The following is a 57,671-nucleotide window of genomic DNA, read 5'->3' as shown; positions in this document are numbered from 1 at the left end:
TTACCCAATTTCGATACTTTCAAAAATTACGAAACCAATCGTTAAGTTCTTGTCAATGTCGACCAACCTAATTTTACGTTTAGTTGGAATTGATCCGCATGCTGCGGAAGAAGAAGTAACGGAAGAAGAAATCCGAATTATGGTTGACGCAGGAGAAATTGATCTCAATGAAAAAGAAATGATCAATAATATCTTTGAATTTGACAATCAAGAAGTATCAGACATTATGACACACCGTACAGATATCGTCGGAATCGATGCAACAAGCACTTTTGAAGAAATTATGAATCTCGTGGACGAAGAGCGTTTTACGCGTTATCCAATCTACGACGATAGCATTGATAAAATCATTGGTATTATTCATTTACGGGATCTGCTTCGATACGTAAAAGAAGCAAACGGAAAACCGTTTGATATTAAAGAACTTATTCGTGAACCTTATTATGTTCCCGATTCAAAACGAATTGATGAACTCTTTAGAGAACTCCAAAATGTCAAAATGCATATGGCCATTGTTATTGATGAATATGGTGGAACAGCAGGAATTGTGACCATGGAAGATCTTATTGAAGAAATTATGGGAAACATCATGGATGAGTATGATGATGAAGAAGGTAACGAAATTGTTGAAGTGCACGAAGGGGAATACCTTGTTGAAGGTCTCGTTGACCTCGAAGAACTTGAAGATGTATTGGAAATTGGATTGCCAATTGACGACTATGATACACTCAGCGGTTTCCTTGTAAGTGAGCTTGGACGTATTCCAACAATGGAAGATGTTATCAATGATGAGTCTGATACTGTCTTTGGTGGTTATCGATTCTCCATTATTGAGCTTGACGAGAAAGTTATCGCAAAAGTACGCGTCACAAAAGAAAAGCAAGTCGAAGACGACTTGCAAGATTAATCTATATATAATACATTATGGCATCGCCGGATTCAGATTTTATGATTTCGGCGATGTCTTTTAATCGAATCGCTTCGAGACGTTCCCGAATTGATTGATCCAACGGTGTATACAAGTGTGTGCATAACACGCGATTGATGACATCATCATCAGTTGATGGTGGTGTTTTCTCAAAGAGTGAAGGCTCCAATGCGAGTAAGATATTCAACATATTACAATTATTAGATTTTAAGTAGTAACCACCAGCAGGACCTTTCACAGCATCTACAAGGTTGGCTTGCTTCAAACTCGAAAAGACTTGTTCGAGATAAATCTTAGAAATATTGAGATGTTTCGCAATATTTACAAGAGTGGTCAGTTCCTGGTCATTGATATGCATATAAGTTAAGGCAGCGATACCATAACGTGTACGTGCGGATAATTTCATTTCTATCACATCCTTATTCACTATGTTATTCGTTTTGAAAATTAATGTCAATCATTCTAACCATTTCAGTTTACGAACGGATAATCGTTGTGATATACTTAAAACATAGTTAACATATCGAAAAGGTGGGTTTAAAATGAAAATCTATAAGAACATTCGCGAATTAATCGGAAATACACCACTGATTGCACTTGAAAATATTTCTAAAACAGAAGGTGCAGTTGCTGATGTTTATGCAAAGGTTGAATATTTCAATCCGAGTGGCAGTGTAAAAGATCGAGCAGCATTGGGAATGCTTACTAAAGCATTTGAAGAGGGTGTTATCAATAAAGATACTGTCATCATCGAACCAACAAGTGGTAACACAGGAATCGGGCTTGCTTCAATTGGAGCATCATTAGGTATGAAAGTAATTCTTACAATGCCTGAAACGATGAGTGTTGAACGCCGTAATCTTCTAAAAGCGTACGGTGCAGAAGTAGTATTAACTGAAGGTCCGCTGGGGATGAAAGGTGCGATTGCGAAGGCGGAAGAGCTCAAAGAATCGCACGATAATGCATTTATCCCATCACAATTTGAAAACTACTCCAATGCAGAAATGCATTACAAAACAACAGGTCCAGAAATCTTCAATGATACCGATGGAAATGTCGACATTCTCGTTGCTGGAATTGGAACCGGTGGTACGATTACCGGAACTGGTAAGTTCCTTAAAGAAAAGAAATCGGACATCAAAATTGTGGCAGTAGAGCCGGCAAGTTCGGCGGTATTAAGTGGTGAAAGTCCATCGCCTCATAAAATTCAAGGAATTGGTGCTGGATTTGTACCTGGTATTCTAGATACCAAAATCTATGATTCAATATCCAAAGTTACTGATGATGAAGCAATTATAATGGGACGTCGTTTAGCACGCGAAGAAGGGCTTCTAGTTGGGGTTTCTTCAGGAGCAGCCGTCAGTGCAGCAATGAAACTTGCAGTACTCCCTGAAAACGAAGGAAAGACAATCGTAGTCGTCTTACCAGATACGGGAGAACGTTACCTCTCAACGCCAATGTTTGCAGAGTAAGAACTGTTAATAACAGTTCTTTTTTGATATATTAGTAGAAGAAGAGGTGACCGAATGAAAGATATGAAGAAACAACCACGCTATCAACAAATTGCAATGGATATTGCTGCCCGGATAGCGCGTAATGATTTTGAAGAGGGGCAACGAATATCTGGACGTTCGGTACTATCTAGCGAATATGCAGTATCACCAGAGACAATTCGAAGAGCAATCAATTTGCTTGAAGAGGAGAATGTCGTTGAAGTAGCGCCCAATTACGGTGTCATCGTTGGTACAAAAGTACAGGCGCTTGCCTACTTAGATGGTAATGCATCGGTAAATGATGCGACGGCATTAAAACATAAACTGGCATCTCTCATGGACAGACGTCATGAACTCGATACAGAAATCAACAACGTGATTCAAGAAATCATGGATATCTCAAGTCGTTTTGCGTCATCGGACCCCCTAAGACGGTTTGAGTACAACATTGATCCTTCCTCAAAGCTCGTTGGTAAAAGTATACGCAGTTCGTCATTTTATCAAATTACGAATATGACAATCATAGCAATTAATCGTCGCGGAGCAATGATGTTATCACCAGGACCAGATGCAGTTTTTGAAGCACAAGATGTTCTTGTGGTTGTTGGACATATTCAAGATGTGATTAAGGTTGAAATGTTAGTGCAAGGCTAGGCATAGCCTTTTTTTTGTGATAAAATCAAAGGGAAAATCGTACCAAAGATATACTTGTATTAAATTCTTCTTAAGAGAGAGATGGGTTGGTGAAACATCTTGTGGAATTAGTAAAAGTGCTCCTTTGACAGATGGGTCGCGTACCCCGTAGTGTTTGCGTTAAAAACATTGAGGTGTATACGACTAGTATAAATCAGGATGGTACCGCGTGAAAACGTTCCTGTTGGGGATGTTTTTTTTATATTCAGGAGGAAGAAAATGAAACAACTAACAAGTCAACAAATACGGACAATGTTCTTGGAGTTCTTTGAATCAAAGAACCACATGATTGAGCCTGGAGCACCCCTTGTTCCAATCAATGATGATACATTGCTATGGATTAACTCAGGGGTAGCAGCTTTAAAACGCTACTTTGATGGTTCTGTAAAACCACAAAATCCGCGTATTACAAATATTCAAAAGTCCCTACGTACAAATGATATCGACAATGTCGGACGTACTGCACGTCACCACACATTCTTTGAAATGATGGGGAACTTTTCCATTGGAGATTATTTCAAAAAAGAAGCAATTGCATATGCATATGAATTCTTGTTTTCTGACCAATGGTTAGGACTCGATGTGAATAAAGCATACTTTAGTGTACATACGCTTGACGATGATGCGTACAACTACTGGGTAAATGACCACGGTGTTGATCCTGCTCGAATCTTACGTACTGATGATAATTATTGGATGATTGGAAATGGTCCAAGTGGTCCTAATAGTGAAATTTTCTATGATCGTGGTGAAAAATACGATCCTGAAAACATTGGGGAAAAGCTCTTTTTTGAAGATTTGGAAAATGATCGTTATGTCGAGGTATGGAACGTAGTGTTCTCGCAATTTGATGCTGTAGAAGGTCAACCCATTGAGACGTTTAAAGAATTACCTCAGAAAAATATTGATACTGGAATGGGGTTTGAACGACTTGTAAGTATTGTTCAAGAAACAGATACTAACTTTGAAACAGATCTTTTCCAACCACTATTATTAGCAATTTCGAATTTGACAGAGATCAAATACGAAGAGAATGTAATGGCATATCGCGTCGTTGCAGATCATATTCGTTCATTGGTCTTTACACTTGCTGATGGCGCACTATTTTCCAATGAAGGTCGTGGTTATGTTCTTCGACGTCTCTTACGTCGTGCAGTTCGTTTCGGGAAAGTTCTCAATATCGAGGGTTTGTTCTTAAGCGAATTGGTTGATGTTGTGGTAGATACCATGAAACCCGCATATCCATATCTCACAGATCGTCAAGAAATGATCAAAGAATTAATTCTTAACGAAGAAAAACGTTTTGCAAAAACATTGAGTGGTGGTGAAAAATTACTACTTGATACGATTGAACATCTCGAAGATGACAAATTACCTGGTGCTGTAGCTTTCAAACTCTACGACACATATGGATTCCCAATTGAGTTAACGCAAGAAATTGCGCAAGAGCACCATATTGAAGTTGATTTGGATGGATTTAGAGTGAGTCTTGAAGCACAACGTGAACTCGCACGTTCAAGTCGAACAAAATCTGAGTCAATGGGTTCTCAACAAGAAGACATCATGAATTTCAAAGAATCCAGCGAATTCTTATATGATGATCTCGAAACACAGGCAAAAGTGATTGGATTGTTTGTTGATGGTAAACAAGTGACATCCTTCGAAGGAAAAGGGCATGTAATCTTTGATAAGACTGTATTCTATGCTGAAAGTGGTGGCCAAGTTGCAGATACTGGAGTACTCACTTCAGACACAGTTCAGGGTCGTGTATTGGACGTTAAACGCGCTAATGGCGGGCAGAACCTACATTTTGTAAATATTGAAGGAACGCTTGAAGTTGGGCAGGTTCTAACCTTAAAGGTTGACCGCGAACGACGCATCTTAATTCGCAAAAATCATTCCGCAGTTCACTTATTACAAGCTGCGTTGCGTGACATTGTTGGAGATCACGTTACACAAGCGGGATCTTATGTTGATGATCAATACTTCCGTTTTGATTTTACACATTTTGACAAACTTACAAATGCGCAGCATAAACAAATCGAAGACCAACTCAATGCATGGATTGCTGCATCCCTTCCGATCATTACAGAGGAGAAACCACTTGAAGAAGCGAAAGCAATGGGGGCGATGGCGCTCTTCTCAGAAAACTATGGTGATGTTGTGCGTGTCGTTTCGATGGGGGATGTTTCAATTGAACTATGTGGAGGAACACATGCAACAGGAACTGGAGAAATCGGTCTATTTAAACTTATTTCCGAAGAAAGTGTTGGTTCAGGGGTTCGTCGTATAACAGGTAAAACAAGTAAAGGTGCATTGGAAGCATATCAAGCTTACGAACAAGAAGTGTCTGATTTGCGTGATACTTTACACCTAACACCGCAAAAAACACTGAAAATGAGAATTGATGAGATGGTTGAAGAAATGAAAGACCTTGAAGGAAAATACGCAGCAATGATCTCAGAAATTATTGCAGTTCAAGCTCAAAACCACATTGCGAGTGCACTGAGAAACGAAGCTGGACTATCCTTCTCGTGGATTGAATTAGAAGATCAAGATGTTGACTTCGTGAAAGATATGGTCGAACGTGTCCGAAATAGTGTTGATATTGTTGTTGCAGTAAACAAGAAAGAATCATCACTCGTATTTGTTGCTGGAGCAAGCGAAAATGCAATTAAAGCAGGGTTCAAGGCTGGTGATTTAGCAAAACTTGCCGCTGTCACAACTGGCGGAAACGGTGGGGGTCGTCCAAACTTCGCACAAGCTGGGGGTAAAGATTTAAGCAAACTCAGTGATGCGAAAGGCGAAATCTACAATAAAGTAGGGATTATCCTTTAATTTTTCACACTGATACGATAAAATAGAAACAAAGGATGTGATACAAATGTCTAAAGATAATGTAGCAGAAACAATGGCTTATAATTCTGAAGTAGTTCGTCAAGCAAGAATTAAAGAAATTGTTAAAGAAGTAAAAGAGGCTCTTGACGACCGCGGCTATCAAGCTGTCAGTCAGATATCCGGTTATTTAATCTCAAATGATCCCGCTTATATTTCTTCACACAAAAACGCACGAAATACAATTCAAGAGGTCGAACGTTATGAAATCATTGAAGAACTCGTGCGTTTCTATCTCGAGGAGAAATAATGCTCGGAAAAGCATTAGGATTAGATTTTGGTTCTAAAACATGTGGGGTTGCAATGTCGGATGCGTTAGGAATGTACGCGCACCCAGTTGCAACGCTCTATTATAAAGAGTCTATAGACGAACTTAAGGCTCCGCTAGAGGAACTAATTACAAAAGAACGCATTAAAAATATTGCCCTTGGTTACCCCAAAATGATGAACAATGATGTTGGGGACCGTGCGCAATTATCAGAAGATTTTAAAAACACATTAGAAACTTGGTTTAATGTTAAGGTTACGCTTGTGGACGAACGGCTCACAAGTGTTGCGGCAAACCGCGTCCTTATTGACCAAGACATGTCACGTAAAAAAAGAAAACAAGTAGTCGATCAGTTGGCTGCAGTTCAAATTTTGCAGTCATACCTTGATAGACAACGATTCCTGGAGGGAAAATAAAATGAATACAGATGAAAAAACAATCATCGTCATCAATGATGACGGAACAGAACAAGCAATGGATATCCTTTTCACATTCGAAGATGATACATTTAAAAAATCATATGTCCTTTACATTAACCCAGAAGATGAGTCAGGTGAGGTATTTGTGTCTAGCTATACACCCGAGGGTGAATTAGAAAGCATTACTGACGAAAAAGAATGGGAAATGATTGAAGAAGTATTCAATGCATTTATCATTAAGCATGAAGAAGGACATGATCACGATCATGACCACGACCACGACCACGATCATCATCACGATCATGACCATGACCATGATCACAGTCATGAACACTAGGTCAAAAACAGCAATTAAAGTAATAGCAGCCGTTGTAAGTTTACTTGTAGCGGCTGGTGTTATGTTCGCTGTTCTCTACAACATCAATACCAAACCTGTGGCATCATCCACTGATCCAGTATTATTCCAAATAAAAGAAGGAGAATTTCAAAAAGAAGTTCTCGGTAATTTAGAAGAGCAAGGAATCATCAAATCATCATTCTTTGCGAATATTCAAGCGAAAGTGTCTGGTTATGGCGATACATTCCAAGGAAACTTTGAACTTGATAAAGCATGGAGTACTAAAGAAATTCTCGAATACCTAAGCGACGAAACCAACGCTGCCCCTGACGAAGTAAATATTATGCTCGTTGAAGGTAGTTGGGCGAAAGATATGGCAAAGAAAATTTCGCAACATACTACAGCATCTCAAGATAAATTACTTGAATTATGGAATGATAAAGAATATATTGCGCGTTTAATGGAATACTATGAGGTGCTACCTGTAGAATTACTGAACAATAAAGATGCGCGTGTTTTATTAGAAGGATATTTGTATCCAAATACCTATACATTTAATATCGAAGCGAGTGAGAAAGAAATAACAGAGTTACTCGTTGCAAATGCAGATCTTCAGTATCAAAAATATAAAGACCGCATCGAAAAAACTGGGCTCACACCATATCAGCTCACAACCCTTGCATCGATTGTTGAATACGAAGCAAGTACTGAAGAAGATATGCGAATGGTCGCGGGTGTCTTCATGAACCGCTTGAAGCAAGATATTAAGTTAGAATCAAGTGTTACCGTGTGTTATGCACTCTATGATTTTAAAAATTGGGAAGATTGTGAATCAGAACAGCCAGACTCACCTTACAACACGTACTTGAACCATGGATTGCCACCTGGGCCAATTCTAAATCCATCAATCAAAGCTATTGAAGCAACATTAGATTATGCTGAACATGACTATATCTTCTTTATCGCAGATGTTCATGGAGATGGAAAAGTACATTACCAAAAAACATATGAAGAGCATGAAGTCGTTCGTAAGGAACTATTAGGATATTAGGAGGAAATATGGACCCAATTGTTATTGGAATTGCCGGAGGAAGTGCATCTGGAAAATCTAGTATCGCAAAGAAATTAAAAGAATGTTACAAAGAAACAAATAGCGTCGCAATTATCCGTATGGACGATTATTATAATGATCAAACGGATGTTCCGATGGAACAACGTTTAAATACTAATTATGATCATCCGTTCGCATTTGATATGGAATTACTTGTTAGTGATATTCAAAAACTTAAGAATCGAGAAGCCATTAAAAAGCCCGTGTATGATTTTATGAATCATACCCGCAGTCAATTTTATGAGGACTTGATGCCAAGTGATGTTATTGTTGTTGAAGGTCTTATGACCCTGGACAATGATAGCTTACGTGAAATGTTAGACATTAAAGTGTTTGTCGATACAGAAGCAGATGTTCGTTTTATTAGACGATTGAAACGGGATGTAAATCAACGTGGCCGTGAAATGGATCACGTCATCGAACAGTATGTAAGTACAGTTCGTGTGATGCATGATCAATTTGTCGAGCCATCAAAACGCCATGCAGATATTATTATTCCTGAGGGAGCTCATAATACTGTGGCTATTGATTTGTTAACAACCAAAATAAGTAGTATCATAAATAGTAGTGTGTTATAATTCAAAAACAAGGAGTGATAATATGACAGAAAGAATTCCAGTAACTCAGGAAGGTCTTGATGAGCTGAATCGCGAACTTCGTCATTTAATTGAAGTAGAACGACCAGAAGTAATTGAAGACTTAAAAGCAGCACGCGCTCAAGGTGACTTGTCCGAGAATGCTGACTATGATGCAGCTCGTGACCGTCAGGCACGCGTTGAAGCACGCGTCCGCGAACTTGAAGCAACCATTTCGAAAGTCGAAATTATTGACACATCAAGTAAGAAAAAACATAAAACAGTAAGCTTAGGAGCGACTGTAACAATTTTGGATATGGGTATTGACGAAGAAGAGACATTTAATATCGTTGGATCTGTTGAAGCTGATCCAGAAAACGGTAAAATTTCCAACGTTTCACCACTTGCACAAGCAATGCTTGAGGCAGTTGAAGGGGATGTTGTTGAAGTTAATGTTGAAGAACCTTACCAAGTTAAAATTTTAAAGATTAAATAATTAGGATATGTTGCATTACGTACGCACTTAGAAATAGGTGATAGTATGCAACGTATTCTTTTTTTTATTGTTTTAGGTGCAATTGTAGGAACGGGTATTTGGAATGTTTTAGATATAAAGCGAATGCAATCAGTAAGTCATGAAGAAATTCAGGTAACTGTGATTTATAATGAAAAAGCCTTTCCTATTAAAATGGAACCTTATGCGACAATGCGCGAATTGCTGACTAAGGTAGAACTAGGGAACGATGTTGACCTCCAAAAGCTAAATCCGGAAAGAATCCTGAGTCATCGAGATGTCATTTCTATACCAATCAAACAGCAACATGCCTTAGTTTCAATTAATCATGCAAATGCATTAGAACTCGAAGCATTACCAGGGGTTGGTCCCAAAATGGCGTTAGATATTATTGACTATCGTGATCAATTTGGTCTCTTTCAAACCTTAGAATCGTTAAAATCAGTAAAAGGAATGGGGCCTAAGAAATTCGAGAAACTTCTTCCTTTTATCGGTTTATAACCTACTCACTAGTCGTATTATGCATCTTTGAGGGAGAAAAAACACTACAAATAATGTTAGCGATGCTTATTGTGATACCGATGTATCGAATCTACTCACATCGGTCATTGCTTTTCATAGCAATAGTTGGATTTTTTTTTCTATCTCGAAATTCACTAACTGTGATATCGCACGTCGCGGGTTATGTTGAACGTATTCAGCCTCACTCAATCACCATATATGATAACTATCAAGGGTATCGTGTTCTCGGATCCTATGATATCAGTCTTGGCGATATAGTTGAAGTTCAGGGGAATTTTGAATCGATACCGATAACCTCGGAACGCGTAGTTTATAATGTTAATCATGCCAAATTGTCGAAAACAGAAACTTCGGACGGCATACGATCGCAGATATGGAATCGTGTTAAGGACTCTCCCGTATTGCAGCATATACTCTACGGTGTCAATAGTGATGGTCATGATTGGCGTGTTCTTGTTTCGATGTATGTATCTGGCTTTTTACTGCTTGTTTACACATTTTTCCGTAGATGGATTGGGTCGTATCGTGCAGTGCAAATAAATCGATTTTTAAGTTGTGCCATCGCTTTCCTTTTTGGTTTTCGTTTAGCTACGGCGCGGTTGGCATTGAAATCATTCTTACCTATTCACGCTCAAATTATTTTAATCTTGACATTGTTTCCAAATAGTCTGTTAACTCCGACATTTATTATGTGTTATGGGGTAGATCTGATTCATGGGATAGGCAGGCATTGGGAACGACTTTTGCCGAAGCTCGTGCGCTTCATATTCTATCAGTCTCTATTTTATCGTAACAATGTGATTGAACACTTATGTTATCGATGGATTCGTTATGTTTATGGGCTTGTTTATGCTTGTGCCATTCTGGCACTTTTCTGTCCGGAAACTGAGAATATTGCTCTTTCGCTCATGAATGCAATTGATGCGATTTTAAATAGTGCGTTTACGAACCGTTTCAGTATTGTTGGTGAGTTGCATGGAATGCTTGCTATTGGTTTGATCCTTTTGTATCGAAAAATGAGTCATAAGCAATTCGGTTATACGTTGCTGCTTGTCTCTATATTCATTGTATATAATCCATTTTATCGAGTTACGTTCATCGATGTAGGGCAAGGGGATGCCACTTTAGTCCAGTACCCTTTCAATAGTCACACGACGCTAATCGATACCGGAAAAGAGTCGGCTAAATATAAATTGCTTAAAGCACTAATGCGTCAGGGTGTCGTTAAAATTGACCAACCTGTTATAACGCATTCGGATACTGATCATAATGGAAATCAAGCATTCATAGAGCAGAGGTTCCATCTTAAAGCAATAACGAGCAAATTAGAGCCAGTGGTCTTAGCTGATACTGTCTTGGATAATCAATCATTTCCTGAAGGTAACGAAAATTCTCGAATTTTGGTTCTACCGTACAATGTTCTAATCACAGGTGACGCTTATCAATCGCAAGAGGAGATTATGGCAAAAAATCATCTGATTGGTTGCTTGAGTGTATTAAAACTGGGCCATCATGGCTCAAAGACCTCAACATCTGACGCATTGCTAGATACAACCCGGCCTAAATACGTAGTTATTAGTTCCAAAAAATCAACATATGGTCATCCACATCAGCAAGTATTAAGAAAGCTACATAATCGGCGTATTCCTTACTTGCATACAGAAACACATGGAGATATAACAATCTATATCAATTCTATTTTTCATGTAGTACTTACAAAGAAACATACATTTGATATAATAGAACCGGTGATAAAATGTTAGATGTAATCTACGGTACTGACCGATTTCAAATTCAGGAACACATAAAACGTATTGAAAATGAACATCGTGGACAGCATGGTGATTTTGATCTTGTTAAAATTGATATGGCATCTAAAGAGTTTCATATCGACCAGCTCGAAGAAGCGGTCATGACGTTCTCGCTCTTTGGTGGGAACAAACTCGTTATTTTTTCATATCGAGATAAAGAACAAAAAAAAGCTCCAGAAGCAGAGCTAATACAGCTTTTGGAACGATCCTCTCTAGAAGTCAGAATCCTCATAATTTTCGATAAAAAGCCACTTGCTAAAACAAAAATTAAAAAATTCTTAGATAAGCATGCGCAGAACCATATTCTTGACACTGTCGATGTTGGACTTGTCAATCAACGTATCCGGGATGTGATTAAATCTCAAAATATTCAAATTCAAGAAGCGGCAATTCAACTGCTAGTGCAACGTATTGAGAATGACCTTGTACAACTTGAATCAGAGCTCGCTAAGCTTAGTGTATTGGGGCGTCCCATCACAAAAGAGGATGTCAATATTTTAGTCTCTCGTCCCTTTGAAAGTGAAATGTTTAAATTATCGAATGCAATTTTAGATCGCAATGTTACTGAGGCATTCGCGCTCTATCAAGATTTTCTCGAATTAAAAATGGATCCACTATCACTCATTGGCCTTGTTGCATTCAGTCTTCGACGCATTTATCAAGTGAGCGCACTCTACGAAGCCCATTTAATGGCAAATACCATCAGTGAGATTCTAGAAATATCTTCAAAACAAGCAGCTTTTTTAGTTAGAAATCAAATCCGCGATTCGCAAAGTGTTCTAATGTTGCTTAATATGCTTGCCGAAATTGACCAAAACGTTAAATCAGGGAAAATTGACCAATACATAGCATTCGAACTATTCTTGTTACAAATTAAACAATAGACAAACAAAAAGCCGATCTAACGGCTTTTGTTTGTCTATAAATACTATAAGCTAGATAGTATTGATGAGTTTTGCAAGTGTCGATTTTTGACGGCTTACGTAGTTTGGATGATGGATATTACTTGTAATTGATTTATCAAGTAATTCGTTTGCACGGTTGAAATATGCAACCGCATCGTCTTTGCGTCCTTCTTCAACAGCAACACGAAGATTTGACATTGTAGTACGTAATGACGACTTTTGACGTTTGTTAGCTGCTGTAGCTTTACGTGTCGTCAACACTCGTTTCTTTTGACTTTCAATTTGTGGCATAAACACACCTCCTATATGAATTAATCATAGCATTTTTAGAAACATAGAAAGTGATAATCCATTGAAAGATATAACTTTTAACTTAGTCACAAAGCATGCTATAATAGCCCTAGGATGTGATAAAATGCGAGTAATATTTATGGGGACGACCCCTTTTTCATGTGTAGTGCTTCAACAACTACTTGATGACAACTACGATGTTGTCGCTGTTGTGACACAACCCGATCGCCCGTTTGGACGAAAACGTGAGCTAAAAGCCTCACCAATCAAAGAATTAGCAATCGCAAATAACATTGATGTTTTACAACCTGAACGTATACGAAGTGATTTTCAAGCTGTTTTAGATTATGAACCAGATTTAATCATAACCTGTGCTTATGGTCAAATTGTACCAAAGGTAATTCTGGATTATCCGAAATATAAATGTCTGAATGTCCATGCATCATTACTGCCAAAATACCGTGGTGGTGCACCGATACATTGGTCGATTATTCGAGGGGAAGAAGAGACTGGTGTAACACTTATGCTTATGGATGTTGGAATGGATAGTGGTGATATGTTAACATCGCGTGCTGTTCCAATTGAAGCAGATGATACAATGGGCCATGTTGAGGCAAAACTGATGGAAGTATCCAAAGATTTAATTCATATCGACTTGAAACGTTACCTTCATGGAGAGCTTGAGTTTATCCCTCAAGATGCGGATCGTGTAACATTAGCGTACACGATTCAACGAGATGATGAATTTGTTAGTTTCAACAGACCGGTTCAGGACGTTTATAACCATATAAGAGGACTCATTCCATGGCCTGTTGGTTATGGCGTATTCGAAGGAAATACTGTAAAATTTCACGACGTTAGTGTCGAATACAACGCACCTCATGCTAACCCTGGAACCATTCTTGAGGTAAGTGAGCGTGGTGTTCGTATTGCCTGCATTGATGGAAGTGTCGTTATTCATAAAATTCAACCGGCAGGAAAACCTGCAATTTCAGCAAAAGATTTTGCGAACGGCATTGGCCGTACATGGAAAGGTAGAACATTTGAATGAACGAAAAATATGAAATCAAAAGAACTCAACTCTTAACACTTATTGCGCTTACGACAGCAGTAATTACTACAACTACGATGATTGTTAAAATCCCAGTGCCGCTTTACGGCTACATGAACTTGGGAGATGCAATGATTATGTTATCCGTAATATTACTACCAGTTCGCGGTGCTTTATTTGCGGCAGGGGTTGGATCTGCAATTGCAGATATCTTTTTAGGATATCCCCAATATGCGTTGTTCACATTATTCATTAAGGCGTTTGAAGTTGTGATAATCTTACTACTCAAACGATTCCTAACCACTAAGAAATACGCAGTTCCATTTTTTGCTGCTGGATTAGTCATGGCATTATCGTATGGAATTGTCGATGCAGTTATTTATCAAAGCCTCGAAGCGGGCATAGCTTCACTAACAATGAACATTCCCCAGGGGCTGATTTCAGCTGGCTTGGCGACGGTTCTGTATCCAAAGTTTAGTAAACTAATTGGGCATATAAGGAGTCTCGATTCATGAATCAAAAAAACATAAGAAACTTCTCAATTATTGCGCATATCGACCATGGGAAATCAACTCTGGCTGACCGTATTTTAGAGAAAACACAAACTGTTGCAACACGCGACATGCAAGAACAATTACTCGACCAACTCGATTTAGAGCGTGAGCGTGGAATAACAATTAAATTAAACTCAGTTCAACTGAGCTATACAGCAAATGATGGGGAAGAGTATATCTTCCACCTCATTGATACACCGGGGCACGTTGACTTTACCTATGAAGTTTCTCGATCACTGGCTGCGTGCGAGGGTGCAATTCTTGTTGTTGATGCAACACAGGGTATTCAAGCTCAAACATTAGCTAATGCGTACCTTGCAATTGAAAATGATTTAGAAATTATGGTCGTTATCAATAAAGTTGATTTGCCATCCGCAGATCCAGAGCGTGTTAAAAAAGAAATTGAAGATGTCTTAGGCATTGATGCAAGTGATGCGCCATTAATCTCAGCAAAGACAGGTTTAAACATTGATCAAGTGTTAGAAGCAATCGTTGCTAAAATTCCAGCGCCACGCGGTGATCTGAATGCGCCGCTTAAGGCTTTAGTTTTTGATTCAATTTATGATACATACCGTGGCGTAATTGCGTATGTTCGAATTGAAGAAGGAAGCGTAAAAGTAGGCGATGAAATACGCTTTATGCAAACAGGCGCTGTCTTTGAAGTTACTGAATTGGGAATCCGAACGCCGAAAGAAGTGAAGAAAAAAGAACTTGTAACAGGGGAAGTAGGATGGATCGGAGCATCCATCAAATCGATTAAAGATGTTCAAGTAGGAGATACGATAACACTTGAGGAAAATCCTGCTGCTGAAGCACTTCCAGGATACCGTAAGTTAAACCCGATGGTTTACTGTGGTTTATATCCAATCGATAGCAAACGTTATACAGACATGCGTGAAGCACTTGAAAAAATGGCGCTTAACGATTCATCATTAGTTTTTGAACCGGAGACATCTCAAGCGTTAGGATTTGGGTTCCGATGTGGTTTTCTAGGCCTATTGCATATGGATGTCATTCAAGAGCGTTTAGAGCGCGAATATCAATTTGATTTGATTGCAACAGCACCATCAGTAGAATTCCATGTCTACTTAACAAATGGGGACATGATGAAAATCGAAAACCCATCCAAAATGCCAATCTCAAACGTAATTGAACGTGTTGAGGAACCATATGTTAAAGCTGAAATAATTGTACCGTCTGAATATGTAGGTTCCGTCATGGAGCTATGCCAAAGCAAACGTGGAATTTATGTCGATATGCAAGCACTAGATGCGACACGTATGAATATTATCTATCATATGCCACTTGTTGAAATTGTGTTCGATTTCTTTGATCGCCTTAAATCTTCAACTCGCGGATATGCATCTTTCGACTATGTATTCATTGGATATCAAGAATCAAAACTTGTGAAAATGGACATCTTACTAAATGGAGAGATTGTGGATGCTTTATCAACAATTGTACACCGTGATTTTGCCCATAATCGTGGTAAAGTAATTACAGAAAAACTGAAACAATTAATTCCAAGACAACAATTTGAAGTGCCCATTCAAGCAGCAATTAATCAAAAAATTATTGCCCGATCAACCATAAAAGCAGTTCGTAAAAACGTTATTGCGAAATGTTATGGTGGAGACATCACCCGTAAGAAGAAACTTCTTGAGAAACAAAAAGAAGGAAAGAAACGCATGAAGCAAGTCGGAAGTGTTGAAATTCCACAAGAAGCCTTTATGTCTGTTCTCTCGATGGATGATGAATAAAGTTCTTAAAGACATACAAAGGATGCGTGAGCACTTTGGTTGGGATCAAACAGATACGATTCCGTTTATGGTCGATTGCATACTTGAAGAAGGCCAAGAACTCAAAGATAGTCTTCAAGAATCGGAGGCTGCATTTGAAAAAGAACTTGCAGATGTCCTTATGTATGCATTATCAATTTGCATCGATAAGCAACTTGATGTCGAGACGATAATCAATGATAAAATCAAAGAGGTGATGCAACGTGAGTACTAAAGCATTGTATGTACATATTCCGTTCTGTGATCATATTTGCGGATATTGTGATTTTACGCGGTTTAAATATGGTCGTAAAATTTCCGATAACTTTATGATTCGCTTGATTCAACAAATCAATGCGCTACCCAATGGTTTAGAAACAATCTATGTTGGTGGTGGAACGCCGACATCGTTAGAGAATGATCAACTGGAGGCACTGCTTCAAGCATTGAAGCCTCATCTAGCAGAAAACTATGAGTGGACTTTTGAAGGCAACCCCGAAAATTTAACACTAGAAAATGTACAGATGTTGCATGACTATGGTGTAAACAGGATGAGTCTTGGGGTCCAAACTACCAATGATACTTTGTTAGAAGCGATTGGCCGACATCATAAATTCTATGATGTCGAAAAAGGGTTAAATCTCTTGCGTCAGGTTGGGATTCAAAATGTTTCATTGGATTTGATGTATGGACTACCAGGGCAAACAATCGAAAGTTTTAAGGAGTCAATGAAGGATGTCATTGCCTTGAATCCCGACCACGTTTCAATCTATGCCTTGACAGTTGAACCAAATTCACTATTCGGGCGTCGCGGCGTCAAACAGGTACCAATTGAACTCGAAACGGAAATGTTTCTTTTATGTATGGAAATCATGAAAGAAGCAGGTTTTGAACAGTATGAGATTTCAAACTTTGCGAAACCTGGCGCTCGTAGCCGTCACAATCAAGTGTATTGGCGTTATGAAGATTTTTATGCACTGGGCCCAGGATCAAGTATGAAAGTGGATGGTTATCGCCGTACATGGTCCGTTCGTCTCGCTGAGTATCTACAAAAAGATGCTTATAAAGAAGAAATTGAACTTTCACGTGAAGACGAATATTTTGAGTTTATGATGATGGGGTTACGAATGCGTGATGGCGTTACGTTTGCTCGATTTGAATCGCGTTTTGGCATCTCGATGTTTGATATTTTTAAAGACGCGATAGCTCAAGGTGTATCTGAATCGCTACTCATTGTTGAAAGTGATCGAATTGTTACCACAGATAATGGATTCATCATGCTTGACGATGTGCTTTTGCCATTCATGGATATTCTGAACGACTAACCACAGTTCACTTCAAAATCAGTAAAAAAAGTAGATTTGTCTTAAACAGATCTACTTTTTTCATACTTAGGCAATGACAGGCTTATCTTAAATCCATAAGATAGTAATCAATGATTGCTTGCGTTCCAAAATTATCATACCCATTTCGCGAAAGAATTTCATAGATTTCTGTAATTCCTTCAGTAATAGGGAGTCGTAAATCACCTTTCTCAGACATCACAAGTTTAAGGTCTTTCAAAAAGTGTTTTACATAAAATCCAGGTTCGAAATCCTTAACGATCATTTTCGGACCATTATTTGCACCTTGCCAAGAGTTTGCCGATCCCCCCGTAATAACTTGTAACATAGCATCAAGGTTTAACCCTTTAATTTCGGCATATCGCAGTGATTCCGCTGCACCGCCAATGGCTCCTGCGATGGCAACTTGATTTGCGAGTTTGGCATGTTGCCCACTACCCGCAGGCCCCATATAGGTAATTGTTTTACCCATGATTTCAAGTAACGGTTTAATTGTATTAAACACATCTTGATCAGCACCAACCATGATTGAGAGCGTTGCGTTGATTGCTCCTAAATCTCCGCCAGTGACTGGAGCATCCACAACTTTAAATCCTCGAGTCGCACCTTCTTCATACAATGCTTTTGCAAGTGAAGGGGATGATGTGGTCATATCGACAAGAATTGATTGTGGGTTAGCGTGATTCATTACTTCGTGAATCACAGCGTCGACATCGGTTGGATATCCAACGATTGAAAAAATAACATCGGCGTCGCGAACAACCGCTTCAATCGTTTTATGTGCTGTCACTTCGGGTTCTAAACGTTTAGCCTTTTCAAAAGTTCTATTGTAAACATGAACATCGTGACCTGCTTTCGCAAGGTGCTTCGCCATGGGAGCGCCCATAACACCAGTTCCAATCCAAGCAATTTTCATAACAATTACCTCCTGTTAATATTATAGCATTGATTTATGGTACCATTACAACATAGAATAAAGATAAAGACATTGAAAGGGATAACTATGAAAAAAGTGAGATTGAAAGATTTAGCTCAAATGGCAGGGGTATCGGAAACAACGGTATCACTTGTTTTAAACGGTAGACCGTCACGAATCTCGCAAGCAAAACGTGATGAAATTGAAACACTTGCTGCGTTGCACCATTATCGTGCAAACCACCTAGCACGTTCTTTATCGACTCAGACCACTCACACTATTGGTTTGATTGTTCCGGATATTGAGAACCCGTTCTTTGCGACCGTAGCCAAAGTCATTACCAATACTTTATCAAAAGAAGGATACATGGTTTTGATTGCGAATAGTGACGAATCTTTAGAGGCTGATAAACGGCTTATCAAAGAGCTGTTAGATCGTCAGGTTGATGGGCTTATCTTGTGCGTCTCGAATGAGAGTAACGCTTCTCAAGCTTTCTATGAAAAAGTTATTCAAAAAATTGATGTACCCTATGTATTGTTGGACCGGGGCTATCAAAATGTTGATGAGAACCAAGTTCTCTTTGATAGTTATTATGGAAGTTACATTGCAACCCAATATCTAATTGAAAAAGGTCATACTGGAATTGCATGTATTACCGGTAAGTTGGATACTTTCGTTGGAAGGCGCCGTTTCGAAGGTTATACGGCGGCAATGGCGGATGCGAACCTCCACGTTGATGAAACGATGATTTTTGAAGGGGATTTTCGATATAAAAGTGCCCAAGTTCACATCCCTCAAATAATTGCTAACGAGTCGATTACGGCTGTTTTTGCCTCCAATGATATTATGGCGTACGCACTTGTATCTGAGCTCTTGAAACAACAGGATCGTAGTATTGAAGTTGTTGGGTATGATAATCTTGAACTTTCAAATATGTTTGGTTATGTGATTGCTTCTGTCGCTCAGGACGTTGAAGCATTGGGGTCGCATGCTGTGAACATTTTATTTGAAGGAATAAAAAATAAAAAAAAGCTTCCGAACGTAGTTCTCAAGCCGTATTTGCATAAAGTCTAAAAGAACCTCAGGTTCTTTTTTTTATGAAATCAATTGACAGCGTTTACATTTCGATGTATTATGGTGGCGTAAGAAAGGTAAAGCGCTTTATCATGAAATATAGAATTGTTGACAACAGTTTAACACCCCAGATTTATCAAGCATTACATACCGATGCAAATTTTATGGATTACGATGCTAAAGATATTGAAATTGCTTTAGCACATGATTTGTATGATGTTGTTGTCTACGATGAATATGACGAAGCAATCGGTTGTGCCCGCGTCATTGGTGACAATCGCATTGTCTTTTTCCTCAAAGATGTTATTGTCCGAAAGGATTATCAACGAAACGGTGTCGGTAAAATACTTGTGGATTATGCACTCGAGTATATCAGTACCGTTGCCTGTGATAATGCTTATATCGGCTTAATGTCAACCCGAGGGATGGAAAGCTTTTACAAGAGGTTTGGGTTTATTGAACGACCCAATGATGGTTTAGGAAGTGGAATGGTGATGTATTATGAGCAAAAGTAAAGTATTTGTGTTAGGCAGTATCAACACAGACTTAATGATCTCCGCAGATCGTTTACCACATCAAGGCGAAACAATGAACGGCCATGGTTTCGTACAAACACTTGGTGGCAAAGGGGGAAATCAAGCAGTGGCTGTATCCCGATTGGGAACATCGACACATCTAATTGGCAATGTAGGAAATGATAGTTTTGGAAATCATGCGATTTCTGAAATGAATCGATATGGTGTCCACGTTGCAGGAATTCATGTGAATGATGAGGTACCTACAGGAACTGCAGTTATTATCCGTGTTGATAATGATAACCGAATTATTCTTGATGCTGGTGCGAATGAGGTCGTGACATCATCGCAAATTGATAAATATGTAAAGGGTAGCACTGACGATTACTTCTTAGCACAGTTTGAAGTTCCGTTGGAACAAGTTGCTTATGGCTTGGAAGTTTCCAAGAAACAAGGCATGACAACCATTGTTAATCCAGCGCCTGCAGTTGCGGTCGCTGACGCAATTTATCAAAATATTGATTATTTAGTTTTGAACCAAACTGAAACTGAAATATTGGCGGGAATTTTCCCAAACAATGTTCGTGATGTTGAGCAAGCAGCGGCAATCTTCTTTGAAAAAGGGGTCCATGCAGTTGTCGTCACGATGGGTTCAGAAGGAAGTGTCTATTGTGATCAACAAAAAACGGTCGAAGCCGCACCATTCAAAGTTGATGTCGTAGATACAACCGGAGCAGGTGATGCTTTCATCGGAACGATGCTCTACGGTTTGACCCAAAACATTGAAATTGAAAAGACGCTCAAACTTGCAAGTGCTGCAGGAGCGCTTGCTTGTACGAAGGTTGGAGCACAAGCTTCAATGCCTCGTTTAAGTGATCTGGAAGCTTTTATGAAAGCGCAAGAGGAGGAATAGTGCTATGAATAAACGAAAAGTTATAATTGATACTGATCCTGGGATTGATGATGCAGTTGCCATTGCAATTGCCTTGTTTGATGAGACGTTGGATGTATCACTAATTACAACAGTAGCTGGTAATGTTTCAATTGAAAAAACAACGAACAACCTTTTGAAACTTCTAAGTTTTTATAAAAAACCAATCCCTGTTGCAATTGGTGCAGGCCGTCCATTGCTTCGTGAACCGCGAGATGCAAGTGGTGTTCATGGTGCCAGTGGAATGGATGGATATGATTTTCCAGAACCACAACAGGATCTTGTTTTAGATAAATCGGCAGTTGAAGCAATGTATGAAACTTTGATGGCTAATGACAAGACGGTATTACTCCCAATCGGTCCACTTACAAATATTGCAATGTTGATTCGTGAATACCCACAAGTCATCGATCGCATTGACGAAATTGTCTTGATGGGCGGATCAATGGGGCGAGGTAACTTCGGAGTGTATTCAGAATTTAATATCGCAGTTGATCCTGAAGCCGCAAAAATCGTATTTGAAAGTGGCATCAAATTAACAATGGTCGGATTGGACGTGGGCTTGAAAGCACTTGTTTATCCAGAAGATTCTGAAATTATTAAAGATATGAACCCAATTGGTCACATGTTCTACAGTCTTTTCAAACAGTATCGTGGTGGATCATTTGGAACAGGGTTAAAAATGTATGATGCATGTGCAGTCGCATACTTATTGAAACCAGAATTATTCGAAACAGTCACAACGCATGTTGCGATTGAGACAGTGGGGGAAATGACAGCGGGTGCGACACTCGTAGACCTTCGTGGTTATCTAGGAAAAGAAGCAAATGCGACTGTAACGTCAGACGTAGATGCTGACGCATTCAAAACATGGTTTATGGATGCAATTCGTAAATGTAATATAGAACAATAGGAGAAAGACTATGAATACTACATTAATGTTTATTGTAGGAGCATTGGCAGTTGTTGCTGTTGTATATATGCTTCTCAAGAAAATGGATATTAAAATTACACTATTTGCTGTTGGAATTATCTTGATGGTGATTGCTATCTTGAATGGTAACGCAATCATTAAAGAACCTGTTAACGTAATGGTAGATCCAATATTATCAATTATCGACCAGTTCAAGAAACAACTTTCAGGGGCTGGACTTGTAATCTTGTTACTCGGGGGCTATACAGCTTACATGAGTAAAATTGGAGCGAATGAAGTTACGGTCAATACACTGACAAAACCACTATCAATTGTTAAATCACCATACGTGTTGGTTCCAGTCGTATTCTTATTAGGAAACTTGTTATCACTTGTTATTCCAAGTGCATCAAACTTAGCAATTATTTTACTCGCTACACTGTATCCAGTACTTCGACGTTCTGGAATGTCAACACTCACAGCTGCCGCCGTTATTGCTACAACCGCAACAGTTATGCCAACACCATTAGGCGCAGACAACGTTGCAATTGCTGCAGAACTAGGAATGCCAGTTGCTGAATATGTCTTTAACTACCATGCAATCATCTCTGTACCAACAATTCTTGTAATGGCTTTAGTACATGCATTATGGCAAAAATACTGTGACAAAAAAGTTACGGAATCTGCAGATATGGATCTCGGACTTGAAGCGGTGAAGGAAATTTCAGGTGGAGCACTTTACAAAACAGTCTACACATTACTTCCTTTACTTCCAATTGTTATCTTATTAGGCGTCTTTGGTTATAATGCAATGGCAGGGGCTTCATTAAATCTATCAGTTGAAGTTGTAACAATCATGAGTTTCATGATTGCGGTATTCTGTGAAATTGTACGTCACCGTAATGGTCAAGAAGTGCTTAAAACAACTGAGTCATTCTTCTCAGGTATGGGAAATGCAATGGGAATTGTGGTATTACTTGTTGCCGCATCAACATTTGTTGATGGATTAAAAGCAATTGGACTTATCACGGAGCTTCAAACAATCATGTCAACAACGACTGCTTCAGGATTTGTCTTACCATTAATTCTTGTAGTGTTTACAGCGCTAATCGTCTTGTTAAGTGGTAGTGGAACCGCATTGTTCTATGCCATGGTGCCATTGATGGTTCCACTTGCTGTTGCAGCAGGAATTAGTCCATATGCAGTTACAGTACCAATGGGCCTTGCGGGTAACTTACTTCGTGCAGTGTCACCAGTTTCAGCTGTCATTGTTATCGTTGCTGGAACGGTCAAACAAGATCCATTCGAAATTGTAAAACGTACATCAGTCCCAATGATTGTTGGTGTTGTCTTTATGTTCGTTTTATCAATGATTATCTTCCTATAAGCATTCCAAAACTCCAAGACGTCATCCTTGGAGTTTTTTTATTTTGTTTCGTTTAAAATATGAGAAAGGGGATTACGTATGAATAAAACGATAGAAGTGTTTTGGGAAAGTTTTCTTAAAGAAACTAAATTGAAGCATGTTCACCTCCATGATGCGTGGGCTTTTGGCGATACTGCTTTACTCGCTGACGAACTGGCACTTTTGACTGTGAAAGGGATTAAAACAGCAACGTCGAGTGCTTACATTGAGTATGTGTTGGCCAATGAACCTTTACCACATCCATCGGAGCAAGCACTAGAAATCATACTTGATGGCCACGAGAATCCCGTCGCTGTTATCCAAGTTACGAAAGTATACGTCGTTCCTTTTGCTGATGTCACAGCTGAACATGCTTATAAAGAAGGGGAAGCGGACCGAAGTTTAAAAAGCTGGCGGAAAATCCATCGGCAGTATTGGCAACGCATGTTCAAAGATCGTGGCCTTGTCATTGAAATTGACGAAATGGATGTTGTCTGTGAAGAGTTTGAGGTGATTTGGTATCCACAATAGACCTGTGTAGTCAATTGCTGCTGTTTGTGACCCTGTCCAAAGTCAAATATATTGAAGCAAGTCTTTGAAACTCGTATACTTGAACATAGATTAGAGGTAGCAGAATGTACGAATTTCCAGATTTACCAGCACTAACACAAAGCCTTAGAATTAGTCGTTTTGAAGACGAGCAAGTTGATGTCACTATGGACGCTTCGCAATTAAAAGAACTTTTTGAATCGGCAGAAGTATTTACGGCCATTCCCAAATGGGAGGCTACGCATATTTATCAACTCAAAAGCAACGATATTCCCGTGACAAACCAACTTTACTTTATAGTGCGTGATCCGCGCCTTCATGATGACGATTTCGGGTACATAATGTATAAAGATGAAGACTTGTATGAAATGGTTTATTATCGTGTTGACGCACAACACCTTCGCCTCATACTTAATGAATTACCACTTTAAACTGCCAAAGGCAGTTTTTTTCGTAACAAAATAGGCCGGTATACCCTTGATTCTGTGCTATGCTTAATAGAGAAGATGAGGAGGATTCTTGTATGGGGAAAAAGGATTCTAAGAAATACTTTGCAGTGCTTATTGCCATTGTGCTTTTTGGCGAAATAATAGCGTACTTAGTCCCATCTAATTTATACGTTTTTGTGACAGTACTCACGCTTTCGTTTGCACTATTTATTATTGCGGCGAACATTGCCAATACCAAACAATCGCGGATTGGCGTTGGTTTACTCATTGCTGCTTCGATATTTGATTTCATGAACATTGTATCGGGAAACATGTATGTAAGCAGTCATGCGATCGTGGGGACGCCAGACGTAACACGTGCATCTTCGTTTTTACTGATGTTTATTGCGATTGCTATACTTAAAGCAGTTGGCGTTGTGTTGCTTGCAGCACTTGTATTGCAAGATTGATTGGAGAAAAATATGAAGAATAAAAAAGCAATTATTATAGGTAGCCTAGGTTTTTTAGCTGCTCTTGGAGTAATTGTCGGAGGGTTTTATTTAAAAGAAAAAGCTGAGCCGCTCAACATCGTTTTCAATAACAATATTGTGCTTGAGTTTGATGCTAACAATTCAAACGCCCAATTTGATGATTTTAAAAATGCGATAATTAATACAAAGCAATCCCATTATGATCGCATTATTTCGGTTGAGGGGATTGACGTGACAGCTGTTACAGAATATCGTGTTACAAAAGAATCAGAACAAATTATTGATGCCAATCAGGATTTAATGATGCGCACGTTCGATAACACTTTACACATTATTCAAAGAGAGGAGTTCCCTGAGAGAATTGCAGAATATGATATCACCAATTTCTATGGACGTCATTTGCGCCTAAACGACAAAGGCGAGCTTTTTGACCGTTATTCTCATGCAAGTTATGAGATGATAAATGCGATGCTTGCAAAAAATAGTGACAAAGAATTGCCACTTATAGGAACGCTAGTCGCTGAGAAGAATGGTGAACGTCAAACCTATACATTCAGTTATAATGTTAGAGATTCGCAACCACCAATCATCACAGGACCTTCATTCATTAAACTGGAACCAGGTGAGTCCCTAGACCTAGCATCATATTTCACTGCAAAGGATCCAATAGAAGGTGATAAACGCATTGCATTCAAAATCATTGATTCAGATTTTGAGACAGGCATCACATACTATCTCGCCGAAACGCGTGACTTAAATAACAATTCAGCAACACATACTTTTACGGTTGAACAGGCACCTGCTAAAACAAGTGATGGTGTGAGACATGAAAACCTGGTCCTGCATGATCGAATTATTATACCTGCGGCGGGACCTTTAGGTGTCGGACGCATCATCGATTTGGAAGCGTCCAATTTAGATCCTGCGGATGTGAGTATCGCCTATGAGACGCGAAATAACGAAATTACGTTGTTTTCTAAAGATTCTGCTTTGAATGTTGATACGCTGCGATACGACTCCTATACGGATTGTACCAATAGGGTATTGAAAGTAAATAAATCCATCGAATCGTCACATTATAATTATCTATGTGGTCAATTAAGTAATGGCGACGGGGGTGCGACTGTTTTGAATGGCGCTGGAGGTGTTCATGCGTTTATCAAAGCACCCAATACAGATACAATTGTTATAAATATAAAAGGTGTGAAGCATGCCTATGACATCACATACTACCGCTATCACGCGGGATCTTATAAAGACATTGAAGCACTTGAAAATCAATAAGCAAATACAGAATAAAGAAAGTTGGGATTCGTTATGCCACACACACTTTTAAATATTATGATGACAATTTATGGTTTAATCATGGTCGTACTTGTAGTTTTTGCGATCGGATTAAAGCGACGTGACAATAACTACAAATCAGACGATAAGGTACAAACCAAAGGAACTGTTGTTAAGTATTCAATAAATGACTCACGGGCTCCTGTCGTTGAATATACCGTCGATGGTGTTACGTATCGTAAAGCCTTAAAATATTCTTATGTAAAATCTGTTAGCACGCCATTTCATCGCGTTAAAACAGAAGTAGAAACGGATCTACTTGATACAGTTTTGCGATTACGAGGAAATTCGATGGTATCGCTTAACACAGTGATGCGTGATCATTTTCCGCTTGGTTCAACGTTGAATGTTTACTATGATGAATCACATCCTAAAGTCGCGTATGTGGAGCGATATGCTCGCTCGTATGTTCCATTGATTGTAACAATTGCTGCGGTTATTTCTGCAATTGCGATGTTGATAACATACTTAGTGTTTGTTTAAGCCAATAAAAGAGAAATTATTTGGATATAATGTTGTTGTAATGGGAGATTTATGATATTATGAATAAGCTTTGTGACTGGGTTTCATGTCTCCTCGACGGAATACGCGGTTTCAAAGGGCTTAGAAACATAGGAGGACAAATACATGTTATCAAAAGCAAGAAAACAAGAAATCATGAAAGAATTCGCTCGTGATGAAAAAGATACAGGTTCAGTAGAAGTACAAGTAGCCGTATTAACAGAAGAAATCAATATTCTTACAGGTCATATGAAAGAACATAAGAAAGATTACCACTCAAACCGTGGACTTCTTAAAAAAGTTGGACGTCGTCGTAACTTATTAACATACTTACGTAACGAAGACATCAACCGTTACCGTGAATTAATCACACGTTTAGGATTAAGAAAATAATCGAAAGGAGCGCAACGCTCCTTTTTTAATAGGCATTACAGCAATAGTATGATAAAATTGATAAAGATAAATATGAGGTGAACTATGGACAAGAGAGTATTCGAATTAGATTTCGATGGTAAACGATTAATCGTTGAAACCGGCGAACTTGCAAAACAAGCAGGTGGATCCGTATTAGTAAGATATGAAGATACAGTGGTGCTCTCAGCAGCAACTGCAAGTAAAAAAGCAAAGGATATTGACTTCTTCCCACTAACAGTGACCTATGAAGAAAAACTATATTCTGTTGGTAAAATCCCAGGAGGTTTTTTACGTCGAGAAGGAAGACCCAGTGAGCATGCAACACTGACATCACGTCTTATCGACCGTACAATTCGTCCTCTTTTTGCGGAAGGGTTTAGAAATGAAGTACAAGTTGTAAATACTGTACTTTCAGTAAACAAAGATAATGCGCCAGACATGGCTGCAATGTTCGGAGCGTCTCTTGCATTATGTGTATCCGATATTCCATTTGAAGGACCCATTGCTGGTGTTACCGTTGGGATGATTGATGGTGAATTCATTGTAAATCCAAGTCTTGAACAACAAGAACAATCACGTATGCATTTGGTTGTTGCGGGAACTAAAGATGCTATCAATATGGTTGAGGCTGGAGCACAAGAAGTTTCTGAAGAAGAATTCCTAGATGCTATGATGTTTGGTCACGAATGGATCAAAAAATTATGCGATTATCAAATTGAAATTGCGCAAGCGGTTGCTAAAGAAAAAATGGAAGTTTCCTTGTACGAAGTGCCTGAAGCAATTCAAGAAGAAGTTGAAGCACTTGTAGGAGCATCTTTACGTAAAGCGGTTGCTATCGAGAAAAAACTTGAACGTTATGGTGCAATTGATGACTTGGAAGAACAAGCACAATTACACTTCGAAGCTAAAGAATACGAAGACGAAAAAACAAAAACGAAGACTTTGAAATATGTTAAAGAATATACACACGCGATTGTTGCGGGTGAAGTTCGTCGTTTAATCTCAGTTGAGAAAATTCGTCCTGATGGGCGTGGTGTTGCGGAAGTTCGCCCATTGAATGTCCAAATGGATATTCTTCCACGTGTTCACGGAAGTGGTTTATTTACACGTGGTGAAACACAAGTACTTTCTGTTGCTACTTTAGGTGCACTGGGAGATACTCAAATTATTGATGACCTTTCCGACGTTGAAGAAAAACGCTTCATGCATCACTATAATTTCCCTCCATACTCAGTTGGAGAGACCGGACGCATGGGTGCTCCAGGGCGTCGTGAAATTGGTCACGGTGCGCTTGGTGAACGCGCATTATCATACGTCTTACCAACAATCGAAGAATTCCCATATACAATTCGTTTAGTTGCGGAAGTCTTAGAATCCAATGGATCATCATCACAAGCAAGTATCTGTGCTGGATCTGTTGCATTAATGGCAGCAGGTGTTCCGATCAAAGCAGCAGTGAGTGGTATTGCGATGGGTCTTGTTCAATTGGGTGATGATTACACCATCCTTACAGATATCCAAGGAATGGAAGACCATTTCGGAGATATGGACTTTAAAGTAGCGGGGACTAAAAATGGTATCACTGCACTTCAAATGGATATTAAAATTAAAGGATTGAGCCGTGAAATTCTACAAGAAGCACTTGCTCAAGCGAAAATTGGTCGTGCTGAAATGATGGATGCAATGGATGCAGTTATTTCTGAACCACGTCCTGAAGTTGGTACGTATGCACTCAAGATTGCGCAACTACAAATTGATCCAGACAAGATTCGTGATGTCATTGGTGCTGGTGGAAAAATTATTAACCAAATCATTGAAGATGCCGATAATGTCAAAATTGATATCGAAGATGATGGACGTGTCGTTATTTACCATAGTGATATGGCAGCTATCAATAAAGCCAAATCAATTATCGAAAGCATTGTACGTGAAGCTAAAGTCGGAGAAATTTACGACGCTAAAGTTGTCCGTATTGAAAAATTCGGTGCCTTCGTGCAGTTGTTTGAAGGAACTGATGCATTGCTTCATGTCTCAAAAATTGCGCACGAGCGTGTTGAGAATGTTGAAGACGTATTAAAACTCGGTGATATTATCCAAGTTAAAGTTACTGAAATTGACGATCGTGGCCGTGTCAATGCATCACGTAAAGCATTGTTACCAAAACCAGAAGTCAAAAAACCAGAAACAACAGAAACACCTGAAACGAAATTATAAAAATAGAAAGATGCATCTTGGATGCATCTTTTTATTTTTCTATAAAACTTTGTGATTTGAAAAGGGTGAAATGATTTTGTCTTGGATCGATTTATACATATCAACAGTTTTCTTATCTTAATTAACAAATCGCTTATAAATATAAATACCCTACTTAAAAGTGCAAATATTCGCAGTGGTATTTTCCTTAGACTGATAATGTAAGCGGTAACACGCTGAGGAGGGAAAGTAGTGAAGAAAATAAGTGGTCTTTTCTTAAGTTTATTGATTGCTATAAGTCTTATTAGTCCAAATATGACAATCGCAATCTCTGCAACAACAGAAGAACTTACTGATATTCCAACAGTCGATCAGACGGGATATGAAGTATTAGGTTCTGTTGAAAGTGTTTCTGTCACAGATAACAAGGTTACATTGACACACAGTGATGGTAATAAAACGCGAATTTCCGTTATTGATGAGAATCTCTTTAGATACTATGTCGACATTAACGACTCAGATTTTCAAGAATATCCAACTCCTAACAAAAAGGAACACCGTGCTAATATTGTTGTCAACAATGATGATACAGTTGCAGCCAACAATGGTGTAACAATTACTGTTGAAGATGGCGATGTTCTTAAAATTAAAACATCCAAAATAACGATAGAAGTTGAAAAATCAAGTTCGAAAATGACTGTACGCCGCGCAAACGGTTCGATTGTCATGCAGGAAGCTGCACCGATTATGTACAAAAACAATCAAACAATTCAGTCCTTAGTTGAACAAAGTGATGAATACTTCTATGGTGGAGGAACTCAAAACGGTCGTTTCTCGCACAAAGGGGAGATTGTCAAAGCTATCAACAGTAATAACTGGGTTGATGGCGGTGTCGCGAGTCCGAATCCTTTCTATTGGACAACGAAAGGATATGGAATTGTCCGTAACACATTTAAACCAGGGGAATATGATTTTGGTAAAACCTTACCAGGAATTGTCTCTGCAACACATAATGAATCACGATTTGATGCTTACATTATGGTTGATGACAACCCACAGGGGATTTTAAATTCATATACAAATTTAACTGGAAAACCAGCACAACAACCGGATTATGCGTTCTATCTTGCACATTTAAACTGCTATAACCGTGATGTTTGGAAACCGGCATCGGGTACAAATGGTAAGAAGATTGACGGTCAATACTATACAGAACGTCAAGCACAAACCGGTGAGATTCAACCAGGTGAAGTTCAAGAGTCGTTAATGGAAAAAGACGGTAATAAAACATTTACCGCCCAACGTCAGATTGAGCTCCATGAAGAATATGATTTACCAATAGGGGCATTTTATCCAAATGATGGTTATGGTTGTGGATATGGTCAATCCGATTCATTTGATGGTGATATTGCTGAACTGAAAGCATTCACAGATTTCGCAAATAGCAAAGGGCTTGAAGTGGGTCTTTGGACTCAAGCAAACTTATGGCCTGGTGATAAAGAAAATCCTAAAAAAGGTGAACGTGATATCCAACGTGAAGTTCAAGATGCTGGTGTACGTGCTGTAAAGACAGACGTTGCTTGGGTCGGTGCGGGATATTCGATGGCATTGGATGGCGTACAACATGCTTACAATGCGATTACTGAACTCTCAGGGTCAAAAGCAAACATTATCAGTCTTGATGGTTGGGCCGGGACCCAACGTTATGCTGGTGTTTGGTCAGGGGACCAATCTGGTGGTAATTGGGAGTACATTCGTTTCCATATTCCTACATACATTGGAACCGGTTTATCGGGAATGCCAAATATTGGAAGTGATTTAGACGGAATCTTTGGTGGTAAAAATCCCATCATTCAAACGCGTGATTTCCAGTGGAAAGCATTTACCCCATATATGTTGGATATGGATGGTTGGGGTGCTTCTCAAAAAAATCCGTGGGAATTTGGTGAAGACACAACCTCGATTAACCGTGCTTATCTAAAATTAAAAGCGGAAATGATGCCGTATATCTCAACGATATCGCATGAAGCATCTCAAACAGGAATGCCGCTTGTTCGCGCCATGATGCTTGAGTATCCAGATGCGCATACTTATTCAAAAGCAACACAGTATCAATACATGTGGGGGAGTTCTTTCCTAGTAGCTCCGATTTATCAGGATACAGCCTCAGACGCACAAGGAAATGACATTCGTAATGACATCTATCTTCCAGATTCAGAACAAATTTGGATTGATTATTTTACAGGTGATCAGTACCGAGGTGGATCAGTTTTAAATAACTTTGATGCACCAATATGGAAAACACCAGTATTTGTCAAAAATGGATCGATTGTTCCAATGTATGCAGAAAATAATAACCCACGACCGGTCAGTGAATCAAATCCAAAAGGATTGGACAAATCACACCGAATCGTTGAGTTTTATCCAAATGGTGATACAACGTTTAATCTTTATGAAGACGATGGTATTACCTTAGATGGTGCATCGACGAATACCGTCATTTCATCATCCGTTAATGGTGATCAAGCAATTTTATCAATTGGTAAAACAACAGGATCATATCCTAATATGGTTATAGACCGTGATACTGAAATGATTGTGAACGTATCTCAAGCACCTCAAGGCGTTCGTGGAAATGTAGCAGGAAATGACGTGACTTTTACAAAAGTAACGTCAAAAGAGGCTTATGATGCTGCAACGGGTAATGTTTACTTCTATGATGAAGCTCCGGTTTCAATTGTTAGTGAGTATGCTACCGAAGGTACAACCTTTGATACAAACAAACTTACAACGCGACCAAAAGTATTTATCAAATCAACAGATAAAATTAATACTCAGGATCATGAATTCGCAGTAACAGTAGAGGGTTTTGCGAATGAGCAAGCCGTCTCGCCAAACACTGAATCACCTGATCTCGCAGTTCCAACAAATCTCACATCACCATCACAAACATCATCAACAATTACATTAGATTGGGACGATGTTAATGGAGCGAAAACATACGATGTAGAGATTGACGGTATTGTATTCTCAAATATTAAAGCCTCTACATTTACGCACCAAGAACTAAATTATGATACTGATTATAGTTACCGAGTTCGTGCGGTGAATGAAACCGGACATTCAAAGTGGACAGCGCCAATTACAGTTAAAACAGCCCTCGATCCATATCGCAATGTTCCGAAAGATATGACTGCAACATGGACTGGTGGCGGTGGTTATGCTGGAACTGTTGCGCAAGATGCCGTAGATGGTGATGAAGCGACACAATTCCACTCCGCAACCGGAGGGGATGCATACACCAACACTTTCACAATTGACATGCAAAAGAGTTATCAAATTGAAAAACTTGAATATGTCCCAAGACCAGACTTTGGTAACGGTACAATACGCAAGTTTGAAGTTGATTATAGTCTTGATGGTGAAACATGGAAATCAGGTGCTAAGGTAGGGGTTGATACACCAGCATGGAGCTATTCCACGGGTGAAACGATGAAGACACTCACGTTCGATCAACCATTACGTGCACGCTACTTAAGAATCAGTGTTAAAGATTCTGTCGGTGGTTTCTTTACTGCCCATGAATTGCGCCCATATGCTGTTGAAGGATCACCATCACAAATTGTTGGGGACTGGAACAACAGTGGCACGCTAGACGAAGAAGATCTCATTTTCTTTGAAAACTATGCAGGTCTCAAATTTGGTGATGCTGACTTTGAAGGCTATGTTGACGCAGCAGATATTAACTACGACAATAAAATTGATGCGTACGATATTTCATTTGTAGCACGACAACTCAATGGCGGTGTCACACCTCAAAAGAACAAAGTCCAAGGGCAAGTTCTCATTGTGCCATCCGTAACTGAAGCGGAAGCAGGAGAAGTTGTGACATATACTGTTTATGGAATGGGTATGGAAAATGTTTATGCATTAGACCTTGCAATTCCATACAACGATACAGAATACAAATTCGAATCGAACAGTACATCTGTCCTAACTCAATTTATGAAGAGCTTTAGTAAAGATCGTTTGCATACTGATAAATCACGCGTAAACTATCTCATCTTTACAAATGTTGGTCCAACCGAAACCTTAAATGGAACCGGTGTGATCGGTAGCTTCAAGATGACTCAGAAATTTGCGGGTCCAACAGCTATTACACCACAAAGTGCTCAATTTATTGGTGATAACTTGAGTACGATTAACGCACTTAATGAAGTTGAAGAGCCTGTATTACCAAGTACTGAAACGAAGTTAACGCTTAACGAAATCGAAGGTATGACCTTCACCAATGACTTAATGCCAACAGATGATGGTACCAATGGTGCGAAATTATGGCAACAAGGAAACTATGCATCACTCTTATTTGATGGCAAAGTCGGGGAATTGGCTGAGTTCAAATGGAAACTATCAGATGGTGATTTACCAGCCTATGTCAAACTCCCAACCACAATGACCTTTAAGTTGAAAGAATCACACCCAATTTCAAAAGTTCGCGTCCATAACCGTCCTTCTGGATCAAATGGAAGTGTTACATCAGTTAAAGCAACAGCGTATAGTGGCGATACAGCGATTGACTTAGGTACTATTAGCACCTTTAAATCCATCTTTGAATGGAATGTTCCAGAAGGTCAGGCTATTGATCGCATCGAAATTACACCACTTACAGCTTCAGGATTAGCAACAGGTACAACGACAGGAACAGTTGAAAATAGAATGCTATCGCTGTACGAAATAGACTTTATTTCAAACATCGGAGCAGCTGTATCATCCATTGAATTTGATCCTGCAACGCCAGACCACATCGGTCTTGAGAGCCTAACACGTATCCAAGCGAATGTTGGACCAAAGAATGCGATTAACCCATTCTACGAAATAACCAGTTCTGACCCAAGTGTCGCAACGATTACCAAAATTGTGACAGAAAAAGGTTATGAGTATTATATTACCGGTAAAAAAGCTGGAAATGTTGTACTGACAGCAACATCACTTGCTGACTCATCAATCACAGTTGACCATAATTTAACCGTGAGTGATCGATTCGATACAACAATGCTTGAAGCTGTTCTAGCAAAAACAGATGGCTTACACCAACGTCTCTACACTGAAGCAACATACACAGCAGTTATGGACGCACGTGCAGTAGCACAAGCAGTTCTCGATAATCCACAAACAATCTCTCAAATTGAAGATGCAACGATTAAATTAAATCTTGCATTCTCAAAACTCCAATTAAAAGGATCAAATACAGATCAAGCCGATAGTATCCATCCAATCGATACCCGAAATGCTGAAATTGTCGATTTCACAAACCAAGCTGATTCCGACTATGTCACAAATATTCTCGATAATGATCCAGAAACAATTTGGCATACGAGTTATGGAACTAATGCAAAACTGCCAATCTCAGTAACACTTGATCTCAAACATACCTATAACTTAGAACAACTTAATTTCTTGCCAAATACGCGAAATCGTAATGGGGACATTGTTCGCTACCGTATTGAAACAAGTCTAGATGGAGAAACCTTTGAACCAGTCGTTGAAGATACATTACCATATGACGTAAGTGGACTCATCGGTCGTTCAAACTATCAAGTTTCAAAATTTGATAAGATTCCAGCACGTTATGTAAAATTCATTGCCCTTGAATCCTTGGGAACAAGTTCAACGGTAGCACAAATGAATAAATTCGCATCCATGGCTGAGATGAAGCTCTTCGGTGAATTGATGGATACAGAGATTGCAATTGAATCCATCATATTAACCGCAGACAAGACTGAATTGAACATCAATGATACCCAAGTTATCAACGCTGCATTAACACCAGCTGATGCGACAGAAGCATTCACATGGACATCAACTGATGAGACAATCGCAAGTGTCGTAGATGGCGTTGTAACAGCTCACAAAGCCGGTGTTGTTACAGTTCAGGCACATTCTACTAAGGGAGTTGCATCCAATGCACTTACCATAACTGTTAAAGCAATCGATATCGAAAGTCTGAAGACACTTGCACAACAAGTAACAACCAAACTCTCGGATACAGAATATGTTGAACAGTTACATGAAGCACTCTATGAACAAGTGAATGGAGCACTTGATGCTGCGACGATATTGATTCAGGCATTTGAATCTGATCCTCAATTAGTGACAGCAAATGATATCCAAACACACTACAACACGCTTCAAAAAGCATTCAATGATTTAGCACATAATGGAAGTGTCGTTCAACTTGAAACATTAGCTTCGATGGATCTTGCAGAGTACGATTCAAGTACTACATCTGCATTCATTAAACTCCAAGAAAAAGCAGTTGAAATGCTAGATGATATTCTTGCAAACTTGGATACTGTCGCTGAATTTGTAACAAAAATGGAAACAGCACAAGCAAGCATGGTTCGATTAGATCGCCAAGCGCTTGACACACTTGCCACCACAGTCGCCGCACTTGATACAGCGCGTTATACACCACTAAGTGTATCTGCCCTTAATACAGCGCTTGAGACGGCACAAAATGCCCTATCATCAGCGACAACCCAACAAGCTCTCAATGAAGCACTTAAAGTACTTGAAACTGCCTATAATGGACTTGTTGTGAAAGCAAATTCAACACAACGACAAACGCTTCAAGATTTCATTGATGTCGTTGCGAAATTAAATGCAAAAGATTATAAAGCAACAACATTTGAAACGATTACGACAGCTGCATCAACATTCACGGATGCACTTGCACAAGAAAACCTATCAGACCTCGATGCGAAATCATACCTCGAAATGATTCCATCACTCATGGACCTGATTAATAATCCAGATGGTGAAATAACACCAAATACACTCAATAAAGATGCATTAAACAAACTCCTAGAATCAATTGATGCATTATCACCTGAGTCGTATACAGAATCCAGTTGGAATACAATGTTAGCTGCAAAAGCGCAAGCGGAAGCAATTGCAAACAATCCATTAAGTACACAAACAGTATTGGATGAAGCAGTCGCACACTTACAAAGTACCGTAAACCAATTAGTTAAAGTAAATGGTGGCGTAATTGAAGGCTTTAAAGGACTGCCTGATGTGATTCGAGTTGGGGAAGCATTTACACTTTACCCAGAATTTGATGATCTGAAGGGTGGCGAAGGATGGATTTTTGATGCTGAATTCTTTGTAGCAACATTCAATTCACCTGCAACATTCATTCCTCTCAAAACAGGAACAACAACAATTTCATTCACATCTTCAGACGGAACAGTACAGCATGTAACAGTAACGATTAAAGAGGCTGTGAAGAAAGAAGAAGAAAAGGAAACAAACACCAATACAGAAAATCCTACAAAACTTCCGGCAACAGGTATGGCAACACAAGTACCATATTTTGGAATATTGATTGTTCTTGCAGGTGCAGTAACTTTACTATTCTCAAAAAAACGTAAAGCTTAATTCGTGACTCATCGTTAAGATTCCAACGAAGAAAAACCACCCGTGTTCCTTAAGGGGTGGTTTTTCTGTGTAAAATTTAGCGTCGCTGAGTGTGCTACTATTTAATGTTTGTGTTAATTTTTTGGTAGATAGATTCAATGGCAGCTGCATGCGATCCGTGCTCAATGATAAGGTCTTTGTCACTATAACGTGGAATAATGTGCACATGATAATGAAAGACAGTTTGTCCTGCAAGTGGACCTGCATTGCTGATGATATTAAAATCATTGACGTTAAGAGCCACTTGAAGCTTCTTAGCGACGTGTTGTGCTGTTGCTTGAACATGTGCGAGTGTTTCGATATCAGCGCTCATAAACGAGTCTGTGGCTGTTTTAGGGATAACAAGAGTGTGTCCTGGTGTTGCTTGGGTTATATCGAGGAACGCAAGCGTAAATTCATCTTCATAAACAATGTATGCAGGAATCTCGCGATCGATAATTTTTTGGAATAGTGTCATAAATTTCTCCTTTTAATTAGTATAGCACAGTCTAATTTTAGTGTTAAAAAAACACACCCTGAGGTGTGTTGATATGGAAAATTAAGCGAGGTATCCAGGATATGATTTAGTAATTGCATCCAAGATATCTTTATCATAAACTTTGAAGTTATTATCACTAAAGACTTTAGCACGGTATGTTTTTGTAAGTGCTTGATCTTTCTTCCATTGGTTTAGAAGATCATCTTTAAATTTGTTTGCATCGGTTTCGACGATTTCAACAATATAAGCAGTACCGTTTGTTTCATCTTTCAATACACCACTCAAACCTGGACCTTGTTGTTGGTTCATGAACTGTGAAACAGGTGATGGGAACTGTGTTCCTTTAAGATTGTAGATAGCTGATTTTCCAGTGTATTGGGAATTTGCTACTGTAACATCTTTAGCAACATCCTCCATTTTTTCACCTGCTTGAATACGTGTTAACGCTTCATTTGCTTGGTCAACGGTTTGAATTTGAACAATGTTTGCTTTACGTGGTTGATACTCTTTTACAAGTGTATCAAAATCTGCTTCGATAGTTTGTTTGACTAAGAATTCCATTTTCAGTGTTGGATAAACGACTTTATCAAGGTAATCTTGTTCTGAACCCATGTTTAATTGTTCTAGCAAGAGTGGGAACTGATCGCCAAGGATTGATTTTGCTTCAGTGAGTTGTGCTTGAGCTGCTTCTTCAATTGAAGGGTCGTTAATGTCTTTGGTTACAGATTGCTCTGCGTTTTGAATAACAGTAGCACCGTTGTCTTGACGTTTCATCACTTCAAACAACTGTGATTCTGTGACCGTTTGGTTACCAACTGTAAAAATTGTTTCATTTGATGCCGACTTGACGCGCGCATCAGAACATCCTGCTAGAACAAGAAGAGCGACTAATAATGCTGTAATTTTTTTCATATTATTGTCCTTCCTCGATACCCATGAATGTGAGTAATTCTTTCTTGACGGCGTCATCAGTGAATTTAATATCTAAGTCTTTGGCTTTATCCCAAATTGCATTGTAAACAATTTGTTTGTTCGAAGCTGTAAGTGATGCGATGTATTTTGCTTTTTCTTCATCATTACTTACAAAGTCTTCTGGATTGGTTGAATCAACTTTAATTAAGTGCATTCCATATTGTGAAGCGGTCCATTCTGAAGTTTGTCCTGCTTCAGTTGCAAGTGCAGCTGCTAAAAATTCTGGTACTAATTGTGAGGATTTATCTGTAAATCCAATGCTACCACCACGTTGTGCGGATGCAGTATCATCGGATAGGGCCATCGCTACTTCGTTAAATGGTTTTCCTTCAGCAAGTTGTGCGTTAACTTTATCAATCTTCGCTTGTTCCTCTGCTGTTGGATTTTTTGAATCGGTCATTTTGATCAAGATGTGGCTAACCATGCGTGGTGAGCTTGCTTCAACATAAGGATCTAAGTATGTTTCTTTATTTGCATTCACGTAATCTAAGATAATTTGATCACGTTTTGCCATGTCTTCATAAACAATGTTTAACTCATCAAGCCCTTTGTAGCCTAATGAAATGACATAGCTTTCAAGTTGTTGCATTCCTGCTTGACCTTGTTGTTGCGCAGTTCCAGCTTTTGCTGTTTCTGCAATTTCTTTTGATTTCTTAGCAATTTCTGGTGTCGTTTCAATTGAAGATAAAACGGAACGTTCGAAAAGTGCATATGTTTGAGTCAAACCATATCGCTCTTTAAGATCTTTGTTGTAGTCTTCGGCAAAATAATTAACGCCAGCGATTTCGGAGACGACTTGTTTCCCCTCGACTGTCTTACCGCGTAAAACAGTACCTATTTGCTGTTTTGCATAGAAGCCAATTCCGGCAACTAGTACTAAACAGATAACGACGACAAACCAATATTTTTTTAAATTGTCAATCATTATAATCCTCCTTTTAACTTTCTCATTATAGGTTATTTACAACCCCATTGCAATAAAACACGGCAATGTAATGAGTGTCTCACAAGTGAATGAACTTCGTGTGAAAAAGCATGTATTTTTTAATTAATTATAAGCAAGAGAATTGCGTTGGTACGTTTAAGAATTGTACCACTGTGATATAATGATAAAAGTATAAAGAAGCGAGGAATTATCATGGCACAATTACGTATTGAAAACCTTCATGTTGAAATTGAAGGAAAACAAATCTTGAAGGGAGTAAACTTGGTTGTCAATGAAGGTGAAATTCATGCAATCATGGGGCCTAACGGAAATGGTAAATCAACGTTACTCTCTGCAATAATGGGACATCCCCGCTATGAAGTAACGGAAGGTTCAATTACATTTGATGGAGAAGACGTTTTGGGGCTTGAAGTGGATGAACGAAGTAAATTAGGACTCTTTTTGGGGATGCAGTATCCCCAAGAAGTATCGGGTGTTACAAACTCTGATTTTTTGAAATCAGCGCTAAATGCACGTCGTGAAACACCTATCGGATTATTTGAATTCGTCAAAGGAATGGAATCCAGTGTAAAACGTCTTCGAATGAAAGAGGACCTTGCACACCGTTTCTTAAATGAAGGCTTTTCAGGTGGTGAAAAGAAACGCAACGAAATTCTACAAATGATGATGTTGCAACCCCGTTTTACAATGCTTGATGAAATTGATTCAGGTTTGGACATTGATGCACTCGGACTCGTTGCTGAAGTCTTAAAAGAAGAACAAGATAAACGTCAAATGGGACTGATTATTGTCAGTCACTATGAGCGATTCTTTGAATTGATTAAACCCACACATACCCATATCATGATGGACGGTCAAATTGCCTTAAGTTCAGATGAAACACTCGTCACAAAGATTGACCGCGAAGGTTATGACTGGATTGAAGCAAAACCAGCGGAAACAGAAAAAGAACATAAGCAACGAATTGCATTAGAATCGTGTGTCATAAAAGATCGAATCCAAGGTAACAAATAATGGCAATCGTAATTGAAACATCACAAAACGTAAGCCTTGAAGCAGGTTTTAATGAAGTTCATATACATGTTCACGATTCCATGAATGTGAGCTTAACCATTCCTGCCAACACAGAGGGTAGTGTTTATCTTGTTGTGAGTGGTGCAGGGAACTTAGCGTTCACACTCGATGCCCAAGTATCTACCAATTGGAAATATCTATGGATCAATCAGAGTAATGAAGCATTAGTTGTTGATGAACACCTTATTTTAAATGAGCACGCTCATCTTGTCGCAAACTATGGTGAAATGTCCCTTGGAAATCATCATAAAAAAACACACATTGAATATGTCGGTGCGGGGAGTCATGTTGATTTTAGAGGTGCTATTATCAGCTTCAATAATCTCAAATGGACGATTAAAGCAGATCATCAAGCGAAGAAGAGTTATGCGATGGTAACCTGCAATGCAATCGTTTTAGATGAAGCAAAACTTCACTTAGAAGTCATTGGGTCAATTGCTAAAGGTAATGGTGGATCAGAGACCCACCAAATGAGTCGTATCATGAATTTAGGTGAGACGGTTCACGGTGTCGTTTATCCGATGCTTCTAATTGATGAGAATGACGTTGCAGCATCTCATGCAGCATCGGTGGGTCAGCCGAATGAAGAACATATCTATTACCTACAATCACGTGGTTTATCGCGTCTAGATGCTTTAAAACTGATTATAACGGGCTATTTGATGCCGATTGTTGATGGTATTGATGATCCTGCAATTAAAGAACAATTAACACAAGAAATTACAGAGAAGGTGAATAACCAATGGCGATAAGAGATGATTTCCCCTTTTATAAGCACCACCCCGATGTTGCTTACCTTGATAATGCAGCAACAAATTTGAAGCCCCAGGTGGTAATTGATGCAGTCGTCGATTACTATGAACGCTTATCATCCAACATTCACCGTGGGGATTATAATGAATCACTGGAAACCAGTAATTTATACGAGTTGACTCGAAAAAAAGTCGCAGCATTTATCCATACGGAACCCAAGAACATCGTCTTTACTTCCGGTGCGAGTGAAAGTTTGAATTTGGTGGCGCATGGGTATGGGCTACACCATCTCAAGAAGGGGGATGTTGTACTCCTTAATGAAGCCGAACATGCCTCAAATACACTTCCATGGTTCGCCTTAAGCGAAACACTCGGGATTGAAGTTGAATTCATTAAATTAGATAATGATGGAAAAATTTCAACGAATGCGCTGCGTCAAGCAATGCATGACCGTGTCAAACTTGTGTCTATTGCACATATTTCGAATGTATTAGGCTATGAGAATGATATCAGGTCATTCGCAGCAATTGCTCACGAATTTGGTGCACTTATTTGTGTGGATGGCGCGCAATCAGTCGGTCATATAGCCGTTAATGTGAGTGACCTTGATGTTGATTTCTTTGCTTTCAGTGCCCATAAAATGCTCGGGCCAACTGGTGTGGGTGTTTTATATGCGAAGCCGGAAATTTTTGAAATTATGGAACCACTAAATACTGGTGGCGGCAACAATGTGCGTTACAGTGCATGCGGTGATGTAGTGCTCAAAAAAGCACCTGCAAAATTCGAATCGGGAACACCAAATATTGAAGGTGTCATTGGCTTTGGGAGCGCGGTTGATTATCTTCAAAGCATTGGATTTGAAACGATTCATAATACAATTAAACCGCTCCACACAAAAGCCTTAAATGCTTTGCTTGGAATGGATCATGTAACGGTATATAATCCGCAAGCTGATAATGCGATTATCTCATTTTCCGTGAAAGGAATATTTGCTCAAGATGTTGCGGCATATCTAAATAGCTTGAAAATATCGGTTCGCTCTGGCGAACATTGTGCAAAAATGTTAAATGGTGCTTTAAAAGCAGAGAAAAGTGTTCGAATGTCACTTTATTTCTACAATAATGAAAATGATGTAGACCGTTTCATTGAAGCAGTCGAAACAATTACGATTGAAAAAACAATCGATTTATATTTATAGGAGGGTATATGGATTATTTTGATAACCCACAATTTTTAAGACAAATTATCATGGATCATTACGAAAATCCGCGAAATAAACGCATGGAATCAGACTATCCAAGTATCCAAATGAGTACCGACTCATGCATTGATGATCTTTTGATCCAAGCTAAAATTGAACATGGCACGATTGTGGATGTTGCGTTTGAAGGTCAAGCATGTACGATTGCGACATCGGCAGCGTCGATTATGACAGAATTACTGAAAAATAAAACTGTCGACGAAGCAACCGCAATTATTGCTGAATACAATAAAATGCTACACCTCGATACGTATAATCATGATGTCTTGCAAGAAGCGAATGCATTTAAAAATGTTGGACGGCAAGCCAACCGTATTCATTGTGCTACATTAGGATGGCGTGGCATTACAGAATTAATTGAAGAAAGTAGGGATCAAGATGAGTGAAGAAAAAATTAGCGATCGAGATCGTTTACCCAGCGAAACGTACGAATACGGATTTCATGATAACGTCGAAGCTGTAGTACAATTTGATAAAGGGCTTAATGAAGATGTCGTGCGTGAAATTTCTCGAATTAAACAAGAACCAGATTGGATGCTAGACTTGCGTCTCAAAGCATACGAACACTTTAAAGCACAACCCATGCCAACGTGGGGGGCTGACTTATCAGCCATCGATTTTGATGACTATATTTATTACCTAAGACCAAGCGATCGTGCTGAAACGTTGTGGGAAGATGTTCCAGAAACCATTCGAAACACGTTTGATCGTCTTGGAATTCCAGAAGCTGAAGCGAAATACTTGTCGGGCGTTGCAACTCAATACGACTCAGAAGTTGTCTACGCCAATATGCTACAGGAAGTTGAAGCAAAAGGGGTCCTGTTTTTTGATATGGATACAGGACTGAGGGATTATCCAGAAATTGTTCAAAAATACTTTAATAAACTCGTCCCCTACAATGATAATAAGTTTGCTGCGCTTAACACTGCAGTGTGGTCTGGAGGATCCTTTATCTATATTCCAAAAGGTGTTGTATTGGATAAACCATTACAATCCTATTTTAGAATTAATGCTGAATCCATGGGACAATTTGAGCGCACACTCATTATTGTTGATGAGGGCGCCGATGTTCACTACGTTGAAGGGTGTACAGCGCCAATCTATTCGAAAGATTCGATGCATGCTGCTGTCGTTGAAATTTTTGTGCATGAGAACGCAAAATGTCGCTATACTACCATTCAAAACTGGTCAACCAATGTCTACAATCTCGTAACCAAACGTGCAACAGTTGATGCACACGGAGTGATGGAATGGATTGATGGAAACATCGGTGCTTATAAGACCATGAAGTACCCATCTTGCATTCTTGCAGGAAACGCTGCGAAAGGAATGACGATTTCGATTGCTGTCGCAAGTAAAAATCAATGGCAAGATGCTGGCGCTAAAATGATTCATAAAGCACCCAATACGCAAAGTACCATTATCTCAAAGTCTGTTTCACGTAATGGTGGGACTGTAAACTACCGTGGAATTGTCCATCACGATAAAAATGCTATAAATGCTAAAACAAAAATCGAGTGTGACACGCTTATTTTGGACCAACTATCGATGAGTGATACGATGCCTGTAAATATTGTTGAAACCAATGCTTCCATTATCGAACACGAAGCACGCGTTTCCAAAATTTCTGAAGAAGAACTCTTCTACTTGATGAGTCGTGGACTTAGCGAAGAACAAGCGTCTGAAACCATTATCCTTGGTTTCTTAGAACCATTTACACGAGAATTACCAATGGAATATGCCGTCGAATTAAATCAATTGATGAAGATGGAAATGGAAGGATCTGTTGGGTAATAGAAAGGACATGCCTATGTCAGTGAAACGAGACATTGCTACCGCAATTATTGCACAGCGAAAAAAATATGATGTCGAAACGCGTTTGCCGTGGGATAAAGCAATCCATGACCAGGTGATCGAAAGAACATCAGGTCATAAGGTTATTGCCTTGTATGCTGCATTTAACCATGAAGTCGATACATACGCTATCATGGAGACACTGTGGTGGGATCACACACTGACGTTAGTCTTACCTAAAATCAAAGACAATGTGATGTCTTTTCATCCAGTTACTGGGTTTCAAAATTTGACACCAGGACAACTTGGAATCCTTGAACCCACGACGGAAAAGACCATTGACGCAAAAGATATTGACATGATGTTAGTCCCAATGGTAGCATTCAACCGAAATGGATATCGTATAGGTTATGGGGCGGGGTATTACGATCGATATTTAAAAGATACTGATTTCATCAAAATTGGACTTGCATATGACTTTCAAGAAACAACGGTTTCCTTTGAAGAAATGCATGATATACCATGTGATGCAATCATTACAAATAGAGAGGTAATACATGCAAGACAATAGAAATAAGATGTTTAAGTTTAGTGTGGTAATGTTCCTTGTGTATGCATCCCATGCAATTATGTTTACACAAATGATTCCATACTTAACCCAACTGGGATATACGGGAACGCAAAGAGGATACATTTTGTCATATTTTGCGGTGGTATCGATTGTGGGCCAAATTTTAGTCGGGTACCTCAGTGATCGATTCGGAGCCATTAAACGATTCTTTATTTATACAACCTTTATTCTGTTTATGACGGGCTTAATGGCTTTTAGCTTTGACGGTGCCAATTATTGGTTCCACTTCTTTGTCGTTGGAACAATGGCTGGATTTACCCGGATTGCCAGTAACTTATATGATACATGGGTTTTAGAGACTGATGGATTGTATCACGAGTTTGGGCGCATTCGGTCTTTGGGTTCGCTCGGGTGGGCATTAACATCTTTAGTAGGTGGATACCTCGCAACGAGTTTGGGATTCCATAGTATTGGTATCCTATCAGGTGTGCTTAGTTTGTGCGTTATCTTTTTGTCATTTCGACTTGAAGAGGCTAAAACTGAATCCCCTGATCCCATCAAGTTTAAAGATATGTCAGCACTGTTTCAAAATAAAAACTATGTGCTGCTGTTAGTTGTTTATTTTGTCGCATACTTTGTTTACAATGCAGACGGTATCACCGTTATCGATTTGATATTTGATTTGGGTGGCAATGCGTCAAATGTTGGGACCAAATGGTTTGTACAAGCCGTTAGTGAGATTCCGATGATGATTATCATGGGACGCCTCTTGATAAAATATCGCGGTAAGAAACTCATGATTTTTGCATCAGTGATTACGGCCATGCGCTTTTTCATTTATGCAATGGCTCCCAGTGTCACAAGCATCTTAATCATGACAGTATTACAAATGCTGTCTTATCCATTCTTATTGATTTCGCAAAAGGATCTTGTTTATCGTGAAGTGCCCGAACATTTACGTTCGACTGGACAAATGGTTGCAATATCGATAACAATTGGTTTAAGTGCTGTATTTACACCAATTTTTGCCGCAGCAATTGTCGAGATGACAACGATTCGAACAGCCCTCACGGTGTTTGGTCTATTGATGGTTATTCCAGCAACATTAATGCTCTTTTATAAACCAGATAATCACACAGTTTAACATATGCTTATCAACACATTTACAAATTATAACGATACAATAATCCTGTAAATCAATTGGTTTGCAGAAGCCTATTTCTCTATCCTAGGAATAGATTTCATACCTGTAATAACAGAGAAAAGGGCGCGAGCCCTTTTTTTCTTCAAACTTTGTGAAAATAATTGATATTTTGATAAGAAAAAGATTGTATTTATGGTAAAATAGGGATATTGAAAGAGGGATCGGTATGAATATTGTTCAATTAACTTCGGAATCAATTCGAGAGCTACGTGCGAAACGTAATGGAATTATGCGTGGCATGATTGAAGGTCAAGAAGGATCACTCCTCGTCCTTGGAGGATCGTTCGCAGGGAATGACCGACAAAGAAACGTTGTATCGTATGCAGTGTTCACAATTTTCTTTGAAATATGGGAAAGATTTAATATGGAATCATGGTCCTATACATTTGATGAAGAAGGCCTTATTTTTTACATTAAACTGGATGAAGATGCCAAAAAAGTTAAAGACATCCTTGTCCATTATGAAGATCACCATCCAATAGGCTTTGCTATCGATAGTGATGTTTTTGATGCTACACAAGAGTGGACCCGAGATTCTCTTGGCCTAACACCACGCCGTGATGAGTATTTTAAAGTTGCTTTGGATGAACTCATGAATGATATTGTTGTAGATCCTAAATACATTGATAACTATATAAAACGTGTTGAAGGCTATATTGTTAAAGGCGATAAGCAAACAATCCTTTCCAATATTTTAGTTTATGGATATGTCAGTGCTTATACCAAAGAACTTGGATTTGGTATGTATGGCCCTAACTATAAAGGCAGTAACGAACAAATGAACTTCGAGAAGTTTATACATTTAGTACGTGCCTACAAAGATGAAGCACATCGTATTTTTAACGTAAACAGTCATAATGTTTCCGATATACACCGATATCAGCATGACATTGAAACAAAAATTCAACGTGCTGTTTTAAACCAACAGACATATAAATATCCTGTCTTTATGACAAGTATTATTATGTTTGCGTTTATAAACTCAAGAGGGTATGCAGACATTACCAAGCAGGTCAAACAATTTGGTGAAGGATTTGCACAACATGGCTTTTTTGATGAAGATCCAAAACGCTATGAATTTGTGGAGACCGGGATGCGTGAAGTCTTTAACCACTACGTTCCGTTTCTTCAAAAGAATAAATCAATCACATCAACCCTGCTTTATATCATGAGCCGTCATGATGATCAGTCGATTATTTTGCACAATGGCGACCAAAACTTGTTAAAAGTTCAGTTTCTTTCGAAGAACTTGATTCATAAAGAGGATAAATGGATCGAATTGGACAAATTCTGTAGTTCAAGTTACATTTATCCCTATGACGATACGACCCTACTTGTGATAACATGTATGTTAGATATCATGCAACGTTATTACCTGAAGATAAAAATGTTATTTGATACACAAGAAAAATAAAGGTGGAAATAATGAAATTTTTAGATGAATTAGAATGGCGCGGTCTTGTTAAAGACGTTACAAACCGAGATGCTTTGAATGAACGTCTTGAAAATCCAATATCACTATACTGTGGATTTGACCCAACAGCGGATTCATTGCATGTTGGCCATCTCCAACAAATCATCCTTCTAAAACGTTACCAAGCACAAGGACACCATCCCATTGCGCTTGTTGGTGGTGCTACGGGAATGATTGGAGATCCACGACCAACGACCGAACGCTCAATGCTTACTGACGAAGATTTGGCTCGTAACATTGCGGGAATTGGAAGCCAAATTGAACGCATTGTCAGTTCAGATAATAATCCAGTTCGTATCTTAAATAATCGCGATTGGCTGGGCGATTTATCCATGCTTGATTTTTTAAGAGATTATGGAAAACACTTTAGTGTTGCGACAATGCTTTCAAAAGATACGATTGCGAAACGTATTCAAACAGGGATTTCATATACAGAATTCTCATATACAATTCTTCAAGCGATTGATTACCTTCATCTCTTTAAGAATGAAGGCGTACAACTCCAAATTGGTGGATCTGATCAATGGGGAAACCTAGTCAGTGGTACTGAGTTAATTCGTCGTGTTGAAGGACATGAATCCGAAGTTTATGGTGTCACATCACACTTGATTATGAAGTCAGACGGTACTAAATTTGGTAAGAGTGAAGGGCAAAACATTTGGTTAGATCCTGGACGTACCGATGCCTATGAGTTCTACCAATTCTGGATTAATACAAGTGATGAAGACATTATTGATTTTACTAAACGTCTATCTTTTAAATCAGTTGCGGAAATTGAAGCAATCGAAGATGCATTTAAAGAAGCACCACACTTACGACATGCTCAAAAAGAACTTGCAAAAGAACTGACACAAATTGTTCATGGTGATGCCGGTCTTGACATGGCATTACGAATGACAGAAGCATTATTCTCTGGTAATGTCCAAAACTTATCTGTAGAAGAACTTCGTTCAGCATTTAAAGGCAGTAGCTCACTCGATGTTGCGGAAGCAAAAACAATCGTTGATTTACTCGTTGACACCAAGATTCTTCCAAGTAAGCGCGAAGCACGTCAACTTGTTAAAGATGGTGCGATTCGTGTCAATGGCGAAGTTGTGAACGATGCAGAGTTCATCATTTCAAAAGAAAACGCAATTGGCGAACAACTTACCGTCATTCGACGTGGTAAGAAAACATATCATTTAATCAACCACGTTAGCGTCTAAGGAGGCCTTGATGAAAAAGTTCCTTACATTAATAGTACTCGCATTACTTGTTACTGGATGTTCATTCGGAGAGAAGAGTCTTTACGCTGAAAAAGTAAAACGCTATGAGTCATCTTGGAAAGCCATCTTAGACCAAGATAAATTTGTAGCGTCATCACCATACTTCAATGTTAAAGCAACTATGGGTAAAAAAGGTGATGGTTATGTCTATGAAATCGTTGTGGATCAACCACGGATTGCACTGTACGAAGTTGAAGTTGTAGTTGTTGCAAACAATGAACCTTACAACAAAGAAACTATGATGCCATCCGCTGGAATTTTTGATGGACAATATTCAATGATTCCAAATCAGACGGATACGGAAAAATCATTTGTTGGCGGATTCCAGCTCAATGGTGAAACAAGTCAGTCAACCGTTAATTTAAAAATTCTTGTAAGTTGGAAAGATTATTCTCATCTTGAAACAACACGAGAATTCCTTGAATTCAATCTCGAATACAAAGATACCCCAGTCGTGCCAGTAGAAGTTGCACCGACGGAACCAACGGAAGATGCACCTGTTGAGGATGCACCTGCTGAAGATGCTCCGGCAGACGAGGAAGCGTAACATTTGGAAGAAACTACCACAAGGTAGTTTCTTTTTATAAATAATGGAGAGGTGGTAGGATAATGGATAGAATGATTGAATCTTTTTTAGCGCAATATAAGGCTCAGGGAGCCTGTGTGGGGATTGTAGACCACAATGGCCAATGGAAGTACAAAAAGGTATACAATGAGGCCATGTGTCCGCATCTGGTCGCAGAACAGTCACGCTATGGCATTGCTTCAATAACGAAACTGTTGACAGCCATCGTCATGCTTAAAGGAGCGACATCAAATTGGTGGTCGCTTGACGATTCTATATCTGATTACTTTCCAAGTTTTGACAGAAGAGATATTCGAATCCATCATTTTTTGAACCACACTTCAGGATACTATCCGCAACCACGCACAACAATTGCTCAAGTATGCCAAAAGACAGGATTTAAGCAAAAAGTTCATGACTGTGGTTTATCAACTGAATACATGGACCAGGCAATAGCAATTCTCATTGATCAGCTTAATGCAGAGAAAAAGCAACACAGTTATCCGGGAACATATGTGAGTTACTTCAATGATGGCTATGCATTACTTGGGGAAGTAATCCGTGTTGCAAGCCCATATGTTCATTATGAAGCTGCAATTCAAGACTTAATTTTCAAACCACTTGGTATGCACGATTCAACGACAACGTATCTAGATGTGAACAAAAACGATCAAACCACATTCCAATATTATTGGAATGAGGACCAATGTATCGAAATAAAGGACTACTATGACAATGCCTTTGCTTTACAAGGCGGTGGCGCTGCGAAATCAACGCTTCATGACATGGGGAAATTAGCAACGTGGTTAATGCAACCATCAAACGACATGTTGGCGCATCTTGAGACGCATTTGCGTGAGGTTGGATATGGGATTCAATATGGATTCGGAAGTCAGTACATTCAAACAGAAATAGGTAATGTGGTAGGGCATGCAGGTTCGCTAACCGGAGTATCAAGTGCATTGTTTATAAATGAAACGAAAACTGAAGCCGCTATAGTACTCTGTAATACAAGCGATATTCCTGTGCAGAAATTAGCCCTTATGATGCTAGATGTTACGACGAAAGATACGCCGGATGAAGTATCGTGGAGTTTAGAAAAAATGAATTCTTTATACGGAAGTTATTGTGCTGGTGAGGGGTATAACGTTGAAATTTCAAAAGAAATAGTAACAATTGGAGGTGAAAATCATAGCTATACGACATGTAAACATGACTATATTAGGGTGTCTACTGGCAATAATCCGATTTATCTGAAAATTATTTTTGAAGAAATAGATGTTATTGGCATTCGATTTGGATTAAGAATATTGGAGAAAACAAATGAAAAAAACTAGACTAAAAGTCGCAAGTGTCAGCTTATCGTGGGGTGGCGCAGGGGATATGGACTTACGCTGGCGCTATGAAAAAGGGGTTCAATACCTCAAAGATACATTTGATATCGAGGTCCTACCAATGCCCCATACACTCGATGGTAGTGAGTCGGTATACCAGAATCCACAACACCGTGCCCAAGATCTTATGGATGCATATAAAGATGATAACATTGCTATGGTCCTATCGTGTATTGGTGGATCAGAGAGTGTTCGAATATTACCATATTTAGATGATGCTATCTTTATAAATAACCCAAAACCATTCATTGGGTACTCAGATTCCACAACACTACACTTGTATCTTAATAAACTAGGCATCAAAACTTACTATGGCCCATCGATTCTTTCAGAGTTTTCTGAGAACAATGGGATGTTTGAATACAGCCGTGATTATTTCCAAAGGATTGTATTAAATCAAGAAGCAAGTGTGAGAATCGAAGCGGCAACGCAATGGACGAGTGAGCGAATTCCGTGGCTAATAGAAAATCAAAATCAGACAAAAACGATGAATCCGCATGACGGTTTCGATTTTATCCAGGGTGATAAAGTGGTTAGTGGGCCTCTGATTGGCGGGTGTATCGAAGTGCTCAGTAACTTAAGAGGTACAGATATATGGCCGTCATATGAGTCTTTCGACGGTGCAATTCTTTTCCTCGAAACCAGTGAAGTGATGGCAGAACCATGGTTATTTGAGGATATGCTACGGGCATTGGTTACGGTAGGAACTCTCGAAAGGACCTCTGGTATCATTTTTGGGAAGCCTTATCATAATAAGTATTATCAAGAATACCGAGAAATTATAGAAAAAATTGTACAAGAAATCGACTACGAGGGTGCCATTGTCGCCAATATGAACTTTGGCCATACCCAACCAATGTTTTCGATACCTTATGGCGGTATTGGGGTTATTGATCCCATTCAAAAAACATTCACAATCAAACAATAAAAAAGAAGAGGCGATTGCCTCTTCTTTGTGGAGTAGATAGTTACTCTTAGATATATTCTTCTGATTTAACAGTGAACATAATAGCCCCTGCCATAGGGTCTTTTTTGATTTCTGCTTTCGCAATTTTACATGCCAATTCTGTATCTTGTTCGCTTGTTTCAAAGTAAAGGCGGATACCATCTTTTTTTACAAATGTAAAAGAAGGTGATTCCATAGATTCCAAAATTGTTTGAATTTTGCTTTGCATGATCGGACTGTTTACGATAATCATAATAATGCCTCCATTAACTTCTCTACTATCATACCAATGTTGGAAATTATTTTCAATCCAATTAAAAAAGTTTTTCAATAATTGCCAAAAGGTGTTGAAAATTATTTTCGAACAGTGTATCCTATGGGTGTAAGCACTATCAGTGCATCAGGAGGGAAAAGTAATATGGAAGCTTTAACACGCTTTATTGAAGAACGTATAGCACCACCGCTAATCAAATTTTCACAATTGAAATACGTTCAAGTAATGCAACGTACCGGACTTGGTATTATGAGTTTACTGGTAGTAGGATCAGTATTCTTACTCGTAGCATCATTTCCATTTGACCCATGGTTGAAATTCTTAGGAGATTTCCGTTGGGTAATCGCAGCAGCATCTGGTGTGGGGACATCATTTATTGCACTTTACACAGTAATCACTGCATCATACGGTTTGGTTGAATTCTATAACAAACAACGTGGTGAAAATCATGATATCATCCAACCAATGATCTTATCAGTAGCATCATTCTTACTTCTAAATCCAGCTCAAACAGTCACAACATTGATTGAAGGTATTGCAGAGCCTGGAAAATTCACAGGAGTTCCAACAGCATACTTAGGTGCCGTCGGAGTGTTTGCCGCACTTATTATTGCAATTGTAACTGTTGAAGTATACCGTTTTGTAATTAACCGTAAATTAGTAATTAAGATGCCAGAAGGTGTTCCACCAATGGTTTCTCAATCATTCATCGCTTTAATTCCATCATTTGTTGTTATTATCATGTGGTGGTTTGTAGGATCAGTCTTCAAGATTAATTTACCACAAACAATTGCTGGTATCTTTACACCACTTGTACGAGTTGGAGATAGCCCAGTCGTAGTCTTGATTTCAACATTCTTAAACCGTATTCTATGGGCTGTTGGTATCCATGGTTCAAATATTGTTAACTCAGTAGGTGGAACATTCTGGGGCCAAATGACTCAAGAAAACTTACAAGCACTTCAAGCAATGCAAGAATTGCCATATACATTTACATCAGTATGGATTGATAACTATATTTGGACAGGATTATTCCCGCTCGCAGTCGCTTTAATCCGTTCAAAATCACCACGTCTCAAAGGACTTGGAAAACTATCAATTGCTGCGGCACTCTTTAACATTGGTGAGCCACTAATCTTTGGTCTTCCAATTATGTTAAACCCATTGATGATGATTCCATTTATCTTGTCATACATGGTTCTTGCAATCGCAGCGATTATCTTAACATTAACCGGTGTTCTACCAGTTCCGGTAATGATTATTTCTTGGATTACGCCAGCACCACTTAAAACATGGTTAGCAACGAGCGGAAGTATTACGGCAGTATTATTCGTTCTTGCTGGATGGGTCTTCATGTACTTAACATTCTACCCATTCGTAAAAGCGTTAGAAAAACAAGACTTGAAAGAAATTGCAGCAGCTGAAGAAGCACATAAAACAGAGGCAGCCTAATGTTAGGAATTTCCTGCTATTTCAAAGATTTGGATTATGACTATCTGGAATATGCTGCGAATTTGGGAGCGAAGTATGTCTTTACTTCGCTTCACATTCCAGAAGAAGACTTATCCCAATTAGATACAATGCTTCCAAAATTTCTTGATAAATGTCAGGAATTAAACTTAAATTTAGTACCTGATATTTCACCAATGACATTTGAAAAGCTCAATATTGAACCAAACAATTATGTTGGTTTGAAAGAAAAAGGATTCAAAGTGTTGCGATTAGACTATGGTTTTGATGATTTTGAAATTATTAAAACATTGCTTCAAGATTTTGAACTTGTGCTTAATGCAAGTGTTGTGGATGAGCAATACATCATTGATGCTAAAGCCCATGGTGTAGACTTTACACACATTTCAGTAATGCATAACTTCTATCCAAAAACTGAGACCGGTCTATCATTAGACTACTTCAATAAAAAGAACGAAGCATTCATTAAATATAACATTCCAATTATGGCATTTGTTCCAGGTGATCGTTTGAAACGATTCCCACTGTATGAAGGATTGCCAACAGTTGAGAAACACCGTCAAGTACATCCCTATGTTGCTGCTGTTGAATTAATCCACAGTTGCGGTATTCAAGATATTTTGATTGGTGATTCATTAGCGCATAATGAAACACTACGTTACATTCAAAGCTATATGGAAGACAAAACAATGCATATTCCAGTCTACTTAGATAAAGCATATGCATCAATGTACGAGCAACCGTATGCTATCCGTAAAGACTTATCTGAAAACGTAATTCGACTTGCAACACCACGTATTCCAGACATTGCGATTAACAATAACAACTATCGTAATAAAGGGTCGATTACAATTGAAAATACGTTATCAGGACGTTATAGCGGAGAAATCCAATTGACTAAGAAAGATTTCATGATGGATGCACGTACAAACGTCATCGGATTCATTCATCCTGATTATATTGATTTAGTCCATTATATGGAACGCGATACACGAATTGTATTTGTACCTATTTCATAAGAAGGAATTTATTCCTTCTTTTTTATGAATAAGTTGCACAAAGGAGTAAAAGTATGACAATTGAAGCCATTGTGAATGGGATTCAACAAAACAAATATTTAAATGCAATGAAAACAGCCATTATTAAAGTGGCATTTATTCAAATAGGAGTCGCACTTGTAATTTTCATGGTTCATGTTTTTGAACAACGCGCAATGATAAGTGCAGCGGCATTCAATCAAGTTGCGCTCTATTATGCGTATTACTGCATACTGCTAGGAATCATTTTTACGTTTGTAATGTCGCAGGCTTTGATTCCTGTTGAACGTGAATATCAGATTTATACCGTAACATTCTTTGTGATGATGTATGGGGTTCGATTTATGGAAAGCAATCGCTTCCTCGAGTTTCCAATCGTTGCATTGTTTCTGGCGTGGATCATGATTCTAGCAAGCGAAAAACTGTCGGGGATACAGTTTAAATCAAAACATGTACCACAAGCCGTGAACGACTACATGACGAAGCTAATCCCTATCGTAATTCTTTTGATTCTTAATGTCTTAATCTTAGTTCAGTTCACACTTATTGTAGATTTATCAGTGAATATTTTGGTGTATGTTACGCGCTTTGTAACATCATTTGGTATGGTCATTGCAACAATCGTATTAATCTGTGGGTTCTGGGTCTTAGGAATTCATGGTGTTGCGGTGATTGGAACCTTGTTAAGGCCATTTTGGTTTTATATGATGATTGTGAATGGCTATCAAGTAATTACAAAACAACCGATTTTGTATATTGGGAGTGAGACCTTCTTCCAGTGGATCGTTTGGTTGGGAGGTTCAGGATGCACCCTGGGCTTGGCTATCGCAATTCGCTTCTTCGCTAAAAGTGAACAACTTAAGTCTTTTGGGAAAGTGGGACTCAATTCAAGTCTATTCAATATTAATGAGACGATTTTATTTGGAGTTCCAATTGTAGATAACAAAAACTTTAGAGTGCCATTCTTTGTCGCGCCGATTGTATGTGCTGTAGTAGGGTACGGTGCTATGGCGTGGGGCTATGTCTCGATACCTAGTATCGTGTCACCGTGGGTCTTGCCTGCGCCACTAGGGATTTTTATTTCAAGCTTAGCAGACTTTAGAAGTGTCGTGTTATCGCTAATCTTGATTGTGATCTCTTTTGTAGTCTATTTCCCATTTTTTAAGCGATATGATCGTGAGCTCCAAGTGCAGGAGCAACAAAGATAACAAAAAGAACTTTGTGGTTGAACCCAAAGTTCTTTTTGTTTACTCAATAAAAAAAGAGGCGGATGCCTCTTTTAATCTGAAGATTAACGGTTGTAGAACTCAACAACAAGTGCTTCGTTGATTTCTTGGTTTAGTTCGCTACGTTCTGGTAAACGAACATATTCACCTTTCATCTTGTCAGCGTCGAAAGTAACGTATGCTACTGTTCCAACTGATGCTTCCATAGCTTCTTTGATTGATGCCATTGAGCGTGATGATTCTTTAACTTCGATTGTTTGTCCTGGTTTAACTTGGAATGAAGGGATATCCACTTTCTTTCCGTCAACAAGGATGTGACCGTGGTTTACTAATTGACGTGCACCACGACGTGTACGTGATAAGTTCATACGGTATACGACGTTATCTAAACGTGATTCAAGCATGAATAAGAAGTTGTGACCTGCAACACCTTCTTGTTTTACAGCTTTTTTGAATGTGTTGTAGAATTGTTTTTCTGTAACACCATATGTGAAACGAATACGTTGTTTTTCACGTTGTTGTAAACCGTAGTTTGATAGTTTTGGACGACGTGCTTTTCCGTGTTGTCCTGGAGCGTAATCGCGACGTTGTAATTCTTTACCTGTTTCTAAAATTGAGAAACTAAGACGACGTGATTTTTTCCATACTGGACCATTAACTGTTGCCATTTGCTGACCTCCTATATGTCGAGTCAACCACAAATTACTAATAGTTGAGTTCATCTATTACTGTTTCCCTTATTCAGCTAAGGTACTTTAGTTCCTGCCGCGGGATGAACGCGTGGCTACCAACTTTGTGTGCTGATTTTTCATGACCTTACTAATATACAAAAGATAGCGGTAAAAGTCAATCAAGGACTTACCAAGAAACACTAAAATATGATACAATGTCACAAAGAGGTGGACCTATGAACTTACAATCTATTCCGAGTTTTATAATTGAATACAAAGTGCCAATTGCAATTGTAGTTGTTGTGATTGTCATTATGGTATTTTTTATATCGAGATCAAACAAAAAACGACGATTAAGAAAGCAATTTGATGCCCTAGAAGTTCGCTACAATGAACTTATGAGTATTCCAGTTCTTTTCAAGATTAACAAAGCAACTGGGCTCGCAAAATTAAACCCAGAGGTTGAAAATAAAGTGATTGAGTGTAAGGATCTTTTCAACCAAATTAACCGCCAACAAGAAGTGGTGACACAACTCTTGGCAGATACTGAAGATGCATTAGCATACGGGAAGCTAAAAGACGCAAAATACTACTTGGCTGATTTAGAAGAAACGATTACAGAATCATTAGAACAAACCGAAACCTTAAACAAAGAACTTGAATCACTGTTGGAACAAGAGACACAACAACGTCTTGAAATTACAAATCTCAAAGAACGCTTTAGAGGAATCAAACAACAAGCAAATGATCAATCTGCAGTTTTAGGTGATGCATATGGGCAGATAGAAGTACAAATTCGCGATATTGAGCATGCCTTTTCAGTTTTTGAAGAATGGATGTACGCATCGGACTTCCAAAAAGCAAAAGATGTTAGTGATGAAACAAAAGAAAGTGTGGATGATTTAGAAGCACGAATTAAAACGATTCCGAAACTGTACGAAGTTGCCAAAGGATACATTCCTCAATTATTAGATGAAGTATCAAAATTGTACCAAGGGGTACGTCAATCGGGTATCTATGTTGATCACTTGGAAGTTCCCAAAAATATTGGTGTTCTCAGTGAAATTCTTAAAGATGACTTAATTGGGATTCGCGAAGGGAATATTTCAAAATCAAAAGAGAGCTTGATTGAAAGTCAAAAACGTTTGGAACAGTTAGGGATTGCAATCCAAAAAGAAGAAAAGGCACATACAGAACTCCAAGGCGTTTCAGAGGAGTTATTCACGACACTTGAATATCTAGTGGAAGCTGTTAAAGATATCAAAACTGACGCTGAAAAAGTTGAAGTACGTTTCGGCTTCGAAGGATATGTAGCCCAAGTTGAAGAGTATGCTGCAATTATTGAAAGACAAGACGAAATGCGTGCAAAAATCATGCGAATGATTCAAGAAGAAAAAATTCCAGCAACAACAATCCTTATTTCAGTCAATGAATTAGGGCAAGATGTTTCCATCTTCCGCGGTGAATTTGATAAACTCGTTGAGAAGGTCGAACAAGCCAATGCAGATGAATTACGCGCAGAGCGTCAATTAATGAAGTTATACCTTATTATTAATGATGTTCAAGTTCGCATGAAAAAACGCTCGTTACCAATGATTTCTGAATCATACCGAGAAGATGTCGAAAAAGCACAACTTTATACGCGTCAAATTTCC

55 protein-coding genes (2 of these 55 running past the window's edge) are annotated in these 57,671 nt (G+C 38.8%); 47 read left to right on the top strand and 8 right to left on the bottom strand.

Annotation, left to right across the window (positions count from 1 at the left end):
* On the top strand, window positions 1–907 hold the 3' portion of the coding sequence (locus GVV22_RS02815; protein WP_159648652.1) for a hemolysin family protein. It extends 416 nt beyond the left edge of the window; the window shows 907 of its 1,323 coding nt (coding positions 417–1,323); the start codon falls outside the window, past its left edge; it ends in the stop codon at window positions 905–907.
* Window position 908: 1 nt separating this feature from the next.
* Here the strand turns inward: GVV22_RS02815 and GVV22_RS02810 are convergent, their stop codons facing one another.
* Window positions 909–1,334: an RrF2 family transcriptional regulator gene (locus tag GVV22_RS02810; protein WP_159638138.1), complete on the bottom strand. Its 426-nt coding sequence runs from the start codon at window positions 1,332–1,334 to the stop codon at window positions 909–911.
* Between the two features lie 136 nt (window positions 1,335–1,470).
* Between GVV22_RS02810 and cysK the strand changes: the two genes are divergently transcribed.
* From cysK to holA, 12 genes are all read left to right on the top strand, one after another.
* Window positions 1,471–2,400: a cysteine synthase A gene (gene cysK, locus GVV22_RS02805; protein WP_159648651.1), complete on the top strand. Its 930-nt coding sequence runs from the start codon at window positions 1,471–1,473 to the stop codon at window positions 2,398–2,400.
* A gap of 54 nt (window positions 2,401–2,454) precedes the next feature.
* A complete protein-coding gene (locus GVV22_RS02800; protein WP_159648650.1) occupies window positions 2,455–3,075 on the top strand; it encodes a TrkA C-terminal domain-containing protein in 621 nt (206 codons plus the stop codon).
* Between the two features lie 258 nt (window positions 3,076–3,333).
* Complete coding sequence (gene alaS, locus GVV22_RS02795; RefSeq protein ID WP_159648649.1) at window positions 3,334–5,952, top strand: alanine--tRNA ligase; 2,619 nt, start codon at window positions 3,334–3,336, stop codon at window positions 5,950–5,952.
* Window positions 5,953–5,998: 46 nt separating this feature from the next.
* Entirely contained in the window at window positions 5,999–6,259 is a 261-nt protein-coding gene (locus GVV22_RS02790) for an IreB family regulatory phosphoprotein (RefSeq protein ID WP_159638146.1), read from the top strand.
* Window positions 6,259–6,693: a Holliday junction resolvase RuvX gene (gene ruvX / locus GVV22_RS02785; RefSeq protein ID WP_159638148.1), complete on the top strand. Its 435-nt coding sequence runs from the start codon at window positions 6,259–6,261 to the stop codon at window positions 6,691–6,693. Before GVV22_RS02790 ends, ruvX begins: the two co-directional genes overlap by 1 nt.
* Window position 6,694: 1 nt before the next feature.
* Window positions 6,695–7,033: a DUF1292 domain-containing protein gene (locus tag GVV22_RS02780; protein ID WP_159648648.1), complete on the top strand. Its 339-nt coding sequence runs from the start codon at window positions 6,695–6,697 to the stop codon at window positions 7,031–7,033.
* Window positions 7,023–8,084, top strand: coding sequence for an endolytic transglycosylase MltG (mltG, locus tag GVV22_RS02775; protein WP_159648647.1), 1,062 nt, complete (start codon window positions 7,023–7,025; stop codon window positions 8,082–8,084). The genes GVV22_RS02780 and mltG overlap by 11 nt, the downstream gene beginning before the upstream one ends.
* Window positions 8,085–8,092: 8 nt before the next feature.
* Window positions 8,093–8,722 (top strand): uridine kinase, encoded by a 630-nt coding sequence (udk, locus tag GVV22_RS02770; RefSeq protein WP_159638154.1) that lies wholly within the window; start codon window positions 8,093–8,095, stop codon window positions 8,720–8,722.
* 22 nt (window positions 8,723–8,744) lie between these two features.
* A complete protein-coding gene (gene greA, locus GVV22_RS02765; protein WP_159648646.1) occupies window positions 8,745–9,215 on the top strand; it encodes a transcription elongation factor GreA in 471 nt (156 codons plus the stop codon).
* 45 nt (window positions 9,216–9,260) lie between these two features.
* Window positions 9,261–9,734 carry a ComEA family DNA-binding protein gene (locus tag GVV22_RS02760; protein WP_159648645.1) on the top strand — a complete coding sequence of 158 codons (474 nt, stop codon included), beginning with the start codon at window positions 9,261–9,263 and terminating at the stop codon, window positions 9,732–9,734.
* Between the two features lie 161 nt (window positions 9,735–9,895).
* Entirely contained in the window at window positions 9,896–11,518 is a 1,623-nt protein-coding gene (locus tag GVV22_RS02755) for a ComEC/Rec2 family competence protein (protein WP_159648644.1), read from the top strand.
* Window positions 11,512–12,450 (top strand): DNA polymerase III subunit delta, encoded by a 939-nt coding sequence (gene holA, locus GVV22_RS02750; RefSeq protein WP_159648643.1) that lies wholly within the window; start codon window positions 11,512–11,514, stop codon window positions 12,448–12,450. The genes GVV22_RS02755 and holA overlap by 7 nt, the downstream gene beginning before the upstream one ends.
* A gap of 51 nt (window positions 12,451–12,501) precedes the next feature.
* Here the strand turns inward: holA and rpsT are convergent, their stop codons facing one another.
* Window positions 12,502–12,762: a 30S ribosomal protein S20 gene (gene rpsT / locus GVV22_RS02745; RefSeq protein ID WP_159648642.1), complete on the bottom strand. Its 261-nt coding sequence runs from the start codon at window positions 12,760–12,762 to the stop codon at window positions 12,502–12,504.
* A 124-nt stretch (window positions 12,763–12,886) separates the two neighbouring features.
* Here rpsT and fmt point away from each other — a divergent pair, with 124 nt between their 5' ends.
* The 5 genes from fmt to hemW are packed head-to-tail and all read left to right on the top strand — an operon-like array spanning window position 12,887 to window position 17,470.
* Window positions 12,887–13,813 (top strand): methionyl-tRNA formyltransferase, encoded by a 927-nt coding sequence (gene fmt / locus GVV22_RS02740; RefSeq protein ID WP_159648641.1) that lies wholly within the window; start codon window positions 12,887–12,889, stop codon window positions 13,811–13,813.
* Complete coding sequence (locus GVV22_RS02735) at window positions 13,810–14,328, top strand: ECF transporter S component (RefSeq protein ID WP_159648640.1); 519 nt, start codon at window positions 13,810–13,812, stop codon at window positions 14,326–14,328. The genes fmt and GVV22_RS02735 overlap by 4 nt, the downstream gene beginning before the upstream one ends.
* Window positions 14,325–16,127, top strand: coding sequence for a translation elongation factor 4 (gene lepA / locus GVV22_RS02730; RefSeq protein ID WP_159648639.1), 1,803 nt, complete (start codon window positions 14,325–14,327; stop codon window positions 16,125–16,127). Before GVV22_RS02735 ends, lepA begins: the two co-directional genes overlap by 4 nt.
* Window positions 16,120–16,380 carry a MazG nucleotide pyrophosphohydrolase domain-containing protein gene (locus GVV22_RS02725; RefSeq protein WP_236261790.1) on the top strand — a complete coding sequence of 87 codons (261 nt, stop codon included), beginning with the start codon at window positions 16,120–16,122 and terminating at the stop codon, window positions 16,378–16,380. The genes lepA and GVV22_RS02725 overlap by 8 nt, the downstream gene beginning before the upstream one ends.
* Window positions 16,370–17,470 (top strand): radical SAM family heme chaperone HemW, encoded by a 1,101-nt coding sequence (gene hemW / locus GVV22_RS02720; protein ID WP_159648637.1) that lies wholly within the window; start codon window positions 16,370–16,372, stop codon window positions 17,468–17,470. The genes GVV22_RS02725 and hemW overlap by 11 nt, the downstream gene beginning before the upstream one ends.
* Window positions 17,471–17,552: 82 nt before the next feature.
* Here hemW and GVV22_RS02715 read toward each other — a convergent pair whose 3' ends face one another.
* Window positions 17,553–18,404 (bottom strand): NAD(P)-dependent oxidoreductase, encoded by an 852-nt coding sequence (locus GVV22_RS02715; protein WP_159648636.1) that lies wholly within the window; start codon window positions 18,402–18,404, stop codon window positions 17,553–17,555.
* A gap of 87 nt (window positions 18,405–18,491) precedes the next feature.
* On the opposite strand from GVV22_RS02715, the gene GVV22_RS02710 reads away from it, so the two are divergent.
* From GVV22_RS02710 to GVV22_RS02650, 13 genes are all read left to right on the top strand, one after another.
* Window positions 18,492–19,478, top strand: a complete 987-nt coding sequence (locus GVV22_RS02710) for a LacI family DNA-binding transcriptional regulator (RefSeq protein ID WP_159648635.1) — start codon at window positions 18,492–18,494, stop codon at window positions 19,476–19,478.
* Window positions 19,479–19,501: 23 nt separating this feature from the next.
* Window positions 19,502–19,993, top strand: a complete 492-nt coding sequence (locus tag GVV22_RS02705) for a GNAT family N-acetyltransferase (protein ID WP_236261911.1) — start codon at window positions 19,502–19,504, stop codon at window positions 19,991–19,993.
* On the top strand, window positions 19,980–20,906 hold the full coding sequence (locus GVV22_RS02700; RefSeq protein ID WP_159648634.1) for a ribokinase: 927 nt from the start codon (window positions 19,980–19,982) through the stop codon (window positions 20,904–20,906). Before GVV22_RS02705 ends, GVV22_RS02700 begins: the two co-directional genes overlap by 14 nt.
* A gap of 4 nt (window positions 20,907–20,910) precedes the next feature.
* On the top strand, window positions 20,911–21,837 hold the full coding sequence (gene rihC, locus GVV22_RS02695; RefSeq protein WP_159648633.1) for a ribonucleoside hydrolase RihC: 927 nt from the start codon (window positions 20,911–20,913) through the stop codon (window positions 21,835–21,837).
* A gap of 10 nt (window positions 21,838–21,847) precedes the next feature.
* Window positions 21,848–23,224, top strand: coding sequence for a C4-dicarboxylate transporter DcuC (dcuC, locus tag GVV22_RS02690; RefSeq protein ID WP_159648632.1), 1,377 nt, complete (start codon window positions 21,848–21,850; stop codon window positions 23,222–23,224).
* A gap of 78 nt (window positions 23,225–23,302) precedes the next feature.
* On the top strand, window positions 23,303–23,773 hold the full coding sequence (locus GVV22_RS02685; protein ID WP_159648631.1) for an ASCH domain-containing protein: 471 nt from the start codon (window positions 23,303–23,305) through the stop codon (window positions 23,771–23,773).
* Between the two features lie 104 nt (window positions 23,774–23,877).
* Window positions 23,878–24,222: a hypothetical protein gene (locus tag GVV22_RS02680; RefSeq protein WP_159648630.1), complete on the top strand. Its 345-nt coding sequence runs from the start codon at window positions 23,878–23,880 to the stop codon at window positions 24,220–24,222.
* Between the two features lie 92 nt (window positions 24,223–24,314).
* Complete coding sequence (locus tag GVV22_RS02675; protein ID WP_159648629.1) at window positions 24,315–24,689, top strand: hypothetical protein; 375 nt, start codon at window positions 24,315–24,317, stop codon at window positions 24,687–24,689.
* Between the two features lie 12 nt (window positions 24,690–24,701).
* Window positions 24,702–25,994 (top strand): hypothetical protein, encoded by a 1,293-nt coding sequence (locus tag GVV22_RS02670; protein ID WP_159648628.1) that lies wholly within the window; start codon window positions 24,702–24,704, stop codon window positions 25,992–25,994.
* 33 nt (window positions 25,995–26,027) lie between these two features.
* Window positions 26,028–26,537: a DUF3592 domain-containing protein gene (locus tag GVV22_RS02665; RefSeq protein WP_159648627.1), complete on the top strand. Its 510-nt coding sequence runs from the start codon at window positions 26,028–26,030 to the stop codon at window positions 26,535–26,537.
* 144 nt (window positions 26,538–26,681) lie between these two features.
* Entirely contained in the window at window positions 26,682–26,948 is a 267-nt protein-coding gene (gene rpsO, locus GVV22_RS02660) for a 30S ribosomal protein S15 (protein WP_159648626.1), read from the top strand.
* Between the two features lie 84 nt (window positions 26,949–27,032).
* The gene (gene pnp, locus GVV22_RS02655) at window positions 27,033–29,183 is read left to right on the top strand and encodes a polyribonucleotide nucleotidyltransferase (protein ID WP_159648625.1); all 2,151 of its coding nucleotides are present in this window, start codon (window positions 27,033–27,035) and stop codon (window positions 29,181–29,183) included.
* Between the two features lie 231 nt (window positions 29,184–29,414).
* Window positions 29,415–36,602 carry a discoidin domain-containing protein gene (locus GVV22_RS02650; RefSeq protein WP_159648624.1) on the top strand — a complete coding sequence of 2,396 codons (7,188 nt, stop codon included), beginning with the start codon at window positions 29,415–29,417 and terminating at the stop codon, window positions 36,600–36,602.
* 97 nt (window positions 36,603–36,699) lie between these two features.
* Here the strand turns inward: GVV22_RS02650 and GVV22_RS02645 are convergent, their stop codons facing one another.
* The 3 genes from GVV22_RS02645 to GVV22_RS02635 form a co-directional block, all read right to left on the bottom strand.
* Entirely contained in the window at window positions 36,700–37,098 is a 399-nt protein-coding gene (locus GVV22_RS02645; protein ID WP_159648623.1) for an HIT family protein, read from the bottom strand.
* Between the two features lie 81 nt (window positions 37,099–37,179).
* A complete protein-coding gene (locus GVV22_RS02640; RefSeq protein WP_159648622.1) occupies window positions 37,180–38,031 on the bottom strand; it encodes a lipoprotein in 852 nt (283 codons plus the stop codon).
* 1 nt (window position 38,032) lies between these two features.
* Window positions 38,033–39,016, bottom strand: coding sequence for a peptidylprolyl isomerase (locus tag GVV22_RS02635; RefSeq protein ID WP_159648621.1), 984 nt, complete (start codon window positions 39,014–39,016; stop codon window positions 38,033–38,035).
* A 213-nt stretch (window positions 39,017–39,229) separates the two neighbouring features.
* On the opposite strand from GVV22_RS02635, the gene sufC reads away from it, so the two are divergent.
* The 12 genes from sufC to GVV22_RS02575 all read left to right on the top strand — a co-directional run bounded on the left by sufC (window position 39,230) and on the right by GVV22_RS02575 (window position 51,320).
* Window positions 39,230–40,051, top strand: a complete 822-nt coding sequence (gene sufC / locus GVV22_RS02630) for a Fe-S cluster assembly ATPase SufC (RefSeq protein ID WP_159648620.1) — start codon at window positions 39,230–39,232, stop codon at window positions 40,049–40,051.
* A complete protein-coding gene (locus GVV22_RS02625) occupies window positions 40,051–40,863 on the top strand; it encodes a SufD family Fe-S cluster assembly protein (protein ID WP_236261910.1) in 813 nt (270 codons plus the stop codon). Before sufC ends, GVV22_RS02625 begins: the two co-directional genes overlap by 1 nt.
* Window positions 40,854–42,062: an aminotransferase class V-fold PLP-dependent enzyme gene (locus tag GVV22_RS02620; RefSeq protein WP_159648619.1), complete on the top strand. Its 1,209-nt coding sequence runs from the start codon at window positions 40,854–40,856 to the stop codon at window positions 42,060–42,062. The genes GVV22_RS02625 and GVV22_RS02620 overlap by 10 nt, the downstream gene beginning before the upstream one ends.
* Before the next feature lie 8 nt (window positions 42,063–42,070).
* Window positions 42,071–42,511: a Fe-S cluster assembly sulfur transfer protein SufU gene (sufU, locus tag GVV22_RS02615; protein ID WP_159648618.1), complete on the top strand. Its 441-nt coding sequence runs from the start codon at window positions 42,071–42,073 to the stop codon at window positions 42,509–42,511.
* Window positions 42,504–43,919 (top strand): Fe-S cluster assembly protein SufB, encoded by a 1,416-nt coding sequence (gene sufB, locus GVV22_RS02610; protein WP_159648617.1) that lies wholly within the window; start codon window positions 42,504–42,506, stop codon window positions 43,917–43,919. The genes sufU and sufB overlap by 8 nt, the downstream gene beginning before the upstream one ends.
* 16 nt (window positions 43,920–43,935) lie before the next feature.
* Window positions 43,936–44,490, top strand: coding sequence for a 5-formyltetrahydrofolate cyclo-ligase (locus GVV22_RS02605; protein WP_159648616.1), 555 nt, complete (start codon window positions 43,936–43,938; stop codon window positions 44,488–44,490).
* Window positions 44,477–45,634 (top strand): MFS transporter, encoded by a 1,158-nt coding sequence (locus GVV22_RS02600; protein ID WP_159648615.1) that lies wholly within the window; start codon window positions 44,477–44,479, stop codon window positions 45,632–45,634. Before GVV22_RS02605 ends, GVV22_RS02600 begins: the two co-directional genes overlap by 14 nt.
* Before the next feature lie 226 nt (window positions 45,635–45,860).
* Window positions 45,861–47,108, top strand: a complete 1,248-nt coding sequence (locus GVV22_RS02595) for a citrate lyase holo-[acyl-carrier protein] synthase (RefSeq protein ID WP_159648614.1) — start codon at window positions 45,861–45,863, stop codon at window positions 47,106–47,108.
* A gap of 11 nt (window positions 47,109–47,119) precedes the next feature.
* The gene (gene tyrS, locus GVV22_RS02590; RefSeq protein ID WP_159648613.1) at window positions 47,120–48,373 is read left to right on the top strand and encodes a tyrosine--tRNA ligase; all 1,254 of its coding nucleotides are present in this window, start codon (window positions 47,120–47,122) and stop codon (window positions 48,371–48,373) included.
* Window positions 48,374–48,383: 10 nt separating this feature from the next.
* On the top strand, window positions 48,384–48,980 hold the full coding sequence (locus GVV22_RS10955; protein WP_201290680.1) for a membrane lipoprotein lipid attachment site-containing protein: 597 nt from the start codon (window positions 48,384–48,386) through the stop codon (window positions 48,978–48,980).
* A gap of 62 nt (window positions 48,981–49,042) precedes the next feature.
* On the top strand, window positions 49,043–50,335 hold the full coding sequence (locus GVV22_RS02580; RefSeq protein WP_159648612.1) for a serine hydrolase domain-containing protein: 1,293 nt from the start codon (window positions 49,043–49,045) through the stop codon (window positions 50,333–50,335).
* Complete coding sequence (locus tag GVV22_RS02575; RefSeq protein ID WP_159648611.1) at window positions 50,322–51,320, top strand: S66 family peptidase; 999 nt, start codon at window positions 50,322–50,324, stop codon at window positions 51,318–51,320. Before GVV22_RS02580 ends, GVV22_RS02575 begins: the two co-directional genes overlap by 14 nt.
* Before the next feature lie 46 nt (window positions 51,321–51,366).
* Here the strand turns inward: GVV22_RS02575 and GVV22_RS02570 are convergent, their stop codons facing one another.
* A complete protein-coding gene (locus GVV22_RS02570; RefSeq protein ID WP_236261909.1) occupies window positions 51,367–51,591 on the bottom strand; it encodes a hypothetical protein in 225 nt (74 codons plus the stop codon).
* Window positions 51,592–51,756: 165 nt separating this feature from the next.
* Here GVV22_RS02570 and GVV22_RS02565 point away from each other — a divergent pair, with 165 nt between their 5' ends.
* From GVV22_RS02565 to GVV22_RS02555, 3 genes are read left to right on the top strand one after another with little or no spacing between them, the layout of a single operon-like run.
* A complete protein-coding gene (locus GVV22_RS02565; RefSeq protein ID WP_159648610.1) occupies window positions 51,757–53,064 on the top strand; it encodes a PTS sugar transporter subunit IIC in 1,308 nt (435 codons plus the stop codon).
* Window positions 53,064–54,101: a MupG family TIM beta-alpha barrel fold protein gene (locus tag GVV22_RS02560; RefSeq protein WP_159648609.1), complete on the top strand. Its 1,038-nt coding sequence runs from the start codon at window positions 53,064–53,066 to the stop codon at window positions 54,099–54,101. The genes GVV22_RS02565 and GVV22_RS02560 overlap by 1 nt, the downstream gene beginning before the upstream one ends.
* A gap of 53 nt (window positions 54,102–54,154) precedes the next feature.
* A complete protein-coding gene (locus GVV22_RS02555; RefSeq protein WP_159648608.1) occupies window positions 54,155–55,327 on the top strand; it encodes a PTS transporter subunit EIIC in 1,173 nt (390 codons plus the stop codon).
* Window positions 55,328–55,410: 83 nt separating this feature from the next.
* On the opposite strand, the gene rpsD is transcribed toward GVV22_RS02555, so the two are convergent.
* Window positions 55,411–56,013: a 30S ribosomal protein S4 gene (gene rpsD, locus GVV22_RS02550; protein WP_159638818.1), complete on the bottom strand. Its 603-nt coding sequence runs from the start codon at window positions 56,011–56,013 to the stop codon at window positions 55,411–55,413.
* Between the two features lie 239 nt (window positions 56,014–56,252).
* Between rpsD and GVV22_RS02545 the strand changes: the two genes are divergently transcribed.
* Window positions 56,253–57,671, top strand: partial view of a septation ring formation regulator EzrA gene (locus GVV22_RS02545; RefSeq protein ID WP_159648607.1) — the 5' portion only. Its footprint extends 321 nt past the window's final position; the window shows 1,419 of its 1,740 coding nt (coding positions 1–1,419); the start codon lies at window positions 56,253–56,255; the stop codon falls past the right edge of the window.

This window comes from Erysipelothrix aquatica, from assembly GCF_009828825.1.
Taxonomy (GTDB): domain Bacteria; phylum Bacillota_I; class Bacilli_A; order Erysipelotrichales; family Erysipelotrichaceae; genus Erysipelothrix; species Erysipelothrix aquatica_A.
The sequence above is the reverse complement of the archived record's forward strand: the minus strand, read 5'-3'. Positions and strand labels throughout refer to the sequence as shown.

What these genes read in the sequence shown, in the direction of transcription:
- GVV22_RS02810 (WP_159638138.1), bottom strand. Translation starts at nt 1,334, where the DNA reads ATGAAATTATCCGCACGTACACGTTATGGTATCGCTGCCTTAACTTAT.
- cysK (WP_159648651.1), top strand. Translation starts at nt 1,471, where the DNA reads ATGAAAATCTATAAGAACATTCGCGAATTAATCGGAAATACACCACTG.
- GVV22_RS02800 (WP_159648650.1), top strand. Translation starts at nt 2,455, where the DNA reads ATGAAAGATATGAAGAAACAACCACGCTATCAACAAATTGCAATGGAT.
- alaS (WP_159648649.1), top strand. Translation starts at nt 3,334, where the DNA reads ATGAAACAACTAACAAGTCAACAAATACGGACAATGTTCTTGGAGTTC.
- GVV22_RS02790 (WP_159638146.1), top strand. Translation starts at nt 5,999, where the DNA reads ATGTCTAAAGATAATGTAGCAGAAACAATGGCTTATAATTCTGAAGTA.
- ruvX (WP_159638148.1), top strand. Translation starts at nt 6,259, where the DNA reads ATGCTCGGAAAAGCATTAGGATTAGATTTTGGTTCTAAAACATGTGGG.
- GVV22_RS02780 (WP_159648648.1), top strand. Translation starts at nt 6,695, where the DNA reads ATGAATACAGATGAAAAAACAATCATCGTCATCAATGATGACGGAACA.
- mltG (WP_159648647.1), top strand. Translation starts at nt 7,023, where the DNA reads ATGAACACTAGGTCAAAAACAGCAATTAAAGTAATAGCAGCCGTTGTA.
- udk (WP_159638154.1), top strand. Translation starts at nt 8,093, where the DNA reads ATGGACCCAATTGTTATTGGAATTGCCGGAGGAAGTGCATCTGGAAAA.
- greA (WP_159648646.1), top strand. Translation starts at nt 8,745, where the DNA reads ATGACAGAAAGAATTCCAGTAACTCAGGAAGGTCTTGATGAGCTGAAT.
- GVV22_RS02760 (WP_159648645.1), top strand. Translation starts at nt 9,261, where the DNA reads ATGCAACGTATTCTTTTTTTTATTGTTTTAGGTGCAATTGTAGGAACG.
- holA (WP_159648643.1), top strand. Translation starts at nt 11,512, where the DNA reads ATGTTAGATGTAATCTACGGTACTGACCGATTTCAAATTCAGGAACAC.
- rpsT (WP_159648642.1), bottom strand. Translation starts at nt 12,762, where the DNA reads ATGCCACAAATTGAAAGTCAAAAGAAACGAGTGTTGACGACACGTAAA.
- fmt (WP_159648641.1), top strand. Translation starts at nt 12,887, where the DNA reads ATGCGAGTAATATTTATGGGGACGACCCCTTTTTCATGTGTAGTGCTT.
- GVV22_RS02735 (WP_159648640.1), top strand. Translation starts at nt 13,810, where the DNA reads ATGAACGAAAAATATGAAATCAAAAGAACTCAACTCTTAACACTTATT.
- lepA (WP_159648639.1), top strand. Translation starts at nt 14,325, where the DNA reads ATGAATCAAAAAAACATAAGAAACTTCTCAATTATTGCGCATATCGAC.
- GVV22_RS02725 (WP_236261790.1), top strand. Translation starts at nt 16,120, where the DNA reads ATGAATAAAGTTCTTAAAGACATACAAAGGATGCGTGAGCACTTTGGT.
- GVV22_RS02715 (WP_159648636.1), bottom strand. Translation starts at nt 18,404, where the DNA reads ATGAAAATTGCTTGGATTGGAACTGGTGTTATGGGCGCTCCCATGGCG.
- GVV22_RS02710 (WP_159648635.1), top strand. Translation starts at nt 18,492, where the DNA reads ATGAAAAAAGTGAGATTGAAAGATTTAGCTCAAATGGCAGGGGTATCG.
- GVV22_RS02705 (WP_236261911.1), top strand. Translation starts at nt 19,502, where the DNA reads ATGAAATCAATTGACAGCGTTTACATTTCGATGTATTATGGTGGCGTA.
- GVV22_RS02700 (WP_159648634.1), top strand. Translation starts at nt 19,980, where the DNA reads ATGAGCAAAAGTAAAGTATTTGTGTTAGGCAGTATCAACACAGACTTA.
- rihC (WP_159648633.1), top strand. Translation starts at nt 20,911, where the DNA reads ATGAATAAACGAAAAGTTATAATTGATACTGATCCTGGGATTGATGAT.
- dcuC (WP_159648632.1), top strand. Translation starts at nt 21,848, where the DNA reads ATGAATACTACATTAATGTTTATTGTAGGAGCATTGGCAGTTGTTGCT.
- GVV22_RS02685 (WP_159648631.1), top strand. Translation starts at nt 23,303, where the DNA reads ATGAATAAAACGATAGAAGTGTTTTGGGAAAGTTTTCTTAAAGAAACT.
- GVV22_RS02680 (WP_159648630.1), top strand. Translation starts at nt 23,878, where the DNA reads ATGTACGAATTTCCAGATTTACCAGCACTAACACAAAGCCTTAGAATT.
- GVV22_RS02675 (WP_159648629.1), top strand. Translation starts at nt 24,315, where the DNA reads ATGGGGAAAAAGGATTCTAAGAAATACTTTGCAGTGCTTATTGCCATT.
- GVV22_RS02670 (WP_159648628.1), top strand. Translation starts at nt 24,702, where the DNA reads ATGAAGAATAAAAAAGCAATTATTATAGGTAGCCTAGGTTTTTTAGCT.
- GVV22_RS02665 (WP_159648627.1), top strand. Translation starts at nt 26,028, where the DNA reads ATGCCACACACACTTTTAAATATTATGATGACAATTTATGGTTTAATC.
- rpsO (WP_159648626.1), top strand. Translation starts at nt 26,682, where the DNA reads ATGTTATCAAAAGCAAGAAAACAAGAAATCATGAAAGAATTCGCTCGT.
- pnp (WP_159648625.1), top strand. Translation starts at nt 27,033, where the DNA reads ATGGACAAGAGAGTATTCGAATTAGATTTCGATGGTAAACGATTAATC.
- GVV22_RS02645 (WP_159648623.1), bottom strand. Translation starts at nt 37,098, where the DNA reads ATGACACTATTCCAAAAAATTATCGATCGCGAGATTCCTGCATACATT.
- GVV22_RS02640 (WP_159648622.1), bottom strand. Translation starts at nt 38,031, where the DNA reads ATGAAAAAAATTACAGCATTATTAGTCGCTCTTCTTGTTCTAGCAGGA.
- GVV22_RS02635 (WP_159648621.1), bottom strand. Translation starts at nt 39,016, where the DNA reads ATGATTGACAATTTAAAAAAATATTGGTTTGTCGTCGTTATCTGTTTA.
- sufC (WP_159648620.1), top strand. Translation starts at nt 39,230, where the DNA reads ATGGCACAATTACGTATTGAAAACCTTCATGTTGAAATTGAAGGAAAA.
- GVV22_RS02625 (WP_236261910.1), top strand. Translation starts at nt 40,051, where the DNA reads ATGGCAATCGTAATTGAAACATCACAAAACGTAAGCCTTGAAGCAGGT.
- GVV22_RS02620 (WP_159648619.1), top strand. Translation starts at nt 40,854, where the DNA reads ATGGCGATAAGAGATGATTTCCCCTTTTATAAGCACCACCCCGATGTT.
- sufU (WP_159648618.1), top strand. Translation starts at nt 42,071, where the DNA reads ATGGATTATTTTGATAACCCACAATTTTTAAGACAAATTATCATGGAT.
- sufB (WP_159648617.1), top strand. Translation starts at nt 42,504, where the DNA reads ATGAGTGAAGAAAAAATTAGCGATCGAGATCGTTTACCCAGCGAAACG.
- GVV22_RS02605 (WP_159648616.1), top strand. Translation starts at nt 43,936, where the DNA reads ATGTCAGTGAAACGAGACATTGCTACCGCAATTATTGCACAGCGAAAA.
- GVV22_RS02600 (WP_159648615.1), top strand. Translation starts at nt 44,477, where the DNA reads ATGCAAGACAATAGAAATAAGATGTTTAAGTTTAGTGTGGTAATGTTC.
- GVV22_RS02595 (WP_159648614.1), top strand. Translation starts at nt 45,861, where the DNA reads ATGAATATTGTTCAATTAACTTCGGAATCAATTCGAGAGCTACGTGCG.
- tyrS (WP_159648613.1), top strand. Translation starts at nt 47,120, where the DNA reads ATGAAATTTTTAGATGAATTAGAATGGCGCGGTCTTGTTAAAGACGTT.
- GVV22_RS10955 (WP_201290680.1), top strand. Translation starts at nt 48,384, where the DNA reads ATGAAAAAGTTCCTTACATTAATAGTACTCGCATTACTTGTTACTGGA.
- GVV22_RS02580 (WP_159648612.1), top strand. Translation starts at nt 49,043, where the DNA reads ATGGATAGAATGATTGAATCTTTTTTAGCGCAATATAAGGCTCAGGGA.
- GVV22_RS02575 (WP_159648611.1), top strand. Translation starts at nt 50,322, where the DNA reads ATGAAAAAAACTAGACTAAAAGTCGCAAGTGTCAGCTTATCGTGGGGT.
- GVV22_RS02570 (WP_236261909.1), bottom strand. Translation starts at nt 51,591, where the DNA reads ATGATTATCGTAAACAGTCCGATCATGCAAAGCAAAATTCAAACAATT.
- GVV22_RS02565 (WP_159648610.1), top strand. Translation starts at nt 51,757, where the DNA reads ATGGAAGCTTTAACACGCTTTATTGAAGAACGTATAGCACCACCGCTA.
- GVV22_RS02560 (WP_159648609.1), top strand. Translation starts at nt 53,064, where the DNA reads ATGTTAGGAATTTCCTGCTATTTCAAAGATTTGGATTATGACTATCTG.
- GVV22_RS02555 (WP_159648608.1), top strand. Translation starts at nt 54,155, where the DNA reads ATGACAATTGAAGCCATTGTGAATGGGATTCAACAAAACAAATATTTA.
- rpsD (WP_159638818.1), bottom strand. Translation starts at nt 56,013, where the DNA reads ATGGCAACAGTTAATGGTCCAGTATGGAAAAAATCACGTCGTCTTAGT.